51 protein-coding genes are annotated in these 56,159 nt (G+C 73.3%); 23 read left to right on the top strand and 28 right to left on the bottom strand.

Going from position 1 to position 56,159, the window contains the following annotated elements; all coding sequences use genetic code 11:
* Nucleotides 1–234: 234 nt before the first annotated feature.
* Nucleotides 235–753, top strand: coding sequence for a peptide-methionine (S)-S-oxide reductase MsrA (gene msrA / locus GA0074696_RS17165; RefSeq protein ID WP_088962040.1), 519 nt, complete (start codon nt 235–237; stop codon nt 751–753).
* Nucleotides 754–846: 93 nt separating this feature from the next.
* On the opposite strand, the gene GA0074696_RS32280 is transcribed toward msrA, so the two are convergent.
* Nucleotides 847–1,464, bottom strand: coding sequence for a TetR/AcrR family transcriptional regulator (locus GA0074696_RS32280; RefSeq protein WP_088962039.1), 618 nt, complete (start codon nt 1,462–1,464; stop codon nt 847–849).
* Between the two features lie 65 nt (nt 1,465–1,529).
* Entirely contained in the window at nt 1,530–3,749 is a 2,220-nt protein-coding gene (locus GA0074696_RS17155) for a molybdopterin oxidoreductase family protein (RefSeq protein ID WP_088962038.1), read from the bottom strand.
* A 321-nt stretch (nt 3,750–4,070) separates the two neighbouring features.
* Between GA0074696_RS17155 and GA0074696_RS17150 the strand changes: the two genes are divergently transcribed.
* The 4 genes from GA0074696_RS17150 (at nt 4,071) to GA0074696_RS17135 (ending at nt 9,907) form a co-directional block, all read left to right on the top strand.
* Nucleotides 4,071–5,078, top strand: coding sequence for a GGDEF domain-containing protein (locus GA0074696_RS17150; protein WP_157745996.1), 1,008 nt, complete (start codon nt 4,071–4,073; stop codon nt 5,076–5,078).
* Nucleotides 5,079–5,239: 161 nt separating this feature from the next.
* Entirely contained in the window at nt 5,240–6,784 is a 1,545-nt protein-coding gene (locus tag GA0074696_RS17145) for a ricin-type beta-trefoil lectin domain protein (protein ID WP_088962036.1), read from the top strand.
* A 119-nt stretch (nt 6,785–6,903) separates the two neighbouring features.
* Nucleotides 6,904–8,169 (top strand): glycoside hydrolase family 16 protein, encoded by a 1,266-nt coding sequence (locus tag GA0074696_RS17140; RefSeq protein ID WP_088962035.1) that lies wholly within the window; start codon nt 6,904–6,906, stop codon nt 8,167–8,169.
* Between the two features lie 91 nt (nt 8,170–8,260).
* On the top strand, nt 8,261–9,907 hold the full coding sequence (locus GA0074696_RS17135) for a beta-1,3-glucanase family protein (RefSeq protein WP_231925043.1): 1,647 nt from the start codon (nt 8,261–8,263) through the stop codon (nt 9,905–9,907).
* Between the two features lie 104 nt (nt 9,908–10,011).
* Here the strand turns inward: GA0074696_RS17135 and GA0074696_RS17130 are convergent, their stop codons facing one another.
* Both GA0074696_RS17130 and GA0074696_RS17125 read right to left on the bottom strand, forming a co-directional pair.
* The gene (locus GA0074696_RS17130; protein ID WP_088962034.1) at nt 10,012–10,494 is read right to left on the bottom strand and encodes an SRPBCC family protein; all 483 of its coding nucleotides are present in this window, start codon (nt 10,492–10,494) and stop codon (nt 10,012–10,014) included.
* Complete coding sequence (locus GA0074696_RS17125) at nt 10,491–10,853, bottom strand: ArsR/SmtB family transcription factor (RefSeq protein ID WP_088962033.1); 363 nt, start codon at nt 10,851–10,853, stop codon at nt 10,491–10,493. The genes GA0074696_RS17130 and GA0074696_RS17125 overlap by 4 nt, the downstream gene beginning before the upstream one ends.
* 174 nt (nt 10,854–11,027) lie before the next feature.
* On the opposite strand from GA0074696_RS17125, the gene GA0074696_RS17120 reads away from it, so the two are divergent.
* The 3 genes from GA0074696_RS17120 to GA0074696_RS17110 all read left to right on the top strand — a co-directional run bounded on the left by GA0074696_RS17120 (nt 11,028) and on the right by GA0074696_RS17110 (nt 14,080).
* Nucleotides 11,028–11,225 carry a hypothetical protein gene (locus tag GA0074696_RS17120; RefSeq protein WP_088962032.1) on the top strand — a complete coding sequence of 66 codons (198 nt, stop codon included), beginning with the start codon at nt 11,028–11,030 and terminating at the stop codon, nt 11,223–11,225.
* 63 nt (nt 11,226–11,288) lie between these two features.
* Nucleotides 11,289–12,620: a low temperature requirement protein A gene (locus GA0074696_RS17115; protein ID WP_088964628.1), complete on the top strand. Its 1,332-nt coding sequence runs from the start codon at nt 11,289–11,291 to the stop codon at nt 12,618–12,620.
* Between the two features lie 122 nt (nt 12,621–12,742).
* A complete protein-coding gene (locus GA0074696_RS17110) occupies nt 12,743–14,080 on the top strand; it encodes a serine hydrolase domain-containing protein (protein WP_088962031.1) in 1,338 nt (445 codons plus the stop codon).
* Between the two features lie 49 nt (nt 14,081–14,129).
* Here GA0074696_RS17110 and GA0074696_RS17105 read toward each other — a convergent pair whose 3' ends face one another.
* On the bottom strand, nt 14,130–14,867 hold the full coding sequence (locus GA0074696_RS17105; RefSeq protein WP_088962030.1) for a YqjF family protein: 738 nt from the start codon (nt 14,865–14,867) through the stop codon (nt 14,130–14,132).
* 162 nt (nt 14,868–15,029) lie between these two features.
* Between GA0074696_RS17105 and GA0074696_RS17100 the strand changes: the two genes are divergently transcribed.
* Nucleotides 15,030–15,764, top strand: a complete 735-nt coding sequence (locus tag GA0074696_RS17100; protein ID WP_088962029.1) for an FkbM family methyltransferase — start codon at nt 15,030–15,032, stop codon at nt 15,762–15,764.
* A 198-nt stretch (nt 15,765–15,962) separates the two neighbouring features.
* Here GA0074696_RS17100 and GA0074696_RS17095 read toward each other — a convergent pair whose 3' ends face one another.
* Complete coding sequence (locus tag GA0074696_RS17095) at nt 15,963–17,066, bottom strand: anti-sigma-D factor RsdA (RefSeq protein WP_088962028.1); 1,104 nt, start codon at nt 17,064–17,066, stop codon at nt 15,963–15,965.
* Entirely contained in the window at nt 17,063–17,635 is a 573-nt protein-coding gene (gene shbA / locus GA0074696_RS17090; protein ID WP_088962027.1) for an RNA polymerase sigma factor ShbA, read from the bottom strand. The genes GA0074696_RS17095 and shbA (GA0074696_RS17090) overlap by 4 nt, the downstream gene beginning before the upstream one ends.
* 289 nt (nt 17,636–17,924) lie before the next feature.
* On the opposite strand from shbA (GA0074696_RS17090), the gene GA0074696_RS17085 reads away from it, so the two are divergent.
* From GA0074696_RS17085 to GA0074696_RS17065, 5 genes are all read left to right on the top strand, one after another.
* A complete protein-coding gene (locus GA0074696_RS17085) occupies nt 17,925–19,142 on the top strand; it encodes a S8 family serine peptidase (RefSeq protein WP_088962026.1) in 1,218 nt (405 codons plus the stop codon).
* A gap of 300 nt (nt 19,143–19,442) precedes the next feature.
* A complete protein-coding gene (locus GA0074696_RS17080; RefSeq protein WP_088962025.1) occupies nt 19,443–20,369 on the top strand; it encodes a hypothetical protein in 927 nt (308 codons plus the stop codon).
* Nucleotides 20,366–20,821: an ABA4-like family protein gene (locus GA0074696_RS17075; protein ID WP_088962024.1), complete on the top strand. Its 456-nt coding sequence runs from the start codon at nt 20,366–20,368 to the stop codon at nt 20,819–20,821. The genes GA0074696_RS17080 and GA0074696_RS17075 overlap by 4 nt, the downstream gene beginning before the upstream one ends.
* Before the next feature lie 4 nt (nt 20,822–20,825).
* Entirely contained in the window at nt 20,826–22,076 is a 1,251-nt protein-coding gene (locus GA0074696_RS17070; RefSeq protein WP_088962023.1) for a sensor histidine kinase, read from the top strand.
* Nucleotides 22,073–22,699, top strand: a complete 627-nt coding sequence (locus GA0074696_RS17065; protein ID WP_088962022.1) for a response regulator transcription factor — start codon at nt 22,073–22,075, stop codon at nt 22,697–22,699. Before GA0074696_RS17070 ends, GA0074696_RS17065 begins: the two co-directional genes overlap by 4 nt.
* Before the next feature lie 140 nt (nt 22,700–22,839).
* Here the strand turns inward: GA0074696_RS17065 and GA0074696_RS17060 are convergent, their stop codons facing one another.
* The 3 genes from GA0074696_RS17060 to GA0074696_RS17050 form a co-directional block, all read right to left on the bottom strand.
* The gene (locus tag GA0074696_RS17060) at nt 22,840–24,564 is read right to left on the bottom strand and encodes a glycerol-3-phosphate dehydrogenase/oxidase (RefSeq protein WP_088962021.1); all 1,725 of its coding nucleotides are present in this window, start codon (nt 24,562–24,564) and stop codon (nt 22,840–22,842) included.
* An 81-nt stretch (nt 24,565–24,645) separates the two neighbouring features.
* Complete coding sequence (glpK, locus tag GA0074696_RS17055; protein ID WP_088962020.1) at nt 24,646–26,163, bottom strand: glycerol kinase GlpK; 1,518 nt, start codon at nt 26,161–26,163, stop codon at nt 24,646–24,648.
* A gap of 45 nt (nt 26,164–26,208) precedes the next feature.
* Nucleotides 26,209–27,042, bottom strand: coding sequence for an MIP/aquaporin family protein (locus GA0074696_RS17050; RefSeq protein WP_088962019.1), 834 nt, complete (start codon nt 27,040–27,042; stop codon nt 26,209–26,211).
* Nucleotides 27,043–27,234: 192 nt separating this feature from the next.
* Between GA0074696_RS17050 and GA0074696_RS17045 the strand changes: the two genes are divergently transcribed.
* Together GA0074696_RS17045 and glpK (GA0074696_RS17040) are read left to right on the top strand one after the other, a co-directional pair.
* Nucleotides 27,235–28,002, top strand: a complete 768-nt coding sequence (locus tag GA0074696_RS17045) for an IclR family transcriptional regulator (RefSeq protein WP_088962018.1) — start codon at nt 27,235–27,237, stop codon at nt 28,000–28,002.
* Nucleotides 28,003–28,042: 40 nt separating this feature from the next.
* Nucleotides 28,043–29,566 (top strand): glycerol kinase GlpK, encoded by a 1,524-nt coding sequence (glpK, locus tag GA0074696_RS17040; protein ID WP_088962017.1) that lies wholly within the window; start codon nt 28,043–28,045, stop codon nt 29,564–29,566.
* Nucleotides 29,567–29,624: 58 nt separating this feature from the next.
* Here the strand turns inward: glpK (GA0074696_RS17040) and GA0074696_RS17035 are convergent, their stop codons facing one another.
* The gene (locus tag GA0074696_RS17035; protein WP_157745994.1) at nt 29,625–30,953 is read right to left on the bottom strand and encodes an RICIN domain-containing protein; all 1,329 of its coding nucleotides are present in this window, start codon (nt 30,951–30,953) and stop codon (nt 29,625–29,627) included.
* A gap of 309 nt (nt 30,954–31,262) precedes the next feature.
* Here GA0074696_RS17035 and GA0074696_RS17030 point away from each other — a divergent pair, with 309 nt between their 5' ends.
* Nucleotides 31,263–31,910 carry a hypothetical protein gene (locus tag GA0074696_RS17030; RefSeq protein ID WP_088962015.1) on the top strand — a complete coding sequence of 216 codons (648 nt, stop codon included), beginning with the start codon at nt 31,263–31,265 and terminating at the stop codon, nt 31,908–31,910.
* A 244-nt stretch (nt 31,911–32,154) separates the two neighbouring features.
* On the opposite strand, the gene GA0074696_RS17025 is transcribed toward GA0074696_RS17030, so the two are convergent.
* Nucleotides 32,155–33,213 carry a right-handed parallel beta-helix repeat-containing protein gene (locus GA0074696_RS17025; RefSeq protein ID WP_157745992.1) on the bottom strand — a complete coding sequence of 353 codons (1,059 nt, stop codon included), beginning with the start codon at nt 33,211–33,213 and terminating at the stop codon, nt 32,155–32,157.
* 256 nt (nt 33,214–33,469) lie between these two features.
* On the bottom strand, nt 33,470–33,706 hold the full coding sequence (locus tag GA0074696_RS17020) for a preprotein translocase YidC (protein WP_088962013.1): 237 nt from the start codon (nt 33,704–33,706) through the stop codon (nt 33,470–33,472).
* Between the two features lie 455 nt (nt 33,707–34,161).
* On the opposite strand from GA0074696_RS17020, the gene GA0074696_RS17015 reads away from it, so the two are divergent.
* Entirely contained in the window at nt 34,162–36,312 is a 2,151-nt protein-coding gene (locus GA0074696_RS17015; protein ID WP_088962012.1) for an amylo-alpha-1,6-glucosidase, read from the top strand.
* A gap of 82 nt (nt 36,313–36,394) precedes the next feature.
* Here the strand turns inward: GA0074696_RS17015 and GA0074696_RS17010 are convergent, their stop codons facing one another.
* The 11 genes from GA0074696_RS17010 to GA0074696_RS16960 are packed head-to-tail and all read right to left on the bottom strand — an operon-like array spanning nt 36,395 to nt 47,507.
* Nucleotides 36,395–36,922, bottom strand: a complete 528-nt coding sequence (locus GA0074696_RS17010; protein ID WP_088962011.1) for a hypothetical protein — start codon at nt 36,920–36,922, stop codon at nt 36,395–36,397.
* Nucleotides 36,923–36,936: 14 nt separating this feature from the next.
* Entirely contained in the window at nt 36,937–37,737 is an 801-nt protein-coding gene (locus GA0074696_RS17005) for a hypothetical protein (RefSeq protein ID WP_088962010.1), read from the bottom strand.
* A complete protein-coding gene (locus tag GA0074696_RS17000) occupies nt 37,734–38,969 on the bottom strand; it encodes an MCE family protein (RefSeq protein WP_088962009.1) in 1,236 nt (411 codons plus the stop codon). The genes GA0074696_RS17005 and GA0074696_RS17000 overlap by 4 nt, the downstream gene beginning before the upstream one ends.
* The gene (locus tag GA0074696_RS16995; RefSeq protein WP_088962008.1) at nt 38,966–40,378 is read right to left on the bottom strand and encodes an MCE family protein; all 1,413 of its coding nucleotides are present in this window, start codon (nt 40,376–40,378) and stop codon (nt 38,966–38,968) included. The genes GA0074696_RS17000 and GA0074696_RS16995 overlap by 4 nt, the downstream gene beginning before the upstream one ends.
* Nucleotides 40,375–41,622, bottom strand: a complete 1,248-nt coding sequence (locus tag GA0074696_RS16990) for an MCE family protein (protein WP_088962007.1) — start codon at nt 41,620–41,622, stop codon at nt 40,375–40,377. Before GA0074696_RS16990 ends, GA0074696_RS16995 begins: the two co-directional genes overlap by 4 nt.
* Nucleotides 41,622–42,605 (bottom strand): MCE family protein, encoded by a 984-nt coding sequence (locus GA0074696_RS16985; RefSeq protein ID WP_088962006.1) that lies wholly within the window; start codon nt 42,603–42,605, stop codon nt 41,622–41,624. The genes GA0074696_RS16990 and GA0074696_RS16985 overlap by 1 nt, the downstream gene beginning before the upstream one ends.
* Nucleotides 42,602–43,636: an MCE family protein gene (locus GA0074696_RS16980; protein ID WP_088962005.1), complete on the bottom strand. Its 1,035-nt coding sequence runs from the start codon at nt 43,634–43,636 to the stop codon at nt 42,602–42,604. Before GA0074696_RS16980 ends, GA0074696_RS16985 begins: the two co-directional genes overlap by 4 nt.
* Nucleotides 43,633–44,916 carry an MCE family protein gene (locus tag GA0074696_RS16975; RefSeq protein ID WP_088962004.1) on the bottom strand — a complete coding sequence of 428 codons (1,284 nt, stop codon included), beginning with the start codon at nt 44,914–44,916 and terminating at the stop codon, nt 43,633–43,635. The genes GA0074696_RS16980 and GA0074696_RS16975 overlap by 4 nt, the downstream gene beginning before the upstream one ends.
* A 2-nt stretch (nt 44,917–44,918) precedes the next feature.
* On the bottom strand, nt 44,919–45,722 hold the full coding sequence (locus GA0074696_RS16970) for an MlaE family ABC transporter permease (RefSeq protein ID WP_088962003.1): 804 nt from the start codon (nt 45,720–45,722) through the stop codon (nt 44,919–44,921).
* 1 nt (nt 45,723) lies between these two features.
* Nucleotides 45,724–46,494: an MlaE family ABC transporter permease gene (locus tag GA0074696_RS16965; protein ID WP_088962002.1), complete on the bottom strand. Its 771-nt coding sequence runs from the start codon at nt 46,492–46,494 to the stop codon at nt 45,724–45,726.
* Nucleotides 46,491–47,507, bottom strand: a complete 1,017-nt coding sequence (locus GA0074696_RS16960) for an ABC transporter ATP-binding protein (protein ID WP_088962001.1) — start codon at nt 47,505–47,507, stop codon at nt 46,491–46,493. Before GA0074696_RS16960 ends, GA0074696_RS16965 begins: the two co-directional genes overlap by 4 nt.
* A 161-nt stretch (nt 47,508–47,668) precedes the next feature.
* Here GA0074696_RS16960 and shbA (GA0074696_RS16955) point away from each other — a divergent pair, with 161 nt between their 5' ends.
* Nucleotides 47,669–48,247 (top strand): RNA polymerase sigma factor ShbA, encoded by a 579-nt coding sequence (shbA, locus tag GA0074696_RS16955; RefSeq protein ID WP_088962000.1) that lies wholly within the window; start codon nt 47,669–47,671, stop codon nt 48,245–48,247.
* Nucleotides 48,244–49,128 (top strand): anti-sigma-D factor RsdA, encoded by an 885-nt coding sequence (locus GA0074696_RS16950; protein WP_088961999.1) that lies wholly within the window; start codon nt 48,244–48,246, stop codon nt 49,126–49,128. The genes shbA (GA0074696_RS16955) and GA0074696_RS16950 overlap by 4 nt, the downstream gene beginning before the upstream one ends.
* A 149-nt stretch (nt 49,129–49,277) precedes the next feature.
* Here the strand turns inward: GA0074696_RS16950 and GA0074696_RS16945 are convergent, their stop codons facing one another.
* Entirely contained in the window at nt 49,278–49,664 is a 387-nt protein-coding gene (locus tag GA0074696_RS16945) for a DUF2267 domain-containing protein (RefSeq protein ID WP_088961998.1), read from the bottom strand.
* Nucleotides 49,665–50,112: 448 nt separating this feature from the next.
* Here GA0074696_RS16945 and GA0074696_RS16940 point away from each other — a divergent pair, with 448 nt between their 5' ends.
* Both GA0074696_RS16940 and GA0074696_RS16935 read left to right on the top strand, forming a co-directional pair.
* Nucleotides 50,113–50,553 carry a hypothetical protein gene (locus tag GA0074696_RS16940; RefSeq protein WP_088961997.1) on the top strand — a complete coding sequence of 147 codons (441 nt, stop codon included), beginning with the start codon at nt 50,113–50,115 and terminating at the stop codon, nt 50,551–50,553.
* Nucleotides 50,550–50,984 carry a hypothetical protein gene (locus GA0074696_RS16935; RefSeq protein ID WP_088961996.1) on the top strand — a complete coding sequence of 145 codons (435 nt, stop codon included), beginning with the start codon at nt 50,550–50,552 and terminating at the stop codon, nt 50,982–50,984. Before GA0074696_RS16940 ends, GA0074696_RS16935 begins: the two co-directional genes overlap by 4 nt.
* 110 nt (nt 50,985–51,094) lie before the next feature.
* On the opposite strand, the gene GA0074696_RS16930 is transcribed toward GA0074696_RS16935, so the two are convergent.
* Nucleotides 51,095–51,598, bottom strand: a complete 504-nt coding sequence (locus tag GA0074696_RS16930) for an ATP-binding protein (protein WP_088961995.1) — start codon at nt 51,596–51,598, stop codon at nt 51,095–51,097.
* Nucleotides 51,599–51,649: 51 nt separating this feature from the next.
* Complete coding sequence (locus GA0074696_RS16925; RefSeq protein ID WP_088961994.1) at nt 51,650–52,414, bottom strand: alpha/beta fold hydrolase; 765 nt, start codon at nt 52,412–52,414, stop codon at nt 51,650–51,652.
* Nucleotides 52,415–52,483: 69 nt separating this feature from the next.
* Here GA0074696_RS16925 and GA0074696_RS16920 point away from each other — a divergent pair, with 69 nt between their 5' ends.
* Nucleotides 52,484–55,564 (top strand): BTAD domain-containing putative transcriptional regulator, encoded by a 3,081-nt coding sequence (locus GA0074696_RS16920; protein WP_088964627.1) that lies wholly within the window; start codon nt 52,484–52,486, stop codon nt 55,562–55,564.
* Here the strand turns inward: GA0074696_RS16920 and GA0074696_RS16915 are convergent.
* Nucleotides 55,530–56,132 carry a dihydrofolate reductase family protein gene (locus GA0074696_RS16915; RefSeq protein ID WP_231925042.1) on the bottom strand — a complete coding sequence of 201 codons (603 nt, stop codon included), beginning with the start codon at nt 56,130–56,132 and terminating at the stop codon, nt 55,530–55,532. The two genes, GA0074696_RS16920 and GA0074696_RS16915, sit on opposite strands and share 35 nt — an antisense overlap.
* Between the last annotated feature and the right edge of the window lie 27 nt (nt 56,133–56,159).

Raw genomic sequence — 56,159 nt, 5'->3', positions numbered from 1 at the left:
GCCGCGTCCACGCCGGCCGTCCTGGCGCACCCGGGTCCGACCCACCCCAGGCAGGACACCCGGTCACAGGTATTCGGCGGAAAGTCCGCCCGGCGCGGCGCGGGTGGCCCGTACCGGCCGCCAGGTTCTCGTCGGTCGGCATGGTGGCAGGCGGAACGGGAAGGCCACGGTCGCCAGCAGGACGCACAGGGTCCCGAGGTACGAGCACGAGCACCCGCACCGGAGGGCAGAGCGATGAGCGAGACGACGGAGAAGGCGATCCTGGCCGGCGGCTGCTTCTGGGGGATGCAGGATCTCATCCGGAAACGCCCGGGCGTGCTCGCCACCAGGGTCGGATACACCGGCGGGGACGTGCCGAACGCCACGTACTACAACCACGGCACCCATGCCGAGGCGATCGAGATCGTCTACGACCCCGAGAAGCTGTCCTACCGGGATCTTCTCGAGTTCTTCTTCCAGGTCCACGACCCGACCACGAAGAATCGTCAGGGCGGCGACGTGGGAGTCAGCTACCGGTCGGCGATCTTCTACACCGACGAGCAGCAGCGGCAGGTCGCGGAGGACACGATCGCCGACGTAGACGCCTCCGGCCTGTGGCCGGGCAAGGTGGTCACCGAGGTCACCCCCGCCGGCCCGTTCTGGGAGGCCGAGCCCGAACACCAGGACTACCTGGAGCGCAATCCCGGCGGTTACACCTGTCACTTCGTCCGGCCGGACTGGAAGCTCCCCCGTCGAGGCGAGAAGGCCACGTAGTGGCCGGCCTTGCTGGCGCGGCTGGCAGGCGAACGACGGGCGCGGCCACCAGCGGCGCCGGTCGGCGGGTGCGACCGGCCCGACATCGCAGCGTCAGCGCGTTGGCCGCGGCTCGGCGGGCGGGTCCGGGCGCAGCGAGGAGAGCAGCAGGTCGGCGAAGTGCGCGCCGACCTGCTCGGCGGTGAGCCGGCCGCCGGTGCGGAACCACGCGCCGAGGTGGTGCACCGCGCCGAAGAAGTAGTCGACGGCCAGGTCGGCCGGGACGTCGGCGCGAAAGGTCCCGGCGCGCTGGCCCTCCTCCACCAGCTCGCGGAAGCGTTCGTGGTACTCCCGGCGGGCCGCCCGCACCGCGCGCCGGCGGTCGGCCGAGAGCAGGTGCATCGACTGGAGGAAGACCGTGGCATCGTCCAGGTTGGCGATCGCGGTGACCACCACGTCGGCGGCGGCCGCCCGCAGCCGCAGTGCCACCGGCTGGTCGCGGGCCATGATGGCCTCCAGGCGCTCGCGCTGCATGCGCAGCAGCCGCTGGTAGATCTCCTGGAGCAGGTCGTCCTTGGCGGCGAAGTAGTGGTACATCGCGCCCTTGGTGACCCCGGCGGCCTCGACGATCTCCTGGACCGAGGTCTTCTCGAAGCCCTTCTCCGCGAACAGCCTGGTGGCGACCGCCAGCAGCCGCTGCGGCAGCCCCTCCCCGTCGCCCGTCCGACCCACCGCTGCTCCCGCCCTTCCCGGCCGCCCGCCGGCCCGGTGCGCCAGCGTACGCAAGGCGCCGCCGATCAGGCCGGCTGGACGCGCACCGGGATGCCGTTGAGCACGACGTTTCCGGAGAGCGGATCGACAGCCGTCTCGTCGGTGAGCACGTTGGCGTTGACGCCGGCGTGGGCGCGGGCCACCGCCTGCCGGGTGCCGGGCACGTCGTGGCCCCAGCCGTGCGGCAGGCTGACCACGCCCGGCATGGTGTCGGGGGTGACCTCCACGGCCACGACGAGCGAGCCGACCCGCGAGGTGACGCGGGCCTCCTCCCCCGCGGCCAGCCCGAGCTTCGCCGCGTCCTCCGGGTGCACCTGCAGGGTGCAGCGGTCCCGGCCCTTCACCAGCGCCGGCACGTTGTGCATCCAGCTGTTGTTGGACCGCAGGTGCCGGCGCCCGACCAGGACGAAGCCCTCCGGAGGCGCGTCGCGGGCGTCGCGCAGCCGGGCCACGTCGGCGGCGATCGGCGGCGGGCAGAGCTCGACGGTGCCGCTCGGGGTGCGCAGCACCTCCGGCAGCCGCGGTCGCAGCGCCCCGAGGTCGACGCCGTGCGGGTGCGCGAGCAGCCGGGTCAGCGACAGCCCGTCCGGTCGCTGTCCGAACCGGTCGCCGTACGCGCCGAGCCGCAGCCGCGCGTCGAGCAGGCGTTCGGCCGGCCGGTCCCCGGCGACCAGCGCCCGCAGCTCGTCCGCCGGCCGGTCCAGTGCCTCGGCGGCGTCGGCGAGCACCTGGCCGAGCAGCTGTTCGTGCAGCCCCGCCGGGTCGGCGTCGGCGCCCTGCCCGGCCGCGATCAGCGTGAGCCGGGCCAGGATGTCGCACTCGTCGAGGCTGTCGGGCGCCATCGGCAGGACCGGCGGCGAGTAGCTCGCGACGTTGCGCACGGCCAGGGTGAGGAACGCGAAGTCGTAGTGGCCGGCGCGGGCGGAGTCGGGTGGCGGCAGCACCACGTCCGCGTGCCGGGTGGTCTCGTTCAGGTACGGGTCGACGCTGACCATGAAGTCGAGCGAGGCGAGCGCGCGGTCCAGCCGATCGCTGTTGGCGGTGGAGAGCACCGGGTTACCGGCGACGGTGATCAACGCCCGGATCCGGCCCTCCCCCGGCGTCTCGATCTCGTCGGCGAGGGTGGCGACCGGCAGTTCGCCCTTGACCTCGGGCAGGCCCCGCACCCGGCTGGCCCAGCGCCCGGTGCGGAACCCCTTGCCGGGGCCGGCGGCCCGGGTTCGCTGGTGGGCGGCGAGCGGGAACATCGCCCCGCCGGGCCGGTCGAGGTTGCCGGTCAGCACGTTGACCACGTCGACCAGCCAGCTGGTCAGCGTGCCGAACGCGACCGTGCAGGTGCCGACGCGTCCGTAGACGGCGGCGGTGGGGGCGGCCGCCAGTTCCCGGGCGAGGCGCCGGATGCGCGGCGCGGGCACCGCACACCGGTCGGCCACCCGCTCGGGCGCGAACGCGGCGGCCAGTTCCCGGACGTCGGCCAGGCCGGTGACGTGGTCCGCCAGCCGGCCGAGCCGGACCAGGTTCTCGTCGAAGAGCGTGTGCACCAGGGCGAAGAGCAGCAGCGCGTCGGTGCCGGGCCGGATGGGCAGGTGCTCGTCGGCGGCGGCCGCGGTGCGGGTGCGCCGGGGGTCGACGACCAGGAACCGGCCGCCGCGTGCCTGCAACGCCCGCAGCCGGCCCGGGAAGTCGGGCGCGGTGCAGAGGCTGCCGTTGGACTCCCAGGGGTTGGCGCCGAGCAGCACCAGCAGGTCGGTGCGGTCGAGATCGGGTACCGGGATGACGTTGGGGTCGCCGTACAGGTAGCCGGAGGAGACGTGCTTGGGCATCTGGTCGACGGTGCTGGCGGTGAAGACGTTGCGGGTGCCGAGCGCCCGCAGCAGGGGGCCGGCGTAGAGCCCGCCGGCCATCGTGTGCACGGTGGGGTTGCCGAGGTAGGCGGCGATCGCGTCGCGGCCGCCGGCCCGGGCGGCGGTCAGGCCGGCCTCGACGGCGGCGAACGCCTCGTCCCAGCCCACCTCGCGCAGCGTGCCGTCGACCCGCAGCAGCGGTCGGCGCAGGCGGTCCGGGTCGGCGAGGAGCTGCGGGAACGCGGCTCCCTTGGGGCAGACGAAGCCGTGGCTGAAGACGTGCTCGCGGTCGCCCCGGGCGTGCGTCACCCGGTCGTCGGCGATGGTCAGGGTCAGCCCGCAGGTCGCCTCGCAGAGCGGACAGGTGCGGTACGCGGTGCGCGTCGCGGTCGTTCCCGGCATCGCGGGCCCCCTCCGATGGAATACCGACTGGTCGGTATGGTGGCACGTGACCGGACGGCTGTCATCCCCCGTGACCGGCCAGCGCGGGGCGCAGCGGGACGGGCACGCACAGTGCCGCGGCCGGCCGAATTCGGGCACTCGGACGCTGGCCTGGGCAGATGCGCCGATTCGGGTATTGACTGTGATTGAACCCACATCATTGAATGTCGAAGTGGCAGGGCCTGTCCGCGCAGCGGCCTCGACACGTACCACCGGCATGGCCACCCCGGCCGTTCGTGCTGCTGCCTCGCCAGGAGCCGTCGTCAGGGTGCGGTGGGCGGAGTGAACGAGCGCCGGCGAAGGATGCTGCTCACCGCGGCGTTGCACGTCGTATCGCACGGCATCGCCGTCCTCTACTGCCTGATGACGATCGGCGAACCGAACCGGCCCCTGATGCTCACCGCCTACAGCTGCGGGATGGCGTCCGGCGCCGTCGGCATCTGGGCGGCGCGGACGGTGACCACGAAGGCCGCGGGCTACCGGGTCTCGTTCACCATCCTGCTGGTCACCATCGCCATGGCGGCGCTCGGCGCGTACTGGGACGGCGGGGCCGCCTCACCGGCCGCCCTGGGGTTCGTGACCACCACGGTGTTCGTGGCCAGCTACACACCGCACCTGCGGCTGATGATGGCGCTGGAGGCGCTCCTGCTCGCGTCGTACCTCGCCGTCGCCGCCCTCGGGCAACCGGCACGGCCCGGCCACGTCTTCCTCTACATGGCGGGCATGCTGGTCCTGATCTCGGTCTGCTCCACCCAGACCCGGAAGCTGGCGCGGCAGCGGTCCCAGCTGCGCGCCCTGGCGGCGCTGGACCCGTTGACCGGCGCCCTGAACCGGCGCGGCCTGGCGGAGTTCACCCAGCACCTGTTCCGCCGGTGCGGTCGCGCCGGTCCGGCCATGCTCTGCCTGGATCTCGACGACTTCAAGAGCGTCAACGACCGCCTCGGGCACGCCGCCGGCGACGACCTGCTGAAGCGGACGGTGGCGGCGACGCGGGAGGTGCTGCGCCCCGAGGACGCCGTCGCCCGGGTCGGCGGTGACGAGTTCGTGGTCGTCCTCAGCGACGCCGACGAGGCGACGGTACGGACGGTGGCGGCCCGGATCGAGGCGGCGGTACGCCGGCACACCGGCGTCAGCATCGGCTCGGCCACGGCCCCGCACGACGGCGACACGTTGGAGACCCTGCTGCACGTGGCCGACCGGCGCCTCTACCGGGTGAAGCAGCAGCGCCGCGGCGGCGACCGGCCGCTCGACGGCCACGGACTGCTGTCCACCGACACCGTCGGCGCGTGACGCCGCCGGCGGGCCAACGCCGGGCCGGCTGACCGGGCGGGCTCGGGCGGGTCCGGGCACACAATAGGCAACCTTCTTGACAGATTTGTTAACCATCGACAAACTTCAGTGTGAGAGCGCTCTCTCGCCCGCCGCCCTCGCCGTACCCCGGGAGGACCCGCATGTCTCCACACCCGCGCGTGCTCGGCTCGTTCGCCGCCGCCCTCCTGCTCGTCGGCGCGGCGCCGGCCCCGGGCGCCGCCGGCCCGCCGGCCACCACCGCCCCCACCCACCGCGCCGCCCCGGCGGACCTCCCACCCGGACTGGTCGAGGCGATGCGCCGCGACCTGGGTCTCACCGCCGCACAGCTGGGCGACCGCCTGCGCACCGAGGCCGCCGCACCGGCGGTCGAGCGGCGCCTACGCGCGAAGCTCGGCCCCGCCTTCGCCGGCGCGTGGCTGTCCACCGACGGCACACGCCTCACCGTGGCCGTCACCGATCCCGCGCTGGCCCCGGTGGTCCGCGCCGAGGGCGCCGACGTCACCGTCGCCGGCCGCAGCGAGAGCAGGCTCGACGCGGTCAAACGGGCGCTGGACCGGCGACGCGCCCGGGCCGACTCCCGGGACATCCACGGCTGGCACGTCGACGTGGTCAGCAACAGCGTCGTCGTGACGGCCCGACCCGGCGCCATCGCCGCGGCCACCGCCTACGTCCGGGCCAGCGGCGTTCCCGCCGATGCCGTCCGGGTGGTCACCTCCCCGGCCGCCCCGCGCCCGCTCTACGACATCCGCGGCGGCGACCAGTACGTGATCAACGGCAACACCCTGTGCTCGGTCGGCTTCGCGGTCGTCGGCGGGTTCGTCACGGCCGGCCACTGTGGACGTGCCGGCAGCCCGACCCTCGGCTTCAACAACGTCTCGCAGGGCACGTTCGCCGGCTCGTCGTTCCCCGGCGACGACTACGCCTGGGTGCGCACCAACAGTTCCTGGACACCGCAGCCGTGGGTGAACAGCTACTCCGGCGGCAACGTGACCGTGGCCGGATCGCAGGACGCGGCCATCGGCAGCTCGGTCTGCCGCTCCGGGCGCACCACCGGCTGGCGCTGCGGCACCATCCTCGGTCGCAACGAGACCGTCGTCTACCCGCAGGGCGCCGTGTCGGGGCTGAGCCGCAGCAACGCCTGCGCCGAGGGCGGCGACTCGGGCGGCGCGTGGATCTCGGGCAACCAGGCCCAGGGGGTGACCTCCGGCGGCTCCGGCAACTGCTCCTCCGGCGGCACGACCTGGTTCCAGCCGGTGAACGAGATCCTCGGGGTCTACGGGCTGTCGCTCGTCACCACCGGCGGCGGGGAGCGGATCGTCAGCAACTGGAACAACCGGTGCATCGACGTGCCGAACTCCAACTTCTCCGACGGCGTACCCCTGCAGACCTGGACCTGCAACGGCACCAGCGCCCAGGCCTGGGCCTTCACCGGCGGGACGCTGCGGACCCAGAACAACAAGTGCATGGACGTGGCCTGGGGCTCCACCGCCAACGGCGCCACCATCCAGATCGCCAACTGCAGCGGCAACCCCGCCCAGCAGTTCGTCCTCTCCGCCGCCGGCGACCTGGTCAACCCCCAGGCCAACAAGTGCGTCGACATCACCGACTGGAACAACTCCGACGGCGCCCGCCTCCAACTGTGGGACTGCGCGGGCACCGCCAACCAGAAGTGGCGTCGCGGCTGACCCCACCGCTCTCCCCGGCGCGGCGGACACCCCGACACCCCACCGATCCCGCCGCCGCGCCGGTCGCTTCTCCCCCGGCGAACCCACCACCGGTTCGCGCCCGTCCCGCAGGAGGTCCCATGTTCCCCATCCGCAACCGCCGCCGGCCACCCGCGCTCGCCCTCGCCGGCGCCGCGCTCGTCGCCGCCACGGTGGCCCTCGCCGTACCGGTCGACTCCCGCCCCGCCGAGGCGGCGATCGGCGGCATCACCTGGCAGGACGAATTCAACGCGGCGGCCGGCACCCCGGTCGACCAGAGCCGGTGGCGCTTCGACATCGGCGGCAACGGCTGGGGCAACAACGAACGGCAGTACTACACCAACAGCACGAGCAACGCGGTGCACGACGGTCAGGGCAACCTGGTCATCACCGCACGCCGGGAGAACCCGGCCAACTACCAGTGCCACTACGGCCGGTGCGAGTACACCTCGGCCCGGCTGCTCACCGCCGCCACCTTCACCCAGGCGTACGGCCGCTTCGAGGCCCGCATCAAGATCCCTCGGGGGCAGGGCATCTGGCCGGCGTTCTGGATGCTCGGCAACGACATGGGCAGCGTCGGCTGGCCGAACGCCGGCGAGATCGACGTCATGGAGAACATCGGCCGGGAGCCGAACACCGTCTACGGCACCATCCACGGCCCGGGCTACTCCGGCGCGGGCGGGATCACCGGCAGCCGGACCATCGCCGCACCGCTCGCCGACGCCTTCCACACCTACCGGGTGGACTGGGAGCCGAACTCCATCGTCTGGTACCTCGACGGCGTCGAGTACCACCGCGTCGACCCCGCCCGGCTCGGCGGCAACCGCTGGGTGTTCGACCACCCGTTCTTCATGATCCTGAACGTGGCGGTCGGCGGCAACTGGCCGGGCTACCCGGACGCGTCGACCCAGTTCCCGCAGCAGATGCTGGTGGACTACGTCCGGGCCTCCGGCTACACCTCCGGCGGCGGCGAGCCGGCGCCGGGGACCACCCGGATCCGGGGCGCGGCGAGCGGCCGGTGCATCGACATCCCCGGCGCGAACCCGGTCGACGGGGCGAAGTTGCAGATCTGGGACTGCAACACCACCGCCGCGCAGGCGTGGACCTTCGCCGCCGACGGCACCCTGCGCGCCATGGGCAAGTGCATGGACCCGGCCTGGGCCGGCACGGCCAACGGCACCGAGGTCAACCTGGTGAGCTGCAACGGCAACCCGGCCCAACGCTTCAACCTCACCGCCGCGGGTGACCTGGTCAACCTCAGCGCCAACCGCTGCGTCGACGTACGCGACCGGGTCACCGCCAACGGCGGCCGGCTCCAACTGTGGGACTGCACCGGCGCTGCCAACCAGAAGTGGTCCCGCGCCTAGACCCGTCCCGCCTCCATCCCCGCCCTTCGTCGGCCGGCCGCGACCCGGGTCGACGAGATGGTGCCCGTCCCCACCATCGAAGGAGTTTCCCGTGACCAACAGAGGCTCGTGCCGGGCACGGCTCGCCGCCGCCATCGGCGCGCTGGCGGCGCTCGTGCTCGCCGTACCCGTCACCCTCACCGCCACCCAGACCCGGGCGCTCGCCGTCGGCCCCGACCTGCTCCCCGTCGCCGTCGCCAACAACACCGGCCGCAGCGAGGCGGTCTACCTCTACATCCTGGGCACCGACATCCGCCCCGGCGGCGGCCTCGGCTACGTCAACGCCGCCGGTGCGTTCACCCGCTGGCCGGCCGGCGGCATCCCGCCGACGCCGGCGCCGGACGTGTCGATCGCCGGCCCGCCCAACGGCGGCAGCGTCACCGTCCGGTTCCCGCGCTTCATCTCCGGGCGCATGTACTTCTCGTTCGGCCGCAAGCTCGACTTCCGCCTCACCCCGGACGGGGTGGTCCAGCCCGCGCCGTGGGCCGCCGGCGACCCGAACCGGGACGTCCTGTTCGACTGGTCCGAGTTCACCTACAACGACGCCGGCCTGTGGTTGAACAGCTCGCAGGTGGACCAGTTCGCCGTGCCGCACGCCGTCTCCGTCACCAGCGGCAGCGGCGTCACCACGAAGACCGGCGAGCTGCTGAACGACGGCCGGAACAACGTCATCAACGCCGTCAAGGCGCAGCCGGCCTTCGCCCGGTCGGTCGTCACCCGCGCGGACGGCACCGTGCTGCGCGTCCTCGCGCCGGGCAAGGCCATGGACGCCGGCCTGATGGACGCCGCCTACCTCGACTCGTACCTCAACTCGGCGTGGAACGCCTACACCAGCCGTACCCTCACCGTCGTGCCGCGCACCAACGAGCCGAACCGCCGGTTCTTCGGCCGCACCGTCGGCAGCACCATGGTCTTCACCGACTCGTCCGGCGCCCAGGTGGCGACGGTCGCCAGGCCGACCACCGGCAACGTGTGGGGCTGCGACGGCGTCTTCAACGCCCCGAACACCCCGCCGTTCATCGAGCCGGAGATCAAACGCACCCTCTGCACCGCACTGAACCGCGGCACCCTCGGCCAGTTCGACACCGAGCCCCGGCTCGACGCCGCCAGCTTCTACAAGAACAGCGCCCCGAACCACTACTCCCGGATCATCCACGCCAACATGGCCGACGGTAAGGCGTACGGCTTCGCCTACGACGACGTCGGCGGCTTCGAATCGCTGGTGCACAGCGGCGATCCCCGTTCGGCCGCCATCACCCTGACGCCGTTCGGCGCCGGCGGCCCGACCGGACCGCCGCCGACCACCCCGCCGGCCACCGGCGACCTGGTGGTCAGCAACTGGCACCAGAAGTGCGTCGACGTGCCCAACTGGAACTTCGCCGACGGCCAGCGGCTCATCGTCTGGGACTGCCACGGCGGCACGAACCAGCGCTGGGAGTTCGTCAACGGCACCCTGCGCACGCAGAACAACAAGTGCATGGACGTCGCCTGGGGTTCCACCGCCAACGGCGCCGCCATCCAGATCGCGACCTGCTCCGGCAACCCCGCACAGCAGTTCGTGCTCACCGCGGCGGGTGACCTGGTCAACCCGCAGGCGAACAAGTGCGTGGACATCGCCGGCTGGAACCCCAACAACGACGCGCTGCTCCAGCTCTGGGAGTGCACCGGCGGCGCGAACCAGAAGTGGCACCGCGGCTGACGGCGGCCTCCCGCGATCCGGCGGCGGCCGACCCCTGGCCGCCGCCTCCGCGCGACCGCCCGACGTCGACCGCCCCGGCCGGTCCGCTCCGATGTGGGCCCCGGTCAGAGGGACTTCGCGACGTCCACCAGCTGGTCGAGCGCCGCGCCCCAGCCCTCGGCGAAGCCCATGTCCTCGTGCTGCTTGCGGGCCGAGGCGTCGGCGTGGATCGCCGTGGCGGTGTACCTCGTACCGGCGCCGTCCGGCGCGATGCGGACCACCGCGGTGAACGGGAAGCCGTCCTCGGCGACCTGCGGGCGGAACCCCGGGCCCAGGGCGGAGGTGAACACCAGCGTCGAGCCCTCCTCGACCACCAGGATGCAGCCGTCGCTGGGGAACTCCTCACCCTCCGGCGAGCGCATGACGGTGTGGAACCGGCCGCCGGGCTGCAGGTCGATCTCACAGGACGAGGTCGACCAGGGCTTCGGGGCGAACCACCGCACGATCAGCTCGGGCGTGGTCCAGGCCTTCCAGACCAGTTCCGGGGCGACGTCGACGGTGCGCTCCAGGACGAGGTCGAGCTCCGGGTTCGTGGTGTAGGCGGTCATGTCTGCTGCTCCTTCAGGTCGTAGAGAAGCGAATCGAGTTGATCGAGGCGGCGGGTCCAGAGCGCACGCTGCGCGGCGAGCCAGTTGTCGGCCCCCTCCAGCGACCGGGGCGCCAGGCGGTAGGTCCGCACCCGTCCCTTCTTCTCCGAGGTCACCAGGCCCGAGCGCTCGAGAACACTCAGGTGCTGGGTGAACGACGGCAGTGCCATCTCGAACGGACGCGCGAGGTCGCTGGTCGTGGCGGGGCCCCGGCCCAGGAGTTCGACGACGCGCCGGCGGGTGGGGTCCGACAACGCGTGGAACACGTCGTCCAGCGACGCGTCGACCGCGTCGCCACCATCGCCGGAATGCTTAGCCATCCACCTAAGTATGCGGGTTGACGAGGGCCAGGTCCAGACCTGGGTGGAAGTCGGACGCTGATCGCCGCACCGGCATCGACCGGTCCCACGGGCATCGGTCACCTAGCTGCCGCCGGGCGGGCAGAGCGGTCGTACCACCTGCTCCCGGCCTGGACACCACGTAGCGTCGATCGGGTGGAGGTGCTGCTGCGCGGCGGGCCGGGTGACGGTCAGGTCGTCCCCGGCGGCGGGGAGACCGTCCGGTGGCAGGCCTGCCTGTACGAGATCACCTCCGAGCGGGCCCACCGGAGCGGGCGTGACCTGCGGGTGTACCGCCACCGGGTCGACTGCTGCGAACCGTACGGCCGGGGCGCCGAGGACAGGTGCGAGTAGCGATCGAGTGAAGTGGCCGGCTGCCAATTCGGCCCCCGGCCGGTCCTCGGCTGGCACAGTGGGTTGGTGGGAAACCGGTGGCGCGGGCGACTGGGGCCGGCCGTCGGGATCGCGCCGGGCGCCCGGGTGGACCGGTTCGAGGTCTTCTTCGACCTGGTCTTCGTCTTCTCCTTCTTCATCATCACCCGGGCCACCGCCGCCAACATCACCGGTCGGCAACTGCTGCACGCCATGCTCGTGCTGGCCGTGCTGTGGTGGTGCTGGGTGGTGCACAGCGTGGTGGCCACCCGGGTCCGGTTGGGCGAAGGCTTCGTCCCGGTGCTGATGGTCGCCGGGATGGCGGCGGTGTTCTGCTTCGCGTTGTCGCTGCCGCAGGCGTTCGGCGACCCGAAACAGACGGCCGCCGGGCCGATGGTGGTGGCGATCAGTTACGTGGTGATCCGCGGGCTGCACCTGCTGCTGTACTGGCACGTCGCCAAGGAGCGGCCGGGCGAGCGGCGACTGCTGTTGAAGTACTCCCCGGAGCTGGTGGCCAGCACCCTGCTGCTGCTGGGCGCCGCGCTGATCCCGCCGCAGATCGAGGACGCGGGCCGGGCCGGGCTGGTCCGGGATGGGCTGTGGGTCAGCGTCGTCCTGTTGCAGTACAGCGCCGGACTGGTCGCCGGCGCGTGGGGCTGGATGGTCACCTCCGCCGAACACTGGACCGAGCGCTACGACCTCATCCTGATCATCGCGCTGGGCGAGTCGATCATCTCCGTCGGCGTCGGCGGCAACCTGCTCGGCCAGCCGGTCACCTGGCCGGCGATCACCGCGGCCGTGCTGGGCATCGTCTTCACCGCCGCCCTGTGGTGGGCGCACTACGACGTGGTCGCACCGGCCGCCCGGATCGCGCAGCACGTCGCGCAGGGGCACGCCCGGGTGTCGATGGCCCGCGACGCGTACGCCTACCTGCACCTGGTGATGATCGCCGGGGTGATCCTGTTCGCCCTGGGTGCCGAGGAGATCGTGCGGCAGATCGCCGACCCGTCGGTCAGCCTCGCCGAGCCGGCGCACGGCCCCGGCGTACCGCTGCTGTTCGGCGGGGTGATCTGCTACCTGTGCGCGGACATGCTGTTCCAGCTGCGCACCCTGCGCACCCTGTCCTGGAGCCGGGTCGGCACCGTGCTCGTGCTCGCCGCCGCCATCCCGGTCGCGACCCACCTGCCGGGACTGGCCGCCTTCGCCCTGCTGACCGCGATCTGCATGGCGTTGGTGGCCGTCGAGGTGGTGGTGATGGCCGACTCCCGGCGAGCCCTGCGGCAGGCGGCCCTCGACGAGCGGACGACCTACGAGAAGCACGAGGCCGCCTGGCGCGCCCGCTGGCACGAACAGGCCGCCGACGAGCCACCGGCCTAGCGGGTGCGTCGCGGTCGGCGACCCCGCCGGCGGCGTGCGCGACGAGGCGCCAGGTGGCGGCGACCACGCCGGTGTTGCCGACGACGGTGTCTGCACACCCGCTGGCCTGGCATGATCCAGCCATGCCGGTCAACCGTCGCACGCTGCTCGGACTCGGGCTCTCCGCCGCCACGGCGGCGCTGGCCGGCTGCCGGGCGGCACCGCCCGCGGGCCGCGCCGGCTCGTGGCAGACGCCGAGTGCGCCGGCCCCGGGCCAGGGCGCCGCCGCGGTCACCGGGTCGGTCGTCCGCACCTCCCCGGTCAGCCGGCGGCTGACCACCGTGCTCACCGGCTACCTGAAGCCGACCAGCCAGAACCCCGCCCACCCGATGTACGCCGGGGCGGTCGCGCTCGCGCTCAACGGCGGGCAGCCGTACGCCGAGGCGGCCGTCGGCGAGGCCCTGCGCTTCGGTGCCGGGCCGGTCCTCCTGCCCGCCGGCGAGCGGGTCCGGATGCGCACCGACTCCATCTTCGACCTCGCCTCGATCACCAAGGTCTACACGTCCCTCCTCGCCCTGCGGCAGGTTGACAAGGGCCGACTCGACCTCGACGCGCCGGTGGTGAGCTACCTGCCGGAGTTCACCGGCGCCGGCAAGTCGGCCGTCACGGTGGCGATGCTGCTCGCACACACCAGCGGGCTCCCCGTGGGTGCCACGGTGACCGGCTACGCCACGCTGACCGAGAAGTGGCAGGCCGTCCTGGCCACCCAGCTGGTCAGCGGGGCGATCCCGGGCCGGGTGTTCCGCTATTCGAGCGTGGGGCTGATGGTCGTGGGCAGGCTGGTGGAGAAGGTGACCGGCCAACGGCTCGACCAGGCGCTGAAGACCGAGCTGACCGACCCGCTCGGCCTGCGCTGGACCGGCTTCAACCCGAACACCTGGCTCAGCGCCACCGACCGGGCCACCCGGCTGGTCGCCACCGACGCCCGCTGCTCGCGGGGACTGCTCCGGGGCGTGGTGCACGACGACGTGGCCAACCACCTGGGCGGCATCGCCGGGCACGCCGGCATCTTCAGCACCGCCCAGGAGGTCGCCGTCATCGGCCAGTTGCTGCTCGACGGCGGCACCTACGGCGGACAGCGGATCCTGGCCGAGGGCACCGTCCGCCGGATGCTGACCAACGCCAACGCCGGGCTGCCCGCCGTCGACCCGGACCGCCCGAACCGGACCGCCGACCACGGGCTCGGCGTGGTGCTGCACCAGCCGTGGTTCATGGGTCGGCTCAGCGCCCCCACCACCTTCGGGCACACCGGCTTCACCGGCACGTCGCTGCTGGTGAGCCCCGCCCGCCGGACCGTCTTCGTGCTCCTCACCAACCGGGCCCACCCGAACTGGAGCTGGGCCGACCCCGATCCGGTGCGGGTCGCGACCGCCAACGTCCTGGCCCGCCTGCCCGTCCTGTCGGCCACCGGCACCAGATGACGACGGCGCGCCGGTCCCGTCCCGCCTCGCCGAGCGACGAGCGCCGCGGTCACGCGGGCAGGGTGACCGGCGGGCCGAACCGGACCGGCACACCGGGCGAATAGAGCACGCTGGCTGGCGGTCCCGCCGGCGGCGGCAACCCGGCGGCGGCGACCAGTTCGTCGTCCAGGCTCAGCAGCTCGGCCCGGTGCAGCGGCCAGCGGGGATGCCAGTTCGGCAGGTGCAGCGTGCGCCCGTACGCGCGGGTGTGCAGGCCCCAGCGGGCGGTGACGAAGTGCTCCAGCGGGGTCGGCTCGGCGATCGGCTCCCCCACCCGTACCTCCATCCGGCTCGACGCTCCGACCGGGCCGGGCCAGCGCCGCCGGCACCGGTAGGTGTACCGGTCACCGTCGCGGTCCAGCCGCATCGCCGACCACAGGTACGGCAGTCGCAGGGTCGCCCGGGCGACCAGCACCGGCACCAGCCGGGACGCGTCGAGCGAACGGAACACCACGGCCCGCCGGCCGGTGTGGTCGACCGAGTAGAGCCGGACGTTGGTCTCCCAGAAACTGCCGAAGTACGGCACCCCCGGCCCGGTGCCGAGGCCCAGCCCCACCATCCGGAAACCGATCAGGCCGACGTAGCTGAGCCCGTCGAGCGTGTCCGGACGGGTGCCGGCGGGCAGCAGGGGCGCGACCAGCTCCGGCGCGACCGCCCAGTGCAGGAAGGTGAGATGCTCCCAGCGCTGCCCCAGGATCGCCCGCCGGAACCGCTGCTCGGGGGCGCAGTCGACCGGCTCGATGTCCACCCACCCATCCTGCCCCGTCGGCGGCCGGCGGTGGGCTCCCCCGCCCGGCCGGGGATCACCTGACTCTTGTCGATTGCCGGCGTTTCCCGGCCCGGTCCGGGCTACGGTCTTCCGGTGAGGGCTCGTACCCGCGCGGTGGAGGCACTCAAGGCTGATCCGGCCATGTCGTCGCTGCGCCGGTCGCTGGAGTCCTACTACGGCGATCCGGCGCGCGAGGCGGCGATGGACGCGTTCTACGCCCGCTTCGTCCGGCCCGGCGACGTGGTCTTCGACATCGGGGCCCACGTGGGCGACCGGACCGGCAGTTTCCGCCGCCTCGGGGCGCGCGTAGTGGCCGTGGAGCCGCAACGCCTGTGCGTGCGCGCCATCCGGCACCTCTATGCCGGCGAGAACGACATCGTCGTCGTCGAGGCGGCCTGCGGGGCGCACGAGGGCAGCGTCCGCCTGCACGTCAACTCCCGCAATCCCACGGTGACCACGGCGTCCGCGCACTTCCTCCAGGCGGCGCACGGTGCCGGCGGCTGGGAGGACGAGGTGTGGGACGCCACGGTCGAGGTGGCCACCACGACGCTGGACTCCCTGATCAGCCGCCACGGCACGCCGACCTTCGTCAAGATCGATGTGGAGGGCTTCGAGGAGGCGGTGCTGGCGGGGCTGAGCCGCCCGCTGCCCGCGCTCTCCTTCGAGTTCACCACGATCGAGCGGGCCGTGGCCCGGCGCTGCGTCGCCCGCCTCACCGCGCTCGGCTTCGAGGCGTTCAACATCGCGTTCGGCGACGACATGGCCCTGGCGTTCGGGGAGTGGATGTCGGCGACGGAGCTGGCGGAGCGTCTCCGGTCGCTGCCCCACGAGGTCAACTCCGGGGACGTCTACTGCGTGGCACCGACCACGAGGTAGCGCCCGCGCGCCGCCTCCTCCCAGGGAGGAGACCGGGCTCCGACCGCCGGCCGCATCCGGGACCCGACGTCGGGCGCGGTCGGGAGGCGGGCTCACGAGCATCTACCGGCATGACCACCAGGTGCGCCGGGCCACCCGGTACGAGCTCCGATCCGACCGATCGGGGGCAGTGTCGTCCCGGCCCCCGTGCCGGCCGCGTCAGGCCCCTGACGGTTGGCCGGCGCTCCCCGGCACGCTCGGGGAGGCCGGGGCGCGATCCGGCCCGGCCGGCAACGGCAGGGTCGCGGACGGCGGGGCGGACGGAGCGCCGACCGGCTGCCGGGGGCGCGTGACGGGCCCGCCGTCCGGGTGGGGCTTCCCGCCGCGCGGCACGGCGGTGGGGGCCGGCGGCACCTGCCGTGGCGGGCCCCCCGTCGGGGTGTGCGGCCGGCCGTCCGGGGCCCCTCCGGCCGGCTTCTTCGGCCGGCCCGCTGGTGCCGGTGCGGTCGGTGTCGGCCGGGCCGGGGTGTGCGACGCCGCCGGATCGTCCGGTGGAGGCACCGGGACGGAGGACGTGGCGGGGTCCGTGTCGGGCGGCACCGGCACGGTGGCGGTTCCGTCCGGGTCGGACGGCACCGGCACGGTGGCGGTGCCGATGTCCGCGTCGGGCGGCGCCGGGGCCGTCGCGGCGGGGGACGGCAGCAGGCGGCGGAGCTCGTCGATGTCGCCCCGCAGCCGGACGACGGTCTCGTCGTCACCGAGGCTGCCCAGCAGGACCGCGGCCCGCTCCAGGTGGTGGCGGGCGTCGGCGTACCGGCGGTCGGCGAGGTCCTGCCGGGCCTCGTCCAGGATCCGGCCGATTTCCCGTTCGGTGACCAGCGACTCGGCCCGGTCGGCGTAGACCAGCTCGGTGACCGGCCAGAACAGGCCGCCCGGTTCGGCCCGGGCCGCGCCCAGCCACAGGCCCCCGACGACGGTGAGCAGGCTGAGCGCCGCACCGGCGAACGCCGTCCGCCGACGTCCCCCGGGCCGCGCCGGAGCAGCGAGCCCGGCGGTTGCCGCGGGCCGGAGCCGGCGGGCCGGGGGTGCCGCGGTCGGCGGAGCCGCCGGCGAGCCCGTCCCCTGCCCGGACTGCTTCCGCTCCAGCCTGGATTCCACCTGCTCCGACCGAGCCACCAGCTCGGTGCGCCAGTCGGCGAGCAGGGCGGTCACCGGGTCGTCGGCGGGGTGGTCGGGGGGTGGCGGCTCGCCGCGGTTGAGCGCGTCGAACAGTCGGTCGTCCCGCAGGACCGGGTCGGTCGGCGGGGGTTCGTCGGCGGTCACGGGATCATCCGGGCGAGGGTGTCGCCGGCGAGGACGCGCAGCCGGGTCAGCGCGCGATGCTGCGCCAGCCGTACCGCGCCTCCGGTCATACCGAGCACCGTACCGACCTCCTCGGCGGTCATCCCGACCCCCAGCCGCAGCACCAGGATCTCCCGGTGCGTCGCCGGCAGTTGCGCCAGCAGAGCACTGAGCCTGGCGCCCAGGTCAGCCGTGACAGCACGTAGTTCCGGGCCGGGGCGGGGGTCCGGCGCGTCCGGGACGGCCGCGACGCTGTCCGTACGGTCGCGGCTCGCGGCCCGACACGCGTCCGCGACCTTGCGGGCGGCGATGCCGTAGACGAAGGCGAGGAAGGGACGACCCTGATCGGTGAAGCGCGGCAGGGCGCGCAACACGGCGAGGCAGACCTCCTGGGCGACGTCCTCGGCGGTGGCGCCACCGGCGCCGACGTGCCCCAGCCGGGCCAGGCTGTAGCGCACGACGATCGGCCTGATTCCTCTGAGGACCTCCGCGACGGCGGCCGGGTCACCGGCGGCGGCGCGACGTACGGCATCGGGTGACGGTGTGTCCATCGCGGTCGCGGGCCCTTCTCCGTGCAGCTGGATCGACGGTAGCGGTCCGCCGTCCCGCCGCCAACACGACGGTGATGAAACACCGCACCGGCATCGAGCGATAACCCGGCAGGAGTACGAGCGCTCCGCCCACCTGGCCGCCGAAGGCCAGGTCCGACGTTGTGCCCCATTTTATACTGATTTATATATTTCTAATAACGGATGCCTCGGCCCTCTGGTTCGGGCGCGGCCGGCTGCGGCAACCTCGGCATGGGCCAACCGCCCCTACCGCACGTGGAGAGGAACCCCCATGCGCAAGACACTGGGCGTCGCGATGCTGACCGGCATCGTCGTCGCCGCCTCGGCGACCGGCGCCACCGCCGCCCCCCGCGCCGAGGCGGACAGCGGCTACATCGTCGTCCTCCGCGCCGACGCCAACTCGTCGTCGGTCGCCGCCGAGCAGGCCAGGGCCAACGGCGCCACCGTCGGCCACGTCTACGAGCACGCCCTGCGCGGCTACTCCGCCCGGATGAGCGCGACCGCCGCCGCCCGCATCGCCCGTGATTCGCAGGTGCTCTTCGTCCAGCCCGACGGGGTGGTGACGGCCACCGCCCAGACCACGCCGACCGGCATCAACCGGGCCGACGCCGAGCTGAGCCCGACCGCGAAGATCAACGGCGCGGACGAGCGGGTCGACGTCGACGTGGCGGTCATCGACACCGGCATCGACCTCACCCACCCCGACCTGAACGTCTACACCGCCGGCGCCAAGAACTGCTCCACCGGCACCAGCGCGAACGACGGCAACGGCCACGGCTCGCACGTCGCCGGCACGATCGGCGCGCTCGACAACAGCATCGGCGCGGTCGGCATCGCCCCCGGCGCCCGCGTCTGGCCGGTACGGGTGCTCAACAACGCCGGCAGCGGCACGTTCTCGGCCATCATCTGCGGCATCGACTACGTGACCGCGCACGCCGGCGAGATCGAGGTCGCCAACATGAGCCTCGGCGGCTCCGGCACCGACAGCGCCTGCGGCAGCAACAAGGACGCCATGCACGAGGCGATCTGCAAGTCCGTCGCCTCCGGCGTGACGTACGTCGTCGCGGCCGGCAACGAGACCGACAACGCCGCCAACCACGTGCCCGCCGCATACGACGAGGTCATCACCGTCAGCGCCCTCGCCGACTTCAACGGGCTCCCCGGTGGCGGCGCGGCGGCCACCTGTCGCAGCGACGTCGACGACACCATCGCCGACTTCTCCAACTTCGGCGCGGACGTCGACCTGATGGCCCCGGGTGTCTGCATCTACTCCACCTGGAAGGGCGGCAGCTACAACACCATCTCCGGCACCTCGATGGCCAGCCCGCACGTCGCCGGTGGCGCGGCCCTCTACAAGGCGACCCACCCCACCGCCACCCCGAGCGCCGTGAAGTCCGCCCTCCAGTCGGCCGGTACCACCAACTACAGCTGGCCGGCGGGCGACCCGGACGGCATCCAGGAGAAGCTGCTCAACGTCGCCACCTTCTGACCGACACCCGAGCGCCCCGGCCCGGATCCGGGCCGGGGCGCTCGCGGTGCGCCGCCGCCATCCGCTGCCGGTGCTCGCCCTGACCACCGTCGGGCGGTCACCTCAGGACAGGCCGCCCGCGCCGGCCCAGGTCGACCCCCCGGTCGGTTCGGTCGCACCCCGGGTACGCGGGCCGGCAGCCGTTCCCGGGTTCCATGATCCGTCTCCTCCCCTGGGAGGAGACCCGGCTCCGACCGCCGGCCGCAACCGGGGCCCGAGGTCGGGCGCGATCCGAGGACCGGGTCACGAGCATCTACAGGTATGACTACCGCATTGCGCCGGGCGGCACACTGGCACCGCCCCATGATGGTCTTCGTCGCCGGAATGGCGGTGCTCGCCGTCGTCGCCGCGATCGGCATCGTCGCCGATCCCCGCATCCTCACCGGCGTCCCGATCTGGCTCAAGCCGTTCAAGTTCGCCGTGTCGTTCGTGCTGTACGGCACCACCCTCGCCTGGATGCTCTCCCTGCTGCCGCGACGCAGCCGCACCGCGGAGCGGGCGGGCACGGTCGTCGTCGCGATGTCGCTGGCCGAGATGGCGGTGATCGTGGCGCAGGTGCTGCGCGGCACGACCAGCCACTACAACGAGACGACACCGCTGAACGCCGCGCTGTGGCAGGTGATGGGCGCGTCGATCATGGTGCTCTTCGTCGCGCACCTCGTCATCGGCATCGTGGTCCTGCGGCAGCCGATGGCGGACCGGGTCGCCAGGTACGCGGTCGGGTGGGGGCTCGGCCTGTCCCTGCTCGGCATGCTGGCGGCGATCCCGATGGTGGTGCCCGGCCAGGAGGTGGCCGAGGGGATCGGCGGGGCGCACAGCGTGGGCGTGCCGGACGGTGGCCGCGGGCTCCCGCTGGTCGGCTGGAGCACCACCGGCGGGGACCTGCGGATCGGGCACTTCGTGGGGCTGCACGCCCTGCAGGCGCTGCCGATCATGGCGATCCTGCTGAGCCGGTTCCTCGGGACGTGGCTGGACGAGCGCAGCCAGGTGCGGCTGGTGATCGTCGCGGGCGCCGCCTACGGCGTACTCACGATGCTGTTGACCTGGCAGGCACTGCGCGGGCAGCCGTTGCTGCGGCCGGACGCCCTCACGCTGGCCGCCGCCGCGGCCCTGGTGACCGCGACCGCGACCGCCGCCGCGCTGGTCCTCGTCCGCCGACCCCGCCCGGAACTGGCGCTGGCCGCATGACCGCGACACTGTTCACCCTGACCTTCGCGCTGGCCGCGCCGTTCTGGGCGCTGATGCTGCTGCTGCCGCGCTGGTCCGGGACCGCCCGGATCATCTCCTCCCCGCTGATCGTGCTGCCGGTCCTGGTGAGCTACGCGCTGCTGGTGCTCCCGGCGCTCGCCGACGTGCTGCCCGCCGTCACGGCGCCGACCCTGCAGGGGGTGCGCGACCTGCTCGGCCGCACCGACGGCGCGGCGGCGGCCTGGGCGCACATGGTCGGGTTCGACCTGTTCGTCGGCCGGTGGGCCTGGCTGGACGGTCGGGAACGGGGGGTGCCGGCGCTGGTGATGGCTCCGGTGCTGGTGCTGACGATCCTGCTCGGGCCGCTCGGGCTGGCCGCCTACCTCGCCGTCCGGGCGAGGTGGGCCCGGCCGGCGGTCGTTCCGGCCCGCGAGCCGCAGCGCCTAGGCTGATCCGGTGGGGTGGGTGGGACGGCTCTTCGACGCGCGCGACACGCTCGCGCGGATGCTGCTGCTCGACCTCAGCGGCGTCGGCTACCTGGTCTTCGGCACCCACGCCGGACGCTCACCGACGACCACCCAGTGGATCCTCGCGCTGGTCGCGTTCGCCGTCGCGCTGGTGTGCCACCGCCGGACGCTGGTCAACCTGGTGGCGCAGGCCGCGCTGCTGGCGGTCGCCATCCAGCTCGTCGACGACACCACGATCAACCAGGTCGGTGCCAGCTGGGCCCTGCTGGAGCTGGCCATGTGGGCGGACCGGCCGCGGATCATCTGGCTGGCCGCCGGGCTGCTGGCCGCGGTCGACCTGACCGACTCGATCGGCGAGGAGTTCCGGCGGTTCCTCTCCGGCGTCTTCGGGCTGACCGTGGAGGTCGGCGTACCGCTGCTGCTCGGCCTGGTCATCCGCACCACCCAGGAGCTCGGCCGGCAGGCCGAGGAGCGGGCGGCGGCCGAGCAGCGCCGGCGCGAGTCGGAGAGCCGTGCCACCCGCGCGGACGAACGCAGCGCCATCGCCCGCGAACTGCACGACGTGGTCGCGCATCACGTGGCGTCGATGGTGCTGCGGGTGGGCGTGGCCCGGCACGTGCTGACGGAGCTGGATCCGCGGGTGGGCGAGGTCTTCGACGACGTGCACGGCACGGGGACCGCCGCCCTGGCGGACCTGCGCCGGCTGGTCGCGGTCCTGCGCGACCCCGACGGGGTACGCGGGGACGCGGCACTGACCGCGATCGAGCCGGCGGCGCTTCCGGCGGCGCTCGGTGCGGCGGTCGACCGGGCCCGGCAGGCCGGTGTCACCGTGGAGGCCGACATCGACCCGGCGGTCGGTTCGCTCGACGCCGTCCGGGGCCTGGCGGTGTTGCGGCTGACCCAGGAGGCACTGACCAACGTGGCCAAACACGTCGGCACGTCCGCGCGGGCGCGCCTGGCGGTGTCCGTGGTCGACGCGGCCGTGCACTGGGAGGTCTGCGACGACGGGCGCGGCCGGGTGCCGGCGGCGGTACCGCCCGGCGGTGGCCACGGCATCACCGGCATGCGCGAGCGCGTCGAGGTCCTCGGCGGCCGGCTGGACGTCGGCCCGACCGGCGCGGGTTGGCGGGTACGCACCGTGCTCCCGGCCGCCGCGTCGACCGCTTCCCCTCTCCCGCCCGCCGGCGCGCCGGTCCCCCGCGCCGGCTCGGCCGCACCCCACGAGACGGAGCTCGCATGATCCGCGTCCTGCTGGTCGACGACCAGCACCTCATCCGCGCGGGCCTGCGCATGCTCTGCGACGCCCAGCCCGACATCGAGGTCGTCGGCGAGGCCGACAACGGTCGCGACGCGATCTCCCTCGCCGCGCGGCTGGTCCCCGACGTCGTCGTGATGGACCTGCGCATGCCCGGCGTCGACGGGATCACCGCGACCAGCCGGATCCTGGCCGACCGCCCCGCCACCCGCGTGCTGGTGCTGACCACCTTCGGCGACGACGACCACCTCTATCCGGCCCTGACCGCCGGCGCCTGCGGGTTCCTGCTCAAGGACGCACCCCCCGCCGACCTGCTCGACGGCGTCCGCCGCGCCGCCGTGGGCGACAGCCCGTTCAGCCAGGAGGTGCTGCAGCGCCTGGTCCAGCGCGCGGTGCACGCCCGCCCCGAGCCGCCGCAGCCGGCCCAGGGGCTGACCGCGCGCGAGCAGGACGTGCTGAACCTGGTCGCCGAGGGGCTGTCCAACACGGAGATCGCCGCTCGGCTGCACATCGGGGTCACCACGGTGAAGACCCACATCACCAGCCTGATGACCAAGACCAACAGCCCCAACCGGGTACGCCTGGCCCTGTTCGCCCGGGGCGGCTGAACGACGCCCGCGCAGGCCGGAAGCGCGCGCGGGACGACGATCGGCAAGACTGCGGCCCACCCGGGCCTGGCTGCCTGGTGACCTCTTCGGGGCCGCCGAAGAGGTCACCACGCAAGACCCGCTGACCCGCCGGAGGCCGCTCAGGCTGCCATGGCCGCCGCCGGCACCACGTCGGGCGTGCCCAGCCGGACGGCGTCGGCCCCCGCGTCGTCGGGCTGCTCGTGCGCGGCCCGCTCGGCCCGGACGCGCGCGACGTAGTGCGCCACCTCCCGGTCGACCCGCTCGTCGTCCCAGCCAAGGACCGGCGCCATCAGTGTCGCCGCAGGCCGAGCGGCCTGCAGGCCCCGGTCGAAGGTCTCGATCGAGATGTGGGTGCGCCGGGTGAGCACATCCTCCAGGTGCAGCGCCCCCTCGGCGGACGCCGCGTAGACGACCTCCACCCGCAGGTAGTCCTCCGCGCCGTCGAGCGGCTCACCGAGCGTGGGATCCTCCCGCAGCAGCGCCAGAACCTCGTCGACGGCGGCGCCGTAGCGCCGGAGCAGGTGCTCCACGCGCTCGGTGTGCATGCCGAACTGCTGCGCCAGCCGGCGCCGCTGGTTCCACCGGGCGACGTAACCCTCGGCGCCGAGCAGCGGCACCCGGTCGGTGCAGGAGGCGGGTACCGCCGCGTCGAAGCCGCGCACCGCCTCGTCGACCGCGTCGCGCGCCATCACCCGGTACGTCGTGTACTTGCCGCCGGCCACCACCACGAGCCCGGGCGCCGGGCTGACCACGGTGTGCTCCCGCGACAGCTTGGCGGTCGCCTCGGACTCCCCGGACAACAGCGGGCGCAGGCCGGCGTACACGCCCTCGACGTCGTCGCGGGTCAGCGGGGTGGCCAGCACCGCGTTGACGTGCTCCAACAGGTAGTCGATGTCCCGGCTGGTCGCCGCCGGATGCGCCTTGTCCAGGTCCCAGTCAGTGTCGGTGGTGCCGATCAGCCAGTGCCGGCCCCACGGGATCACGAACAGGACGCTGGACTCGGTACGCAGGATCAGGCCGGTGCTGGACCGGATCCGGTCCCGCGGGACCACCAGGTGGATGCCCTTGGAGGCGCGCACCTGGAACCGGCCCCGCTCGCCGACGAGGGCCTGGGTGTCGTCGGTCCACACCCCGGTGGCGTTGATGACCTGCCGGGCACGCACCTCGAACACCCGGTCGGTCTCCACATCGTGCACCCGCGCGCCGGTGACCCGGGCGCCCTCGCGCAGCAGACCCACGACGCGAGCCCGCGACAGCGGGTGCGCTCCGTGCGCGGCGGCGGTGCGGACGAGGCAGGTCACCAGCCGGGCGTCGTCGACCTGCGCGTCGTGGTATTGCAGGGCGCCGACCAGCGCCTCCGGCCGCAGCGACGGGCAGGCGCGCAGCGCCCCGCGGCGGCTCAGGTGCCGGTGGGCCGGCACGCCGCGCGCATGGCTGCCGGAGAGGCTCATCGCGTCGTAGAGCAGCACGCCGGCGCCGGCGTACAGGCGTTCCCAGCCCCGGTGGCGCAGCGGGTAGAGGAACGGCACCGCGCGGACCAGGTGCGGGGCGAGCCGCTGCAGGAGCAGACCCCGCTCGCGCAGGGCCTCGCGGACCAGCCCGAAGTCCAGCATCTCCAGGTACCGCAGGCCACCGTGGATGAGCTTGCTGGACCGGCTCGACGTGCCGCTGGCCCAGTCCCGGGCCTCGATGAGCCCGACCGAGAGGCCGCGGGTGACGGCGTCGAGAGCGCAGCCGGCGCCGGTGACGCCGCCGCCGATCACCAGGACGTCCAGTTCCTGGCCGCTGTCGAGGGCGGCCAGGGACCGCTCACGGGCGGCCGGTGACAGTGTCGCGGAGTGCATCCGTCTTCTCTCTCCTGGAGGGGTGGGGGCGGCCGGCGACGGGCGCCGGCCGCCCGGATCCTTGCGGGGGTGGGGCGGGCGTCAGTCGACGTCGACCCAGTCGAGGGTGCGCTGGACCGCCTTCTTCCACCGGCCGTAGCCGTTCTCGCGCTGCTCCGGCGACCAGGTCGGCTGCCAACGCCGGCTCTCGTTCCAGTTCTCGCGCAGCTCGTCGGTGTTCTTCCAGAACCCGACGGCCAGGCCGGCGGCGTACGCCGCACCGAGCGCGGTGGTCTCGGCGACCACCGGGCGGCTGACCGGCACGCCGAGGATGTCCGCCTGCATCTGCATGCACAGGTCGTTGACGGTGACGCCGCCGTCGACCTTGAGGCACTCCAGGTGCACCCCGGAGTCCTGCTCCATGGCCTCGGCCACGTCGCGGCTCTGGTAGCAGATGGACTCGAGGGTGGCCCGGGCGATGTGGGCGTCGGTGTTGAACCGGGAGAGGCCGACGATCGCGCCGCGGGCGTCGGAGCGCCAGTACGGGGCGAACAGGCCGGAGAACGCGGGCACGAAGTACACCCCGCCGTTGTCCTCCACCTGGCGGGCCAGGATCTCGCTCTGTCCGGCGTTACTGATGATCTTGAGCTGGTCGCGCAGCCACTGCACGGCCGAGCCGGTGACCGCGATCGAGCCTTCCAGCGCATACACCGGGGACTCGTCACCGAACTGGTAGCAGACCGTGGTGAGGAGTCCGGCCTTCGACCGCACGATCTCCGTGCCGGTGTTGAGCAGCATGAAGTTGCCCGTGCCGTAGGTGTTCTTCGCCTCGCCGGGGGCGAAGCAGACCTGCCCGACCGTGGCGGCCTGCTGGTCGCCCAGGTCACCGGTGAGCGGGACCGCGCCGGCGAACGGGCCGTTGATCGTGCAGCTGCCGTACGAGCGCGGGTCGGACGACGGCCGGATCTCCGGCAGCATGGCCCGGGGGATGTCGAAGAACGACAGCAGCTCGTCGTCCCAGTCCAGCGTCTCCAGGTTCATCAGCATCGTGCGGCTGGCGTTGGTGGGGTCGGTGACGTGCACCCCGCCCTCCGTGCCGCCGGTGAGGTTCCACAGCAACCAGGTGTCGGTGTTGCCGAAGATGGCCTCGCCGCGCTCGGCGGCCTCCCGGACCCCGTCGACGTTCTCGAGGATCCACTGGATCTTGCCGCCCGAGAAGTACGTCGCCGGCGGAAGGCCGGCCTTGCGCCGGATGACGTCGCCCTTGCCCTCGCGTTCCAGGGCCGAGGCGATCCGGTCGGTACGGGTGTCCTGCCACACGATGGCGTTGTAGTAGGGCCGGCCGGTCCGGCGGTTCCACACGACCGTGGTCTCGCGCTGGTTGGTGATGCCGAGCGCGGCCAGGTCGGAGGCGGTCAGGCCGCGCTCGTTCATCGCGGTCTGGATGACCGTCTGGGTCCGCTCCCAGATCTCGAGCGGGTTGTGCTCCACCCAGCCGGCCCGCGGCAGGATCTGCTGGTGCTCGAGCTGGTGGCGGCCGACCTCGTTGCCGCCGTGATCGAAGATCATGAATCGGGTGCTGGTGGTGCCCTGGTCTACCGCGCCGACGAAGTCAGCCATTCGGGGGTCTCCTTCTGTTTCCTTGCGGGGATGCGGGTGGCGAGGTCAGACGCGGGCGAGCTCGCCCTCGGCCGGGGCGTTCTCGGTGGCCAGGGCGCCCGGCTCCAGCTCGTCCTCGCTGGGCAGGAAGCGGCCGATGATCAGCTCGTAGAGGCCGGCGCCGATGACGCCGCCGACGAGCGGCCCGACGATGGGCACCCAGAAGTACGGATATCCGCTGGTGTCCTGGAAGGCCGTTTCGTAACCGGTCAGGAACGAGGCGAGGCGGGGGCCGAAGTCGCGGGCGGGGTTGATGGCGTAGCCGGCGTTGACGGCGAAGGCCATGCCGATCGCCACCACGATCAGGCCGACGATCAGCGGGGCGAGGTTGCCGGCGGGCAGCGAGTTTCGCGCGTCGGTGACCGCCAGGACGAGGAACAGCAGGATGGCCGTGCCGATGATCTGGTCGCGCAGCGCGCCCCACTCGGTCACACCGGCGCCCGGCAGGGTGGAGAAGACGCCCTGGCTCTTGCTGGTCAGGCCCGGGTCGAACCGGGACAGCACCTCGCTGTAGTTCCAGCGGATGATCAGGGCCGCGACGAACGCGCCGGCGGTCTGGGCCAGCGCGTACGGCATCACCTTGCGCCAGGAGAAGCCCTTGAAGACGGCCAGGGCGAGGGTGACCGCGGGGTTGAGGTGCGCGCCGCTGATCCGGCCCGCCACGTACACGCCGAGCGTGACGCCGAGGCCCCAGGCCCAGGCGATGCTGTCGAACTCTCCGGTCCCCGCCGCGGCCACCTGGGCGACCACGCCCACGCCGAACAGGATGAGGATCGCGGTGCCGGCGAACTCGGCGGCCAACTCGCCGACGAGGCCGGGGACTTTCAACCGTTGCGCCATGGGTGCCTCCAGAGGTGGTGGGGGGTGACGGCCCTCTTCGTTGGGGGAAGCGGAGGGCCGGTCGGTAACGCTGCGGCGTCGGGCGTCACCGTGCCGTGAACCGTAGGAAACACTCGAGGCCGGGTCAACGAACCCCGGTCGACAATGTCGAACACTGTTGCGGCGGCCGGAATGCCGTTAGCATTCCGCCCCATGCCGGGTCAGGTGCAGTCCATCGCGCGGGCCGCGGCGATCCTCCGCCTGCTCGCCAGCAGCTCCGGCCGGCTCGGCATCGGGGAGATCGCCCGGTCCCTCGACCTGCCCAAAGGCACCGCGCACGGCATCGTCCGCACCCTGCAGGACGTCGGCTTCGTGGAGCAGGACAAGACCTCCGGCAAGTACCAGCTCGGGGCGGCACTGCTGCACCTGGGCACCAGCTACCTCGACGTCAACGAACTGCGCTCACGCTCGATCAACTGGGCCGACCCGCTGGCTGCGCGCAGCGGCGAGGCCGTCCGCATCGGCACCCTGCTGGACGGCAAGGTGCTGGTGGTCCACCACGTCTTCCGACCCGACGACACCCTCCAGACCCTCGACGTCGGGTCCCTGCTGCCCCCGCACGCCACCGCGCTCGGCAAGGTCCTGCTCGCCTACGACGTCGGCGCCGCCAACACCGTCGTGCAGGGCGAACCCGAGCCGTACACCCGGCGCACCGTGGTCACCGCCCGGGCCCTCAGCCAGGCCCTGACCAAGATCCGGGACAACGGCTGGGGCGCCGAGATCGAGGAGATGACCCTCGGCGAGGCCGGTATCGCCGCACCCATCCGCGGCTACGGCGGCCTCGTCGTGGGCGCGATCGGGCTCTCCGGCCCGGTCGACCGCGTCTGCGACGGGCAGGGCCATCCCCGCCCGGCGCTCGTCGCGTACGTCCGCGACGCCGCCCGCGCGGTGTCCCGGGATCTCGGCGCCGCCCGCTGGTGATCCGTCCACCTGCTCCCCGCCAGGCCAGAGAGGACGAGGAATGACTGACAGCTACGTCGTCTCCATCGACCAGGGCACCACCTCGACCCGCTGCATCGTGTTCGACCGCCGGGGCAACCTCGTCTCGGTGGCGCAGCGGGAGCACCAGCAGCACTTCCCCCGGCCCGGCTGGGTGGAACACGACGCGCTGGAGATCTGGCGCAACGTCGGCAAGGTGGTACCGAGGGCCCTCGCCGAGGCCGGCATCGTCGCCGGCCAGGTCGCCGCGATCGGCATCGCCAACCAGCGGGAGAGCACGGTGGTGTGGGACCGGCGCACCGGCGTCCCGGTAGCGCCGGCGATCATCTGGCAGGACACCCGTACCGACGCGCTGGTGGAGACGCTGGCCCAGGCGCCCGGCGCCGAGGACGTCCGGCAGCGCTGCGGGCTGCCGCTGACCACGTACTTCTCCGGCCCGAAGCTGCGCTGGCTGCTCGACCACACGCCCGGACTGTACGAGCGCGCCGAACGCGGCGAGGTGCTCTTCGGGACGATGGAGAGCTGGTTGATCTGGAACCTCACCGGCGGCCCCGACGGCGGTCTGCACCTGACCGACGTGACCAACGCCAGCCGGACCATGCTGATGGACCTGCGCACGCTCGCCTGGCACCCGGACCTGCTGGCCTTCTTCGACATCCCGGCCGCCATGCTGCCCGAGATCCGCTCCTCGTCCGAGGTGTACGGCACCGCGACCGCCGTCCTGCCCGGCGTGCGGATCGCGGCGGCGCTCGGCGACCAGCAGGCCGCCCTGTTCGGCCAGACCTGTTTCGCGCCGGGCGACGCCAAGTGCACCTACGGCACGGGCAGCTTCCTGCTGCTCAACACCGGCACGGAGCCGGTGCACTCCAGCCACGGGCTGCTCACCACCGTCGGCTACCAGATCGGCGGTCAGCCGGCGGTCTACGCCCTCGAAGGCTCCATCGCGATCACCGGCTCCCTGGTGCAGTGGTTCCGCGACCGGCTGGAGCTGATCAGTACCGCGCCGGAGATCGAGACCCTCGCCCGCACCGTGGACGACAACGGGGGCTGCTACATCGTGCCGGCCTTCTCCGGGCTGTTCGCGCCGCACTGGCGCAGCGAGGCGCGCGGGCTCATCGTCGGGCTCACGTCGTACATCACCAAGGGGCACCTGGCCCGCGCGGTGCTGGAGGCCACCGGCTGGCAGACCCGCGAGGTGGTCGACGCGATGAACGCCGACTCCGGCCTGGCGCTGACGGCGCTGCGGGTGGACGGCGGGATGACCGCCAACAACCTGCTGATGCAGTTCGTCGCCGACGTGCTCGCGGTGCCGGTGGTGCGCCCGATGGTCGCCGAGACGGTCTCCCTCGGCGCCGCGTACGCCGCCGGACTGGCGGTCGGCTACTGGCCCGACCTGGAGGGACTGCGCAGCAACTGGCACCTCGCCTCCCGGTGGGTGCCCCAGATGGACGACGCCGTCCGGGCCGAGGAGCGGGAAAACTGGCAGCGCGCGGTCGAGCGCACCTTCGACTGGATCAGGCCCGGGGCCCGAGCCGGCAACGGATGACTCGTCACGGCGCAGATCTGCACCCGGGGCCCGATCGCCGGGCTGCGTGCCTCGTTGCTCACCAGTACGTGTTGAGCTCCCGGATCAGGTCCCAGGTCGCTCCACCCTCGGGCTTCTGGTAGAAGTCCACCGCGACGTAGTTGGGCTTGCGCCGCGCCGATGGGCCACAGATGTGCCGCACCCGGTCCGACAGCTTCGCGCCGTTGTCGGCGGTGGCCGCCCACTCGGTCGGGATGTTGCGGTAGTGGTTCATCACGTGCAACCGCCGGAATCCCGGTTCCTCCTTCGGCAGCGGGACCTCGTCCCACCGGCTGTAGCAGTCCAGCGCGCCGCCACCCTCCAGGGACCAGTAGTTCTCGGCGGTCCAGTCCCGGTCATACATCACACCGAAGCCGGCCCGCCCCGGGCGCTGGGAGAAGATGAGCAGTCGGCGGTTGCTCGACACCAGGTCGGACAGGCGCGGCCAGCCGTGGTCGCGGACGCCGGACCGGTCCGGATGAAGGAGCAGGCCCGGCAGGCCGGGCACCCGCTCGACGGCTGAGCGCAGCTCGTCCACGCTGGTGTAGTCCTCGAGGAAGACGGTGACCACCGCGTCCCGGTTGCCGTCGAGGAAGCCCACCACATCCCGCAGTCCGTCGCTCAGCGTCCGCTCGTTGCCCCAGCACGTCCCGTGGCACATCCGCACGTCGCCGCGGTAGGCGTGCACGTCCAGTTGCAGCCCACGGATGCCGTGGTTGAGCTGGTCGCGCAGCCGGTACGACTGGTTCGGGAAGCGCCCCCAGAACCCCTCGTCGGTGTTGGCCATCGCGTTGTGCGCCACGAGGAAGCTCAGCTGGTCCAGGCGGGGGTCGGCGGGCATCGCGCGGGGCGGCACCGCCAGGTCGGTGAGGTACCACTGCGCGCCGGCCTCACCATTGGCGCTCACCACCAGTTCCCGCCCGTTCGTCGGCGTCTCGTTCCACACGTGCAGGTGCAGATCTCCGGCCGGGTTCGTGATCCGGTAGCGCTCGCCGCCCAGCGCCTGGAAGGCCCAGTCGGTCAGCCCGTCGGCGCAGTGGCGCAGGACGACCCGAGCCAGGTCGCCGTCGTGCTCCCGGCCGAGGCAGAACGCCGGGTCGGTGACGGCTTCGATCTGGTGATGGCTGCCGGCCCGGCGCAGGCGCCAATGCTGGGCACCGGAGCCGTTGTACGTCCACTCCTGGATCTTCCGGCCGTCCCGCATCTCGCCGCCGTCGACGTCGACCATGCGCCCGTTCGGCACGCTCTGGATCGTCAACGGCCCGGCGATGTGCGGGGCGTCCGACGCCGCCGAGGCCACCCCGGGCACCCCGTTCAGCCCGACGGCGCCGACGACTCCCACCAGCAGACCAGCCAGTGCCCTGCGCATGCGTCCTCCACCCGGCCAGCCACCGCACCCCTGGCACCGGTGGGCGGCGTGAGACATCGAGGCATCGGAGCATATCCATGTAGAAGGTCACCCGAAAGATGGAGCTCGGATGTCGGCTCCGGCCGATCGCCTCGCTGTGCCCGGAACCGCCAGGCGGGATCAAGAGCCGACGGCGGGACCCTGCCCCGCGGCACCCCGGTCCACGTGGGCACCGTGAGGTGGCCCACCTCTGTCCTTAGAGGACTTTTGTGGCCACATTTGATGGCTACCGTTCACCCGTCCGGTCCTGGGACACGGAGGGAACAACACATGCGGAAGCCGACGGCCCTGGTGGCCATCGTCCTGGCAGGAATCGCGGTCGCCGTGACCGGCACTCCGGCGGCGGCCGCACCCGGGCGCCCCGCGGGCAGGGTCTGTACCGACGTCCGCCTCGGCGCGGCGCTGCCGGCCCCTCCGGACGGACTGATCACGCAGCAGTCGATCACCGTGGACGAGAACTGCGTCGTGCGGTCCGGCGCGGTCCGGTTCCTTCCCGTGCCGTCGTCGCGGGGGAGGAACGGCGACCGTCGGCTGCGGGTGTGGTCGGAGATGTACGACTGCTGCGGCATCCTGATGAACGCCCTCTACGCCAGGCACGATTGGCGCACGGCCGACGGCCGGATCAGCCAGGTGGACACCGGGGTGGACACCGACTGGAACCGCGAGCCGTGGGGTGGTGGCTGGCACCTGGCGCAGTCGTCGCAGGCCGACGGCTGCGATCGGCCGTGCTCCATGGCACGCCTGGAGCAGCACGCCGAGTTCGGTTACCGGGGTGTCTTCGACGTGACCGGCACGTGGTACCACAACAACCACGACCTGGGCGTGACGCTGACCGGTGACGGCACCGCCGCGTGCGAACTGCGCGTCACGGCCCGGCACTGGTTCGTCGGGTGGACCTGGATCCGCGGCTGCGGCTGACCCCTGCCCCGCCCCGCTCCCCTCCCGGACGTGCGGCTCGACCGAATCGAGCACCGGAAACGCTCGTGGCTTCACCCGATGGTCCAGGGTGCCCTCGGGCAGAACTGTCGCCGTAGGCCGGTCGGTTGGATCCGGACCGGCAGGTCAGGCAGCGAGGCCCCGCTCCGGGTCGCTTCACCACCGACCGCGGGCGGGGCCTTTCGTCGGTGCCGCTGCGGTGACCCGCGCGGCGCCGCCCGGTGGGCTACCGGGTGGTCGCGCAGCTGCCGTCGGAGTCCGTGTTGCCGCCGAGGTCGACAATGCGCGCCCGGACGGCCCGGCAGTTGCCGGGACCACTCCGGCTGGTGTTTCCGCTGATCACGGAACCCTTCAGCTCCACCGCGCCGGGTCCGGACCGGTCCTCGGTGCTCCCCGGCAGGTAGGCCAGGGTGATGTTGATACCACCCCCGCCGTCCTCGGCGTAGTTCTCGGCCACCTCGGAGTCGACCACGGTGACGGTACGTACGCCACGGACGTCAATGCCACCGCCCAGCCCGGCCAGTTCCCCCGGACGGGTCGGATCGTGCGGATTGCTGACCCTGTTGCGGGTGATCGTCGACCGCTCGACCAGACCGACCGAGTCGAACCGCAGCCCGCCGGCCTCACCCGCCTCGTTGTCGTCGACCAGGCTGTCGCGCAGGGTGAACGACGTGAACGGGATGCTCTGGACCGCGCCGCCGAAGCGGGCGCTGTTACCGGTGAGCCGGACCCGCTCCATCGTGAGGTCGGAGGCGTTCAGCGCGGCGCCCCCGCCGTAGTAGTGGTAAACCGAGGCGACCGGGGCCGACACGCCGCCGGTGATGGTGACGTCCGAGATGGTGGCCGGTCGCAGGACGGTGAAGACCCGGTCGAGCCGACCGCCGTCGATCACCGTACGGTCCCGGCCGGCGCCCACGATGGTCGTCGGCTTGAAGATTTTCAGGTTGCCGTGCGCGGTGTCGGCGAGGGTGTAGTCGGTGAGGGCGCGGCCGGCCAGCGGCGGGATGCGCAGGGTGTACCGCCCGGCGGGGACCACGATGGTCGAGTTCGACTGTGCGTTGGCCTCCATCACCGCAGCGCGCAGCGTGCAGGCGCCGTCGGCGGTGCGGCACCGCCCGTCCCCGGGCGCCCGATCGGGAGCGTCGGAGGTGCTGTCCACTTCGAACGTTCCCGGCGGCGGGGTTACCGCACTGCCCCGAGCGGGGGCACCGGGGACGGCGACGACGGTCAACGACAGGGTCAGCGCGCCCGCGGCCAACCGCGGCGCATTCATCAGGTTCTTCATGTGCACATAGCTACCGCCGGGTAAGCCCGCTAAACGAGCGAAGACGCCCAAAGGGTGTGAAGCATCCCATCCGGCTGGTTAACCACCGGTTCATCACCGTCCCCTAGTGCGGTGCCCACTGACGTTCACCGGGTGTCCGGTGGCTGTTGTGGATCCTCGCCGGGTGGGCGAGCGACGCGTTGACCTCCACGACACACGCGCACACGTCACCGGCGCAGCGCATCAGTCGGAGCACCGCTGTCAACCGGTGGACGGGTCAGCGGGTGGCGTCCGGGTGCCCGGGCATGCTGGAGCCGCCGGCGCTGCCGCCGGACGAGCCACCGGCGACGCCCGATCCGTCGTCCTCGGTGACCAGGTCGGGGCGTACGTCGGTGTCGTCCGGGGCCGGGACCTCGGTGTCCGCTTCCACCTGGACGAGGCGGGCCTGGCCGGCCTCGTCCTCGGCGTGCTCCGGATCGACCGGCTGCTTTCCTTGCCGCACGTGGTACCCCACGGCCGTCTCCCGTCGGTGGCGGATCTGTCCGGCGACGGCTTCCCGCCGCCGTCGGGCCGAAACCTCACCCGCCCGGCCGCTGCCCGGTCGAGGTGCGGCAGCGGTGCCGCTGCTGCTGGTGCCGCTCGCCGCCGCCCAGTGGCGCCGCCCCCGGTGACCCGGCCGCCACCCCCCAACCCACCACAGGCCCGCCCCGCCGAGCGCCGGGCGCGCCCGGGTGCGCTTTCAGAGAAAGAGTGGCCTTGGAAGCCGGAATAGCCACTCTTTCTCCGAAAAGGGCCCTGGGAAGCGGCGGGTGTACGGGCGGTGGGAGCGGGTAGCCAGGCCCGCGCGACTCCGGCTGGCCGGGGTCGCGACCGCGGATCAGGGGGGTAGGTGGGACCGATGGCGCTGGCGCAGGCGTTGCCTGGTCGCCGCGTCCGATCCGGCCCGCGCCATCTGCTGCCGCGCGGCCGATGAGCCGGGTCCGGAACCTGCGCGTCCGCCCCGACCTGCTGTACGTGGCGAGCGGGTGGAGCACGCTGGTCACCGACGTGCGCGGCCGGATCACCGGCGCCGAGCCGCAGGGCTTCTTCGCGCGCAACACCCGGGTGCTCAGCGCCGAGCGGCTCACGGTGGACGGCCGGGAACCGGTCGCGTTCAGCACCGCGAACGTGCGGGGTCACGCGCAGCTGTCCTACGCCGAACTCGGCGACGGCGAGGCGCTGCCCTCGCAGGCGGTGTACCTGCTGACGGAACGCTTCGTCGGCGACGGGCTGCGCACCCGGCTGACCGTGGTCAGCTACGCCGCCCGGCCGCTCACCCTGCCGGTGCGGATCCACCTCGCCGCCGACTTCGCGGACACCAGCGAGGCCGAGGCGGGACGTCGCCGGCAGTTCGGCGACGTCGACCGGGCGTGGGACCCGGCGGAGCGAGAACTGCGCCTGACCTACCTGCGCGACGACCTGGACCGGGCGGTGGCGATCCGGGTACGCGCCGACGCCCCCGTCCGGTACGTCGACGGCGCGCTCGCCGTCGAGGTCACGGTGCCGCCGGGTGGCAGCAGCCGGGTGGAGCTGGCCGTCGAGCCGGTCTTCGACGGCGAGCGCCTGGTCGCGCCGCCGCCGACGTTCACCGGCCCCACCGACGCCGCCACGGCCGCCGGCGCCCGCCTCGCCCGCGAGTTCGCCCGGCTGAGCAGCAGCAACTTCGACGTCACGGCGGCCTGGCGGTGCGCGGTCGACGACCTGACCGTGCTGCCGCTCGGTGAACCGGCCGGGCCGACCGCGCCGATGGCCGGACTGCCGATCTACCAGGAGATCTTTGGCCGGGACACGATGACCGCGTCGTGGCAGGCGCTGCTGGCCGGGCCGACGATGCTGGCGGACAGCCTGCGGCTCAACGCCCAGCACGTCGGGCAGCGCGTCGACGACCGGCGCGACGAGGAGCCGGGCAAACCGCTGCACGAGGCGCGCCTCGGCCCGGTGTCGGTGCTCGGGCTCGACCCGTTCACCCACTACCACGGCGACTGGTCCACGGCGCCGGACTTCCTGGTCTTCCTCGGGCAGTACCTGGCCTGGACGGGAGACCTGGACACGGTGCGGGAACTCCTGCCGACGGCGCACCGCGCCCTGGGCTGGATCGACCGGTACGGCGACCTGGACCGGGACGGCTTCCTGGAGTACCACTGCCGCGCCCGGTCCGGCCTGAAGAACCAGGGGTGGAAGGACTCGGACACCGCCGTCGTCGACGAGCACGGGCAGGTGGTGTTGAACCCGATCGCGAGCAGCGAACTCCAGGCGTACTGGTACGCCGCGCTGCGGCACGCCGCCGTGGTGTTCGCCGCGACGGGCCGGCCCGCCCTCGGCGCGAAGCTGGTGGCCCGGGCCCGCGCGTTGCGCCGCCGCTTCCACCGGGCCTACTGGATGCCCGATCAGGGCTGCTACGCGATGGCGCTCGGCCCGGACGGGCGGCAGGTGCGGTCGGTCAACTCCAACGACGGGCACCTGCTGACCACCGGCATCGTCCCGACCCGGGTCGCCGGCCTGGTCGCCCGCCGGCTGCTGGCGCCCGACATGTTCAGCGGCTGGGGGGTGCGGACCCTGTCGGCGGCGCATCCGGCGTACAACCCGTTCAGCTACCACCGGGGCAGCGTGTGGCCGGTGGAGGCGGGCACCATCGGTCTCGGCCTGGCCCGGTACGGCTGCTGGGAGGAGCTGCACCGGCTGGCCGAGGGGATGTTCGCGGCGGCGGCGCTCTTCGACGAGCACCGCCTGCCCGAGGTGCTCAGCGGCCTGCCCCGCGACGACGCCCATCCCCATCCCGGCGTCTATCCCGACTCCTGCTCGCCCCAGGCGTGGTCCGCCAGTTCGGTGGTCGCGCTGGTCCAGGCGCTGCTGGCGCTGCGCCCGGCCGCACCGCTGCGGACGATCTTCGTGGACCCGCACCTGCCGGAGTGGCTGCCGGACCTGACGCTGGAGGGCGTGCAGGTGGGGCGGGCCACCGTCGACCTCACGGTGCGCCGCCGGCGCGGCGGGCGCACGTCGATCCGGGTACGGGGCGATCGGCTGGCGGTGGTCCGCCGCCCGACGGTGCAGGCGACGGCCGCCCGCCACCACCGCTGTTGACCGCCCGGTCCGCCGTCCCCGCCGGCGCGGGTCGCGACCACGCCCGGGTGAGCCCGGGCCGCCGGCACGAGGAGACGCCGGCTCAGATGGCCGTGGCCCGGGCGACCTTCCACTCGCCGTCGACCGGGACCAGGGTGAGCACCACGCGGTTCTGGTCGACCTTCTCCCCGGCCGTGTTCACGTTGCGCCGGTACTGGTTGAGGTACACCAGCAACTCGACCCGCTCGGCGGTCGCGGTCACCACGCCCGTCGAGGACACCTCGGCCGCCACGACCGCCTGCTGCGCGGTGGCGGTCTGCTTCAACGCCGCGGTGGTCTCCGCGTACTCCTGGGCGAACGGGCCGGTGGCGAAGGTGCGCCCGTTGGCCACGCTGTCGTCGAAGGACCGGTAGTCGTAGGAGAAGATCGCCTTGGCGGCGCCGGGCGCGGTGGCCAGCGCCTGCCGTACGGCGGTGTCCCGCCGCTCGGCGCGGTGGTCGCCCCACCAGGCGAGGCCGGTGACCGCGGCCGCCAGCGCGATCGCGACGCCCAGTGCCGGGACGAGCCGGAGCCGGGCGGGGCGCCACCGGCGGGCGCGCAGCCGCCGCGAAAATTCGACCAGGGTACGCACGGTTGCTCCCTCTCTCATCCGACGAACTGCAGGCGGGACACCAGCCACCGGCCGGAATCCTGGTCGCGCACCAGGTCCAGCTGGATGCGGTAGTGCGACAGCCGGCCCTGCGGGGCCTTGACGTTCTTGACGGTGGCGTCGACGGCCACCAGCACCACCGCGCGGCGGCGGTCCCCGGAGACGAGGCCGGCCCGCAGGACCGACCCGCGCGAGTCGACCCTGTTCTCCACCACCGCGGTACGCACCTGCGACTGGCCCCGGACGAACTCCTCCTTGAAGTCCCCGGTGGCCCCGGCCGTGATCCGTTGGGTGTCCCGGTCGACGCTGGTCGCGCTGACCGAGACGAAGTTGACGCTGGCCTGCTTCGCGGCGGCGAGGGCTTCCTGCCGGGCCTGGTCCGTCGCCTGGTGGACGTACCACCGGTGACCGGTGGTGCCGGCGGCGGCGAGCGTCGCGGCGAGCACGGCCACGAGCAGGCCGACCAGCAGCCGGCGTCCCGCCGGCGCGTCCCCGGCAGCCTTCGCGGCACCGGCGTCCCCGGCTCCCTGCGGCGGGCCGTCCACGCTCGCCGGGTCGTCCCCGGCGGCCGGGTCCTCGAACTCCGCCGGGTCGTCGACCTCGGCCGGGTCCTCAACCGGCTCCCGGTCGAGGCGTTCCAGCAGGTCCTCGATCGGCGCCACCGAGGCGGGCAGCTGCCGCGGGACGACCCGGCGCCGCGACGCCCGACCCGGCACCCCGGGCTTCGCCCCCTTGATCACTTTCAGCGTGTGGTCCCTCCGGGCCTGCATCGCCACCTCCTTCTTCGCGCCGGTCACGGGGTCACCCCGGCGAGCAGCAACTGCTTCCACGACTGGTCCCCGGCCATCCGGGACTGCCCGCCGGTCCCGCCGAACTGCAACGGTCGCCCGTCGGAGCCGAGCACCAGGCCGGTCGCCGGGTCGTACCCTCCCGGCTCGGCCGGTCCGGGCGCCGCGGGCGCCGGTTCCCGACCCCCGGGTCGGGGTGCGCTGGCGGCGCCGCGCACGCTGGCGCCGGCCGCCCGCTCCGCCGCGCTGCACCTCGTGCCGCCGCCCCGGTACACGCAGGACTTCGGGTCGTCGAGGTTGACGACCAGGCCGAGGTGGGCGGTGCCGTCGCCCGGGGTGACGGTGAAGCCGCCGGCGACGGCGATCGGGTAGACCACCAGCAGGTGCTCGATGCCGGGCAGCCGTCGGGCCGCGATGCCGTTGACGGTCACCAGGTTGCCGAGCAGGGTGCCGACCGCCGGTTCCAGACCGCGCAGCAGCGCGACCAGTTCTTCCCCGGCGGGCGGTCCGGCGGCCAGCAGCCGGCGCAGGTCCGGGTCGGCGGCGCGGACGGTGGCCGCCAACCGGGCCAGGCCGGCCGCCCAGCGGCGCAGCGCCTCGGCCGACTCCGCCTGGGTGGTGAGCACGGTCCGCCCGTCCTCGATCAGCGTGAGCGTCTCCGGCAGCCGGGCGCACGCCTCGGCGAGCAGCAGGTCCCCGGCGTCGAGGATCCGGGCCAGCGCCTGCTCGTTGCCCTCGAAGGCGGTGCCGAGCTCGGTGATCAGCACGGTGAGGTCGGCCGGGTCGAGGGAGCGGACCAGGGCGTCGAGGTTGGTCAGCAGCGTCTCCGGGGCGAGCGGGACACCCGTCCGGTTCGCCGGGATCACCGAGCCACCGGCGAGGTACGGCCCGGTGTCGCGCTCCGGGCGCAGGTCGACGTACTGCTCGCCGACGGCGGAGCGCTGGGCCACCACGGCCCGCAGGTCGCCGGGCACCCGGACGTCGCGGCGCAGCCGCAGGTCGGCGCGGACCCCGTCGCCGCGCAGGGCGACCGCGGTGACCCGGCCGATCGGCACCCCACGGTAGGTGACCGGGGCGTTCGGGAAGATGCCACCGGCGCGGGCAAGGTCCAGGTGGACCAGGTAGCTGCCGCCGAACAGCCGGTCACCCAGCCCGACGTACTTGATCCCCACGTAGCCGACACCGAGGACGCTCACCAGCACGAAGGCCAGGACCTGCAACTTCGCGGTACGTCCGATCATGGCCGCAGTCCCCCTCCGAGCAGGTCCGGCAGATCGCCGAGCTGTCCGGTCACCGCGCCGGTCACCGGCAGCACGCACGGCGCCGACAGGACGGTGCCGGCGGGCAGTTCGGTGCCGGCGGGGAAGGCCGTTCCCGGTGGCACCAGCCCCTTGGGCAGGACCAGTCCGCCGAGGGGCACCGTCGAGCCGGGCTCGAGCAGCACGCAGCCCTCGGGCAGCAGGCAGTCCTTCGGCGGTGTCCAGGTCGGCGGGAAGTCCTTCGGGTCGGGCAGGCACCGGGTGAGGGGCAGCTCGGGCAGCGGTCCCGTCCCGTCGCCGGGTCGCGGGACGGTGGTCGAGCCGCCGGCGCTGGGCCGCCCCGACGGGCGGGGCGCCGTCGGCGACCCGGCCCCCCGGGCCGGTGCCGGCGCGGCCGCGACCAGGTTCGCCAGGATCGAGGCCGCGTCCAGGTCCGCGGTGACGGAGAGGTTGACGAAGTCGCCGACGATCGCGCCGGTGACGTTCGGCGGGAACGGGTACGACAGCATGAAGTCCAGCGACTTCGGCAGGTCGTCGCCGGCGCGGACCAGCTGCTCCAGGATCGGTTGCAGCGCCCGGACGTCGGCCAGGGTGTCGTCGCGGCTGCGGTTGACCACCCGGGTGCCGACCTCACCGAGTTCGCCGAGGGCGGTCAGCGCCTCGGTCAGCTGGGCCCGCTGGCGGGCCAGCACGGTGATGCCGGGAGCGAGCGAATCCACCGCCTCGCCGAGCGTCTGCTTCTGGCGGGCGAGCCGGCCGCTGAGCCGGTCGAGGGCGTCGAGGGCGCGCACCAGGTCGGCCTTCTGCTTGTCCAGCCCGCCGATGAAGGTGTCGAGCTGACCCAGCGCGTCCCGGACGGCGGGTTCCCGCCCGTCGAGCGCGGCGCCGAGCTCCTGGTTGATGGTCCGCAGCTGCGCCAGTCCGCCACCGTTGAGCAGCAGCCCGAGGGCGGCGAGGACCTCCTCCACCTCGGCGCCGCGGGCGGTGCGGGACAGCGGGATGACGTCGCCGTCGACGAGTCGGGCGCCGGCCGGGGCGGTGGGTGGCGCCGCGAGGGTCACGTACTTCTCACCCAGCAGGCTGCTCTGCCGCACGGCGGCGGTGGCGTTGGCGGGCAGGCGCACGTCGGCGTCGACGCGCAGGGTGACCCGGGCGGTCCAGCCGGCGAGGGAGATCTTCTCGACGCTGCCGACGGTCACGTCGTCGACCTTGACGGCGGCCTGCGGCACCAGGTCCAGCACGTCGCTGAACTCGGCGGTGACGGCGTACCCCGCGCCCCTCGGCGCGCCGCCGGGCAGCGGCAGGTCGGCGAGGTCGGGCAGGCCGCACCCGGCCGGGAGGAGCGCCACCAGGACCGCCCCGGCCAGCGCGCGCAGCGTCCGGGCGGTCACGACAGGCCCCGCAGGATGCCGCCCAGGGTCGGGTCACTGGTGATGGTGGAGCCGCCCGGCGCCTGGTCGGGGATCGGCGCACCGGGGGAGCTGACGGGAGGTCCCGGTGAGGACCCGCCGATCTCCGGGGCGCCGGGCGGCAGCTTGAGCAGCTTGCGCAGCTGGTCGGTCATGGGCAGCCCGCGGGAGTGCAGGGTCTGCGCCAGGGCGAGGCACTTCGCGGGCACCTGGGGCGCGGGGAGCTGGTCGACCATCAGCGAGCAGGCGAAGCCCGCCGGGTCGTACGGGCCCAGCACGTTGTCGCGGGTGTCCAGGGTGCCGGAACGGGGGTTGTAGGCGAGGTTGAGGTTGCTCAGGGCGAGCGGGGCGACGTCGAGGATGTCGATGACCGCCTGCTGCTGGCGGACCAGCACCCCGGTGATCTCCGTCAGCGCGGTGACGTTCGAGGCCAACGCGCTCCGGTTCTGCTTCACGAACGCGGTGACGTCGTCCAGCGCGGTGGCGAGGTTGCGCAGCGCGGCGACCAGTTCGTCGCGGTCGCCGGCGAGCTGTTCGGCGACGTCGGCCAGCTGCCGGTTGAAGGCGCGCACCTGCTGGTCGCTGCGGGCCAGGGCGGTGGTGAAGCGTTGCAGGTTGGCCACCGAGCCGAACAGGTCCTGCCGGCCGTCGGCGAGGGTGGTCAGCGCCCGGGAGAGGCCGTCGAGCGTGTCTTTCAGCTGCTGGCCGTTGCCCTCCAGGTTGGCGCGGCCGGTGGCGACCAGGTCGGACAGCGCCCCGTCGCGGTTGGCGCCGGTCGGGCCGAGGGTGCGGTTGAAGTCGTCGAGCGCCTGGTAGATGTCGTCGATCTCCATCGGCGCGGCGGTCCGCTCCAGCGGGATCTCCGCGCCGTCGGTGAGCGCGGCGCCGCCGGCGTAGGCGGGAGTGAGCTGCACGTACCGGTCGCTGACCACGCTGGGCGGGACGATGAGCGCCTGCGCGTCGGCGGGTACGGAGATCTCCGGGTCGTAGCGCATGGTGACCTTGACCGCGCGGCCCTGCGGGGTCACCGCGACCACCTCGCCGACCCGTACGCCCAGCACCCGCACGTCCGATCCCGGGTACACCCCGACGGCTCCGGTGAACCAGGCGACCACCTGCCGTGGGGGTGTGCCGTCACGGAGGACGACCACGCCGGCGGCGACGGCGACCAGCAGGGCGGTGGCGACCGCGAGGGGGCGTCGCCAGCGTCGGATCAGGCCGGGCATCAGCGACCTCCCGTCGTCGGCACGTACGGCTGGAGCAGCCCGGAGACGTACGAGTCGAACCAGCGGCCGTTGCCGACCACGTTGGCGAACGCGGTGACGAACGGGCCCATCCGCTGGATGGTGCGTTCGAGGTCGTCCCGGTTGCGCTGCAGGATCGCGACCACCTCGCGCAGCTTCCGCAGCGCCGGGGCCAGCCGGGCGCGGTTGTCGGTGACCAGTCCGGAGAGCTGGGTGGCGAGGTCGTCGGTGCCGACGAGCAGCTTGTGGATGGCGTCGCGGCGCTTGCTCACCTCGCCCAGCAGCGCCTCGCCGTCGGCGACCAGCTTGCGGAACTCCTCGTCCCGGGTGGCCAGCACGGCGGTGACGTCGCGGGCCCGGGTGAGCAGCGCCCGCAGCTCGGCGTCGCGGTCGGCGACGGTACGGGAGAGCCGGGAGAGGCCGACCAGGGAGGCGTTGACGCTGCCGGGGGTCTCGGCGAAGGTCTGCGACAGGGTGGTGAACGCGGCGGCGAGCTGGTCGGTGTCGACCTTGTCCAGGGTGTCGGCGAGCCCGGTGACCGCCTGCACCACGTCGAACGGCGCGGCGGTGCGGGCCAGCGGGATCTGGCCGCCCTCGCGCAGCCGGCCCGGCCCGGCCGGGGACAGCGCCAGGTACTTCTGGCCGAGCACCGTCTTGATCCGGATGGTGGCGCCGGTGTCGGTGCCGAGGCGGACGCTGTCGTCGTCCACCCGGAACCGGACCCGGACGTAGGGCGCCGCGTCGCGGGCCAGTTCCACCGCGGTCACCTTGCCCACCCGCACGCCGGCCACCCGCACCTCGCTGCCGGTGGCCAGGCCGCTGGCGTCGTGGAAGGCGGCCTGGTACGCCCGTCCGGTCAGCGCGGCCAGTCGGTCGAGCTGGAAGGCGCCCAGCAGCGCGGCGACGACCAGGGTCAGCCCGACGGCGCCGACGACGACGGGGTTGCGTTCGCGGAACGGGGTCACTGGCTGCCTCCCGTGGCACAGCGGGCGGCCGGGGCGCTGAAGGTGGGCAGGTCGAGGGGCGCCCGGCCGGTCACCGCCACGTTGCCGTCGAAGTCGCAGAGGTAGAAGTTGAACCACGAGCCGGAGGACGCGACCCGGGTCAACTTCTCGTACCGCTCGGGCAGCCGCCCGAGGGTGCCGTCGATGACGGCGGCGTTGCGGTCGAGGTTGCCGGCGAGGTCGTCCAGGCCGCGGACGTCCGCGGCCAGCGGTGGCCGGACCTCCTCGATCAGCGAGGCCGTGGCGGTGGTGAGTTCGCCGAGGCTGACCAGCGACTCGCCGATGGCCTTGCGGTCGCCGGAGAGGCCGGAGACGAACTGCTGCAACTGGCTGATGCTCTGGTCGAGGTTGCGGTCGCGTTCGGCGAGCGTGGCCAGGACGCTGTTGAGGTTGGTGATCACCCGTCCGATGACGGCGTCCCGGTCGGCGAGGGTGTTGGTCAGCGACGCGGTGCGTTGCAGCAGGCTGCTCACCGTGCCGCCCTCGCCCTGCAGCACCTGGATGATCTCGTAGGCGAGCTTGTTGACGTCCTGGGGGTTCAGCGCGGTGAACAGCGGCCGGAAGCCGTTGAACAGCACGGTGAGGTCCAGCGCCGGCGTGGTCTGGCCGAGCGGGATGAGCCCGTCGGCGCGCAGTAGCCGCCCCTCCCCCGGCCCCTCGCTGAGCGCCACGTACCGCTGGCCGACCAGGTTGCGGTAGCGGATCTTGGCGCGGACGCTGGTGGCCACCGGCACGTCGGGGGTGACGGTGAAGGCCACCTCGGCGACGGTGTCGTCGACGACCCTGATGGTCCTGACCCGGCCGACCTTCACGCCGGCCACGCGGACGTCGTCGCCGGGGAGCAGCCCGGTGACGTCGGTGAACCGGGCGCGGTAGGTGACGCCGCCGGGTGGGAAGGCGCCGAGGGTCTGCGCGAGCAGGGCGGTCAGCGTCAGGGTCACCGCGGCGAAGACCAGCAGCTTCAGCAGGGGCGCGATCGTGCGGCCGCTCATCGGGCGTTCACCACCCCGCCGCGCAGCAGCGGTCCCCAGAGCAGGACCGCGATGTCGGGGACCTCCGCCGGCGGGGTGCCGGTGACGGCACCGACGAGCGGCTTGACCAGCGCGCGCTCCTCGGCGGTGGCGGCCCGGCCCATGGCCGGCGAGCCGATCCCGGGCAGGGCCCCGGGCATGCCGACGGTGAGGGGGGTACGCGGGCGGGCGCCTCGGTGGTCGTACCCGTCGTTGACGGCCACCTCGGGTGCCGGCTGCGCCGGTCGGGGCAGACCGTGGCACGCGGGGCCGTTCTGCGCGCCGTAGACCGGCTCGTCGCGTCCCCGCTCGAACTTGCCGCCGTCGCGGGTGACCTCCAGGGTGATGTGCATCCGCCCGCCGGCGAAGACCTCCTCGACGCGGGGTTGCAGGGCGACCAGTCCGCGCATCAGGCAGGGGTACTCGGGGGCGTAGGTGGCGAGCAGCTCCAGCACCGGTCGGCTCACCTCGCCGAGCGCGATGAGCTGGTCGCCGTGCCGGTCGAGGAAGCCCCGGGTGACCTCGGCGGTCGCGGTGGTCTCGGCGAGGAACGCCGCCAGTTGGTCGCGCTGGTCGACGACGGTGCGGGCGGTGACGGTCACGTCGCGCAGCAGGGCGAGCAGGTCGGGCAGCGCGACGTCGTAGCTGTCCAGCACGACGGCCAGCTTCCGGACGTCCTCCGCGATGGTCGGCATGGCCGGGTTGAGTTGCCGCAGGTAGGCGTCGAGCCGGGTGATGTTCGCGCCGAGCTGCTCGCCGCGCCCCTCCAGCGCGGTCGAGATGGCACCCAGCGTCACGGCGAGCTGCTCCGGCCGCACCGCCTGCAGCAGCGGCAGCGCCTGGTCCAGGACCCGTTCCAGCTCCACTGCCGTACGGCTGCGGTCCTGCTGGATGACGGCGCCGTCGCGGATCGGCGGCGCGGTCCCGCCGGTGGGCGGGACGAGTTCGACGTACCGCTCGCCGAAGAGGGTCTTCGGCAGCAGCCGCGCGCTGACGTCGGCGGGGATCAGCGGCGTGGTACGCGGGTCCAGCGCGAGCCGGATGGCCGCGCCGGCGCCGGTGCTGCCGACCGAGCGCACCTCGCCGACGACGACTCCGCGTACCTTGACGTCGGCGCCCTCGTTGAGCTGGAGCCCGGCCCGGTCGGCCCGCAGCGTGACCCAGGCGACCGGGGTGAACGCCTTGCGGTACTGCAGCACGGAGCCGGTCAGCGCCGCGGTCAGCACGGCGACGAAGACGATGCCGAGAATGCGATGTCTCATGCTCACCCCGCGATCCGGACGGTGGTGGTCGCACCCCAGATGGCCAGCGACAGGAAGAAGTCGACGATGTTGACCGCGACGATCGCGAGCCGGACGGCTCGCCCGACCGCGACTCCGACGGCGGCCGGTCCACCCTTCGCCGTGTAGCCGTAGTAGCAGTGCACCAGCACCACGATCACGCTGAAGACCAGCACCTTGCCGAAGGACCAGAGCACGTCGCCCGGGGGCAGGAACAGGTGGAAGTAGTAGTCGTAGGTGCCGGCGGACTGTCCGAAGTAGCCGACGGCGATGGTGCGGGTGGCGAGGTAGCTGGAAAGCAGGCCGATGACGTACAGCGGGATCACCGCGACGAAGCCGGCGATCATGCGGGTGGTGACCAGGAACGGCAGGGACGGCACACCCATCACCTCCAGGGCGTCCACCTCCTCGGAGATCCGCATGGCGCCGAGCTGGGCGGTGAATCCACAGCCGACGGTGGCCGACAGCGCCAGCGCCGCCACCAGCGGCGAGATCTCCCGGGTGTTGAAGTACGCCGAGACGAACCCGGTGAAGGCGCTGCTGCCGATCTGGTTGAGCGCCTGGTAGCCCTGGAGTCCGACCTCGGTGCCGGTGAAGAAGGTCAGGAAGCAGATGACGCCGACGGTGCCGCCGACCACGGCCAGCGCGCCGGAGCCGAAGCTGACCTCGGCCAGCAGCCGGAGCACCTCCCGCTTGTACCGGCGGACGGTCCGGGGTGCCCACGCCACGGCACGCAGGTAGAAGGCGAGCTGACCGCCCAGGTCGTCGAGGTACCGCAGCACCGCCATGTCAGCTCCCCTTCTGCGGTACGACCTGGAAGTACACGGCCGTGACGAGGAAGTTCAGCGCGAACAGCAGCATGAAGGTGATCACTACGCTCTGGTTGACCGCGTCGCCGACCCCCTTCGGCCCGCCCCGCGCGGTCATGCCCTTGTAGGAGGCGACGAGCGCGGCGGCGGCGCCGAAGAGCAGCGCCTTGACCTCGCCCACCAGCAGGTCCGGCAGTTGCCCGAGGGCCTGGAAGCTGGCCAGGTACGCGCCGGGCGTGCCGCCCTGCAGGACCACGTTGAACAGGTAGCCGCCGGTCACCCCGACCACGCTGACCAGGCCGTTGAGCAGGACGGCGACCAGCATCGAGGCGAGCACGCGCGGCACCACCAGGCGCTGGATCGGGTCGATGCCGAGCACCTGCATCGCGTCGAGTTCCTCGCGGATCTTGCGGGAGCCGAGGTCGGCGCAGATGGCCGAGCCGCCGGCGCCGGCGATGATCAGCGCGGTCACGATCGGGCCGGCCTCGCGGACCACCGCGAGCACCGACGCGGCCCCGGTGAACGACTGCGCGCCGAGCTGCCGGACCAGCGAGCCGAGCTGCAGGGCGATGACCGCGCCGAACGGGATGGAGACCAGCGCGGCCGGCAGGATGGAGACCGAGCTGATGAACCAGGCCTGCTGGACGAACTCGCGGACCTGCACCGGCCGGCGGCCCAGGCTGCGCAGGGTGTCCAGGCAGAACGCGAAGAATTCGCCGGTGGCGCGGACAGCGGTGACGGGGGCGCTCATCCGGTCACCTCCCGGTGGCGCCGCCGCTCGGCGGCGAGCTCCCGGCCCAGCTCGATGGTCGGCTGCGCGGCGTCCCGACGGCCCGCGAAGGAGCCGGGCGGCGGGGTGACGCCGTTGTCCCGGCACCACTGCCCCGGTGGCCGCTCGGCCTGCCGGGGCAGCCCGTCCGACGGGGGCAGCTGCAACGGGATGGGCGGCAGCGGGGGCAGTTCGATGCCAGCGTCCGCCTCGGCCTGCAACTCCTCGGCGTCCTTCTCCTCGGCCATCCCGATCGGGCCGACCCGCTGGGCGTTGAGGAACTGCCGGACCACCGGCTCGGTGCTGGACAGCAGCATCTCCCGCGGCCCGAACATGGCCAGGTGCCCGTGGTAGATCAGCCCGATGTTGTCCGGCACCGTACGCGCGGTGTTGATGTCGTGCGTGACGATCAGGAACGTCGCCCCGGTGCGCTGGTTGAGGTCGATGATGAGCTGGTTGAGGTACGCGGTGCGCACCGGGTCCAGCCCGGAGTCGGGCTCGTCGAACAGGACGATGCGGGGGTCGAGCACCAGCGCCCGGGCCAGCCCGGCCCGCTTGCGCATGCCGCCGGAGATCTCCCCGGGGAGCTTCTTCTCGGCGCCGACCAGGCCGACCATGTCGAGCTTCTCGTTGACCACGTCCCGGATCTGCGACTCGGACTTGCGGGTGTGCTCGCGCAGCGGGAAGGCGACGTTGTCGTAGATGGTCATCGAGCCGAACAGCGCGCCGTCCTGGAACAGCACGCCGAACAGCTTGCGCACCTCGTACAACGCGCGTTCGGAGAGCCGGGGCAGGTCCTTGCCCTCGATCCAGATCGAACCGGCGTCGGGCCGCAGCAGCCCGACCAGGGTCTTGAGGAACACCGACTTGCCGGTGCCGGACGGGCCCAGCAGCACGGAGATCTCGCCCGCCGGCAGGGTCAGGCTGATGTCCGACCAGACCGGCTGGCCCCCGAAGGACTTGGTCAGTCCCTGCACGGCCACTTCGACACCCATGCGCCCTCCCTCCGTCGACATCAGTGACATCGCGCCGGCCGGACGGAACGCAACACACTTCTTTCCGCGCGCCGGCAGCCACAGAGGGTGACCTATGCAAAGTGGCCCGCGGCTGGATAGCGTGCCGTTAACCCACCGGTAATGAAGGTGCCTCGCAATCCATGACCACAGCGATCGAGCCAGAGCTCGTCCGCCGGGCCGCCGATGGCGACCCGACGGCGGTGTCGGCCCTGCTCACCGACGTACGGCCGCGGCTCGTCCGCTACTGCCGGGCTCGGCTGGGCCGCGTCGGCGGGGCGTACACCACCGCCGACGACGTCGCGCAGGAGGTCTGCCTGGCGGTGCTGAAGGCCCTGCCCCGCTACCGGGAGCAGGGCAAGCCGTTCTCGGCCTTCGTCTTCGCCGTCGCCGCGAACAAGGTCGCCGACGCCCAGCGGGCGGCGGTACGCGACTCCGCCGTCACCATGACCGACACCCCGGTGGAGCACCCGGACGCGGCGCCGGGTCCGGAGCAGCAGGCCGTCGCCACCGACCTGGCCCGCCGGCTGTCGGTGCTGTTGCAGCGGCTGCCCGACGTCCAGCGGGAGATCATCACGCTCCGGGTCGCGGTCGGCCTGACCGCCGAGGAGGTGGGCATCATCCTCGGCATGTCGGCGGCGGCCGTCCGGGTGGCCCAGTCCCGGGCCCTCGCCCGGCTCCGTACCCTTGCGGGCAGCGGACTTGACGAGGTGGCGGCATGACTGGGCACGAGCCGGACAGCGGCGAGCAGCTGGACCTCGGCACGGTCAACCGCGACGACCTGCTCCTCGACGCGCTCGGGCGGGGTGAGGAGGGGACCGACGGCGACGACCTGGCGGCCCTGCTCGCCACCTGGCGGGCCGACGTCACCGCCGACGTCGACGAGACCGGGACGAGCAGCGGGCTTCCCGTGGTCGGGACGGACGCCGACCAGCGGGCCGGGACCGACCTCCCGACCGGGCCGGTCCGCGTCGGCGGGGCACGGTCGCGCCGGCCCCGGCCGTGGGCGCTGCGGCTGGCGGCCGCCGTGGCCGCCGTCCTCATGCTGGCGACGGGCCTGGGGGTGGGGAGCAGGAGCGCCGGCCCGGAGAGTCCGCTCTGGGCATTGACCAAGGTCCTGCATCCCGAGCAGGCGGCGGTGCGCACCGTCGAGGACACCATCGCCCGCGCCCGCGACGCCGTCGCCGCCGGCCGGCCCGACGAGGCCCGGCGACTGGTGGATCAGGCGCAACGGGAACTGGCCTCGGTCACCGACCCCGCCGACGCCACCCGGCTGCGCGCCGAGATCGACGCCGTCCTGCGCGACCTGGCCACACCGGCCTGCCCCACCTGGCCCCGGTGCGCGACGCCCGCGGCACCGACCGGGCCCACCTCGACGCCCCTCGGCCCGACGGCGGCCAACCCGCCGGGCACTCCGGCTCCCGCTCCCGCCACGACCGCCCCGACGCGGCCGCCGGCGCAGCCCGCGCCGGAGCCGACCGCCGGGTCGAACCTGCTGCCGCTGCCGCCGCTGCCCCGGCTTCCCCTGTCGCCCGCGCCGAGCCCCTCGCTGCTGCCGCCGCTGCCCGGTCTACCGCTGCCCACCGGGGGTCTGCTCGACTGACGCCGGGTGGGGCCGGACTCCGGGTGCGGTGGTTGTCGTCCGGGCGACAAGAACCGCACCCGAGGCCGACGGGGTCGCCGGGAGGACGGGCACCGCCGCCTGCGCCAGCAGACCGCCTGGCCGCCGGGCACGGCAGGGTGCCAGGCCGGTCAGGGTCCGTGGGGCAGGGGCTCGGCCAGCGCCCGGAGGTCCGCCGGCAGCTGCACCATGGCGTCCTCGAACTCCCGGTGTCCGACCACCCGGTGCAGGGTCTGCAGGACGGCCCGCACGCCGCGCTCGGCGACCCCGTGGTCCACCCCGGCGCGCTCGGCCACCCGACGCAGGAACTCGTCGTAGCCGAACGCCTCCGGATCCTCCGTGCCCTTGATCAGCAACGGGCTCAGCTCGTCGGCGACATGGCCGGCCAGGGCGCCGGCCTGGCCGCCACTGATCCGCTGCGTGAGGGTGCCCAGGGTGGCCTCGGTCAGGGACCGCGCCGTCTCCGGCGGTACGCCCGCCCGTGCGGCGACCTTGTCGACGAACTTCAGCTCGGCCATGTGACGTCCTTCCCGTGGCGAGGCAGCGTGGCTACCCGCGCCCACGGTCGGCAAACGCTCCGCCGCCGGCGCCCGGTGACCACACCCACGGGTGTTTTGCGGTCTTTCTGTCGTTTGCACCGAAGGTGTCTTGTTCCTGAGTGGCGGCGAAGCCGCGGTTCTCGACAGTCGAGAGGGGACATCCGGACGTCGCCCGGCGCGCCCTCCAGCCTCCCGCGGCTGCCCGTCCCAGGCCGCTCGCACCACCGCTGACCAGCGCTTATGTCGGATCCCATCAGTTTGGGGCGACCGGAAACGGGTGGTATGACTAGAGGTGTCGACCACCGATGGCGCTCGTCGTCACACCCCGGCCCAGCAGGGGGTGCCACCCGGGCAGCGTGGTCGTACGCAACCGGCAACCGCTTCCTCGGGGTACCCGCACCGACCTCAGGGAGTTGCCGTGCAGAGCATGCGGATCTGGCGCAACCGGCGACCGTTCGAGAACGCCGTGCTGGTCACCGCGCCCGTGTGCGGGCTCCTGCTGATCACCCTCAACGTGCGCCCACCCTCGGTGGAGATGGCGATGCCGCACCCGATCCGGATCGGCTGGGAACTGGGCCTCATCCTCGTCGGGCTGGGCGGCCTGCTCGGCCTGACCTGGCCGGGACGGATCTCCACCGCCCTCGGCATCGAACTGGCCTCGATGCTCCTGCTGGGCACCCTCGCCGGGATGTACTCCGTCGCCCTGCTGGTGATGTCCGGCCGGATGGCGGTCGCCGCGGCGTCGTTCATCACCGCGGTCGCGGTGGGTTCGTGGTGGCGCGCGACGGAGATCCTGCTCGACCTCCGCAGGCTGATCCGCAGCATCGACGTGGACACCGGCAACTGTCCCACCGGGGGCCGACGATGACGCCGCCGACCGATGCCACCACCGCCCCGCAGTGGGTGCAGGTCGTGCTGTCGGTGCTGGGCGTGCTCGGCGGCGCCAGCGGCCTGGCCGCCATCGCCGCCGTCGTGGCCCAACGCGGCAAGTTCAAGGCGGAGGCGGCGGACATGCTCACCGACGCGGCACTGACCCTCGTGCAACCGATGCGGGTGCGGGTGGCGGAGCTGGAGACGGAGGCACAGGCGGCCCGCGAGCAGCTGAGGACCGCCCGGGAACAGACGGAACGGGCGACGGCCACGCTCAGCGACCTGCACGCGATGCTCGACCGCTGGTACGCGCTCATCTTCGCCCCCGACGCCACGCTGCGGTCGATCCGCAGCGCCGTACGGGAGGACCGCCGCAGGCGCGGCGAACAGTGGGATCGGGGGCCCGACCCGACGCGCCGTCGACCCTGACGGCGAACACCGACGGCACCGGGCGGAGTCCAGAGTCGACCGGCGCCGCTGCCATCGATCCGGGGCCGGGTAGGCCGCGCTGATCCGGTGCCGTCAGCCCGGCTGCCGCCTCATCGCGGGTCGTCCTCGGCGGACGGGTGGGGCTCGGACGCCGCGGCATCGACGACCGGCGGGCCGGCGACGACGTCCAGGCACGCGGTCACGGTGGCGGTGACGCCGTCGACCCCTCGGGTGAGCAGCAGGCCCTCGCTCAGCCGGTGGGCCAGCCACAGGCCGCGTCCCCCGGCGACGTCGACGGGGGGCAGCCGCACGGGCAGACCTGAGGCGGTCGCTCCGTGGTCGCTGACCTCGCAGATCAGCACGTCGTCCTGGCGCCACAGGTCGAGGTGGCCGTGGCCGCCACCGTGGCGCACCGCGTTGGTGGCCAGTTCGTGCACGGCGAGAACGAAGTCGTAGCCCTCGTCGCCGACGAGTCCCGCGCCACTGACCGCCGCCCGCAACCGGTGCCGCAGGGCGGTCACGGTGGCGGCGGTGAAGTCCTCGGACATGAGCACGGACGCCGCGGTCGGCCGGGGGCCCACCAGCCCCGGGTCGAAGGCCCCGTCGTCGTTCATGCTCGCAGGTTACCCAGGGTGGAAATTTCCGCGACCGTTGCGAGAAGACAACTACCCGCGGTGATCCTCGTCCAGGAATTCGTCGATCATCGGGGCCAGCCAGTCGGCGCGGTGCGGGATGGTGGTGTGGGTGGTGCCGGGCAGGATGGCCAGGCGGCAGGCCGGCAGGCCGGTCAGGTCGCCGGCCACCGCCCCGCCGAGCAGCCGGAACATCCGCACGGCGTGCTCGGGCTGGACGATGTCCGAGTCGGCCAGCACGATCATCGTGGGCGCGGCCAGCGCCTGGATCTGCTCGGGCGTCCACTGCGGCAGGTTCGCGTCCAGGACCTTCATCTTGGTGACCAGGTTGGACCAGCCGGCCGGGTCGGGCGCGGTCCGCAGGTACTCCTCGTGGAACTCCGAGCCGTGCAGGTGTTCCGGTTGCAGGTCCTGGATGCCGTCCAACAGTCCCGGGTGCAGGCCGGCGTCGTCGAAGCTCACCGAGGCGAGCACCAGCCGCCCGACCCGGTCGGCGTGATCGGTGCCGAGGCGCAGCGCGACCGCCGCGCCCATGCTCCAGCCGAACAGGTCCGCCCGCTCGACACCGAGGCGGTCGAGCAGCTCGACCACGTCGGCGGCGAAGTTCTCCACGGTCAGCGGACGGTCGATGTCCGGGGTGCGACCGTGGGCCTGCAGCTCGATCGCGATCACCCGCCGGCTCTTGGCCAGCAGCGGCAGGATCCTGCCGAACGAGGTGCCGATGCCGGAGAGCGCGCCGTGGACCAGTACCAGCGGGCGGCCCTCGCCGATGCCGTGTTCTTCGTGGTGGATGTCCATACGCCCACGGTGGGGCACGGCGCTTACGGTCCGCTTCAGGTCGCCTTCCGCCTCGCTAGGATGGCGGCCGTGCAGTTCGGGGTGCTCGGGCCGCTCGCTGTCAGCACGGACGCCGGCGAGCCGGTCGTCGTACCCGGCACCAAGGTCCGGGTGCTGCTGGCCGACCTGCTGGCCCACCGCAACCAGGTGGTCTCGGCGGACCGCCTGATCGACGACCTGTGGGGTGCCGACGTCCCGGCCAATCCGGCCGGCGCCCTCCAGGTGCGGGTGTCCCAGCTGCGCAAGGCGCTCAACGACGCCGAGCCGGGCGCGCGCGAGCTGGTCGAGTCACGGCCGCCCGGTTACCTGCTGCGGACCGGGGCGGTGGACGCCGACCGGTTCGCGGAGCTGGCCACCGCCACCGACGTGGACCGGCTGACCGCCGCCCTCGCGCTGTGGCGCGGCGACGCGTACGCCGACGTGGCCGACGCCGAGTTCGCCCGCGCCGAGGCCACCCGCCTGGCCGAGCAGCGCCTCGTGGTGCACGAACGGCTCGCCGACGCCCGGCTGGCCCGCGGCGAGCACGACCTGGTCGCCGCCGACCTGGCCGAGCTGGTCGCCCGGCACCCGCTGCGCGAGGGGCTGCGGGCGTTGCAGATGCGCGCGCTCTACGCGGCCGGTCGCGCCTCCGAGGCCCTGGACAGCTACGCCGAGCTGCGCGACCGACTCGTCGACGAGCTGGGCCTCGACCCGGGGCCGGAGCTGGTCGCCCTGCACCGCAGGATCCTCGAACAGGACGCCGGCCTGAGCGCCCCGCCGAAAGCCGCGATCATCCGGAACAGCCTGCCGGCCCGACTCGACGGGCTGGTCGGACGGGCCGAGGCGCTGACCGAGCTGCGCGCCCTGCTCCCGCGGCAGCGGCTGGTCACGCTGACCGGGCCGGGCGGGGTCGGCAAAACCCGGCTGGCCACCGAGGCCGCCCGCGAGCTGGTCCTCCCGGACGGCGCCCACCTGGTGGAGCTGGCGCCGCTGCCGGTCGGCGACCCGCGCGTCGCCGACGAGGTGCTCGGGGCGTTGGACCTGCGCGAGGCGGCGGGCGCCAGCGTGTCCGCCGTCGACCGGCTGTCCGCAGTGCTCCGGCACCGGCAGCTGCTGCTCGTGCTGGACAACTGCGAGCACGTCATCGAGCCGGTCGCCGCGCTGGTCGCCCGGCTGCTGCGGGACGCGGCCGGCGTCACCGTGCTGGCCACCAGCCGGGAACCGCTCGGCCTCACCGGTGAGCTGCTCTGGGAGGTGCCGCCGCTGGCCGTACCCGAGCACGACCGCGACCTCGACGCGGTCCGGCGCTCGGCCGCGGCCCGGCTGTTCGCCGCCCGCGCCGCCGCGCAGCACCGCGGCTTCCACCTCGACGAGCGGACCGCGCCCGCGGTGGCGCAGCTCTGCCGCCGGCTGGACGGCCTGCCGCTGGCCCTCGAACTGGCCGCGACCCGGGTACGCGCGCTCGGCGTGCAGGGCGTGGTGGACCGGCTCGACGACCGGTTCAGGCTGCTCGCCACCGCGCAGCGGGACATGCCGCCACGGCAGCGCACGCTGACCGCGGTGATCGGCTGGAGCTGGGACCTGCTGGCCGAGGCCGACCGCCGGGTGCTGGCCCGGCTCGCGGTGTTCAGCGACGGCTGCACGCCCGACGCGGCCGAGCAGGTGTGCCGGACCGACCTCGACGCGCTGGCCCGGCTGGTGGACCGTTCGCTGGTGGTGGTGGACGACTCGGGCATTAGCCCCCGCTACCGGCTGTTGGAGTCGGTCGCCGCGTTCTGCCTGGAACGGCTGGCGGACGCCGACGACGTCCGGGCGCGGCACGCGGCGTACTACACCGACCTGGCCGAGCGCACCGACCCGGAGCTGCGCGGCGCCGACCAGCAGGAATGGCTGGCCCGGCTCGACGCCGAGACGGCGAACCTGCGCTCGGCGCTGGCCCACGGCGGCGGGCTGCGCATGGCGGTCGCGCTGAGCTGGTACTGGTTCCTGCGCGGCCGGCTCACCGAGGCGCGGCGGGCGCTGGCGATGCGGGGCGACCCGGCCGAGGAGGCGCGCGCCGCGCCGTGGCGGGCCGGGTTCGCGCTGTTGCAGGGCGAGCCGATCGCGCCGGGCGACCTGCGCGCCGCCCTGGCCGGCGACCCGGGCGGCCGGGCCGCATGGTTCGTCGCGAACGCGGTCATCGAGCGCAGTGACCTGCCCCTCGCGGCGGAGCTGCTGCCCGCCACCGTCGACGACCCCTGGACCGAGGCGGCGGTGCTCAGCTCGCGGGCCAAGCTCGCCCACGCCACCGGCGACCTGGCCACGCTGGAGCAGGCCGGTACCCGCAGTGCGGCGTTGTTCGCGCAGGTCGGCGACCGCTGGGGGCGGTTGCAGGCGACCGACTGGGTGGGCGGCCTGGCCGAGATGCGCGGCGAGCACGAGCGCGCCGCCGCCCTGCACCGGGAGGGGCTGCGCTGGGCCGAGGAGCTGTCGCTCTGGCCCGAGGTGGGCAGCAAGCTGTCCTGGCTGGCCTGGCTGGCGACGCAGACCCGCGACTACGCGCAGGGCCGGGAGCTGGCCGAGCGCGCGTACCAGCTGGCGGTGGAGCAGGACGCGCCGAACGCGATGATCTTCGCGGAGATCGGCCTCGGCCTGGCCGCCCGCCGCGAGGGCAAGCTCGACGTGGCCGTCACGCACCTGACGCGCCTCGCCGAGCAGGGCCGCCGCGAGACGCAGCCCGCGCTGTACCTGCCGATGGTCCTGGTCGAGCTGGGCTACGCGGCCGAGCAGAACGGCGACCAGGCCGCCGGGCTGGCCCTGCACGTCGAGGCGTTCGACGCCGCGCAGGCGATGGAGTCACCGCGCGACGCGGTCAACGCGCTGGAGGGGATGGCCTCGGCGGTGCGTTCGCCCGAGGTCGCGGCCCGCCTGCTGGGCGCCGCGGCCGCCGCGCGGGACGCCGCCCGGGCCCCGGCCGCGCCGGCGGAGCGCGACGAGACCGACCGGGTGACGGTACGACTCGTCGCCGCCCTCGGCCGGGAGCGCTTCGACGCGCTGGTCACCGAGGGCGGCAAGCTGGGCCCGGGCGAGGCCCGGGCCCAGCTGGAGAGCGCGTCCGTCAGCGGGCCGCCTTCGGCCGGTACGAGGCGATGATCACGCCGCTGCGCTGCACCTTCGTGTCGACCAGCTCGAACGACGCCTTGAAGTCCTTCAGCGGTGCGGTCACACTGTCGCCGCCCTCCAGCACCGGGTGGATCCAGAACCGGACCTCGTCCAGCAGACCGGCCGCGATCAGCTGGGTGGTGACCGAGCCGAAGCCGTACTGGAGGATGGCCTTGCCGTCCTGCGCCTTGAGCCGGGTCACCTCCTCGATCAGGTCGCCCTGCAGCACCTCGCTGTTCTTCCAGGTCGGGTCGGTCAGGGTGGTCGAGGCGACGTACTTCTTGACGTTGTTGAAGTAGGCGGCGCCGGTGCTCGGGTCGCTCTCGTCCCGGGTCGGCCACGCGGCGGACATGCCGTCGTAGGTGATCCGACCCATCAGCAGCGCGTCGGCCTCGTCGGTCTGCCCGGCGGCGAAGGCGGCGGCCTCCTCGTCGAAGTACGGCATGGTCCACATGGGGTTCTCGATGACGCCGTCGAGGGTGATGTAGGTCGAGTTGATGAGCTTGCGCATCGGGATCTCCTGGTTGTCGGTGGTGCTCTCCGGTGACACCCAGAACATTGCCGGACCCCGCTTACGATTCGCTTC

It is taken from the genome of Micromonospora purpureochromogenes (assembly GCF_900091515.1).
Classification (GTDB): Bacteria; Actinomycetota; Actinomycetes; order Mycobacteriales; family Micromonosporaceae; genus Micromonospora; species Micromonospora purpureochromogenes.
The sequence above is the reverse complement of the archived record's forward strand: the minus strand, read 5'-3'. Positions and strand labels throughout refer to the sequence as shown.

Excerpts from the sequence above, each read along its gene's own strand:
- shbA (WP_088962027.1), bottom strand. The coding sequence starts at position 17,635 with ATGGACACACCGTCACCCGATGCCGTACGTCGCGCCGCCGCCGGTGAC.
- GA0074696_RS17050 (WP_088962019.1), bottom strand. The coding sequence starts at position 27,042 with ATGGCGCAACGGTTGAAAGTCCCCGGCCTCGTCGGCGAGTTGGCCGCC.
- GA0074696_RS16930 (WP_088961995.1), bottom strand. The coding sequence starts at position 51,598 with ATGAACGACGACGGGGCCTTCGACCCGGGGCTGGTGGGCCCCCGGCCG.
- GA0074696_RS17080 (WP_088962025.1), top strand. The coding sequence starts at position 19,443 with ATGACTACCGCATTGCGCCGGGCGGCACACTGGCACCGCCCCATGATG.
- GA0074696_RS16980 (WP_088962005.1), bottom strand. The coding sequence starts at position 43,636 with ATGAGCGGCCGCACGATCGCGCCCCTGCTGAAGCTGCTGGTCTTCGCC.
- GA0074696_RS16925 (WP_088961994.1), bottom strand. The coding sequence starts at position 52,414 with ATGGACATCCACCACGAAGAACACGGCATCGGCGAGGGCCGCCCGCTG.
- GA0074696_RS17110 (WP_088962031.1), top strand. The coding sequence starts at position 12,743 with ATGCCGGTCAACCGTCGCACGCTGCTCGGACTCGGGCTCTCCGCCGCC.
- GA0074696_RS17065 (WP_088962022.1), top strand. The coding sequence starts at position 22,073 with ATGATCCGCGTCCTGCTGGTCGACGACCAGCACCTCATCCGCGCGGGC.
- GA0074696_RS16915 (WP_231925042.1), bottom strand. The coding sequence starts at position 56,132 with ATGTTCTGGGTGTCACCGGAGAGCACCACCGACAACCAGGAGATCCCG.
- GA0074696_RS17045 (WP_088962018.1), top strand. The coding sequence starts at position 27,235 with ATGCCGGGTCAGGTGCAGTCCATCGCGCGGGCCGCGGCGATCCTCCGC.
- glpK (WP_088962017.1), top strand. The coding sequence starts at position 28,043 with ATGACTGACAGCTACGTCGTCTCCATCGACCAGGGCACCACCTCGACC.
- GA0074696_RS16990 (WP_088962007.1), bottom strand. The coding sequence starts at position 41,622 with ATGCCCGGCCTGATCCGACGCTGGCGACGCCCCCTCGCGGTCGCCACC.
- msrA (WP_088962040.1), top strand. The coding sequence starts at position 235 with ATGAGCGAGACGACGGAGAAGGCGATCCTGGCCGGCGGCTGCTTCTGG.
- GA0074696_RS16940 (WP_088961997.1), top strand. The coding sequence starts at position 50,113 with ATGCGGATCTGGCGCAACCGGCGACCGTTCGAGAACGCCGTGCTGGTC.
- GA0074696_RS17140 (WP_088962035.1), top strand. The coding sequence starts at position 6,904 with ATGTTCCCCATCCGCAACCGCCGCCGGCCACCCGCGCTCGCCCTCGCC.
- GA0074696_RS17075 (WP_088962024.1), top strand. The coding sequence starts at position 20,366 with ATGACCGCGACACTGTTCACCCTGACCTTCGCGCTGGCCGCGCCGTTC.
- GA0074696_RS16945 (WP_088961998.1), bottom strand. The coding sequence starts at position 49,664 with ATGGCCGAGCTGAAGTTCGTCGACAAGGTCGCCGCACGGGCGGGCGTA.
- GA0074696_RS17125 (WP_088962033.1), bottom strand. The coding sequence starts at position 10,853 with ATGGCTAAGCATTCCGGCGATGGTGGCGACGCGGTCGACGCGTCGCTG.
- GA0074696_RS17035 (WP_157745994.1), bottom strand. The coding sequence starts at position 30,953 with ATGCGCAGGGCACTGGCTGGTCTGCTGGTGGGAGTCGTCGGCGCCGTC.
- GA0074696_RS17000 (WP_088962009.1), bottom strand. The coding sequence starts at position 38,969 with ATGATCGGACGTACCGCGAAGTTGCAGGTCCTGGCCTTCGTGCTGGTG.
- GA0074696_RS16935 (WP_088961996.1), top strand. The coding sequence starts at position 50,550 with ATGACGCCGCCGACCGATGCCACCACCGCCCCGCAGTGGGTGCAGGTC.
- shbA (WP_088962000.1), top strand. The coding sequence starts at position 47,669 with ATGACCACAGCGATCGAGCCAGAGCTCGTCCGCCGGGCCGCCGATGGC.
- glpK (WP_088962020.1), bottom strand. The coding sequence starts at position 26,163 with ATGGCTGACTTCGTCGGCGCGGTAGACCAGGGCACCACCAGCACCCGA.
- GA0074696_RS16970 (WP_088962003.1), bottom strand. The coding sequence starts at position 45,722 with ATGGCGGTGCTGCGGTACCTCGACGACCTGGGCGGTCAGCTCGCCTTC.
- GA0074696_RS16960 (WP_088962001.1), bottom strand. The coding sequence starts at position 47,507 with ATGGGTGTCGAAGTGGCCGTGCAGGGACTGACCAAGTCCTTCGGGGGC.
- GA0074696_RS16965 (WP_088962002.1), bottom strand. The coding sequence starts at position 46,494 with ATGAGCGCCCCCGTCACCGCTGTCCGCGCCACCGGCGAATTCTTCGCG.
- GA0074696_RS17025 (WP_157745992.1), bottom strand. The coding sequence starts at position 33,213 with ATGAAGAACCTGATGAATGCGCCGCGGTTGGCCGCGGGCGCGCTGACC.
- GA0074696_RS17015 (WP_088962012.1), top strand. The coding sequence starts at position 34,162 with ATGAGCCGGGTCCGGAACCTGCGCGTCCGCCCCGACCTGCTGTACGTG.
- GA0074696_RS17085 (WP_088962026.1), top strand. The coding sequence starts at position 17,925 with ATGCGCAAGACACTGGGCGTCGCGATGCTGACCGGCATCGTCGTCGCC.
- GA0074696_RS17145 (WP_088962036.1), top strand. The coding sequence starts at position 5,240 with ATGTCTCCACACCCGCGCGTGCTCGGCTCGTTCGCCGCCGCCCTCCTG.
- GA0074696_RS17130 (WP_088962034.1), bottom strand. The coding sequence starts at position 10,494 with ATGACCGCCTACACCACGAACCCGGAGCTCGACCTCGTCCTGGAGCGC.
- GA0074696_RS17100 (WP_088962029.1), top strand. The coding sequence starts at position 15,030 with ATGTCGTCGCTGCGCCGGTCGCTGGAGTCCTACTACGGCGATCCGGCG.
- GA0074696_RS17060 (WP_088962021.1), bottom strand. The coding sequence starts at position 24,564 with ATGCACTCCGCGACACTGTCACCGGCCGCCCGTGAGCGGTCCCTGGCC.
- GA0074696_RS17155 (WP_088962038.1), bottom strand. The coding sequence starts at position 3,749 with ATGCCGGGAACGACCGCGACGCGCACCGCGTACCGCACCTGTCCGCTC.
- GA0074696_RS16975 (WP_088962004.1), bottom strand. The coding sequence starts at position 44,916 with ATGAGACATCGCATTCTCGGCATCGTCTTCGTCGCCGTGCTGACCGCG.
- GA0074696_RS16950 (WP_088961999.1), top strand. The coding sequence starts at position 48,244 with ATGACTGGGCACGAGCCGGACAGCGGCGAGCAGCTGGACCTCGGCACG.
- GA0074696_RS17030 (WP_088962015.1), top strand. The coding sequence starts at position 31,263 with ATGCGGAAGCCGACGGCCCTGGTGGCCATCGTCCTGGCAGGAATCGCG.